The 57,671-nt window shown below is 73.7% G+C and carries 44 protein-coding genes; 24 read left to right on the top strand and 20 right to left on the bottom strand.

Annotated elements, in window-relative coordinates; genetic code table 11:
* Nucleotides 1–66 precede the first annotated feature (66 nt).
* Nucleotides 67–1,365, top strand: coding sequence for an MFS transporter (locus tag OO62_RS25425; protein ID WP_051733583.1), 1,299 nt, complete (start codon nt 67–69; stop codon nt 1,363–1,365).
* Nucleotides 1,366–1,568: 203 nt separating this feature from the next.
* Here the strand turns inward: OO62_RS25425 and OO62_RS25420 are convergent, their stop codons facing one another.
* A complete protein-coding gene (locus OO62_RS25420) occupies nt 1,569–2,273 on the bottom strand; it encodes a TetR/AcrR family transcriptional regulator (RefSeq protein ID WP_033269891.1) in 705 nt (234 codons plus the stop codon).
* Between the two features lie 83 nt (nt 2,274–2,356).
* Between OO62_RS25420 and OO62_RS25415 the strand changes: the two genes are divergently transcribed.
* A complete protein-coding gene (locus OO62_RS25415) occupies nt 2,357–3,247 on the top strand; it encodes an alpha/beta fold hydrolase (RefSeq protein WP_033269890.1) in 891 nt (296 codons plus the stop codon).
* 35 nt (nt 3,248–3,282) lie between these two features.
* On the opposite strand, the gene OO62_RS25410 is transcribed toward OO62_RS25415, so the two are convergent.
* Nucleotides 3,283–4,824, bottom strand: a complete 1,542-nt coding sequence (locus tag OO62_RS25410) for a M81 family metallopeptidase (RefSeq protein ID WP_033269889.1) — start codon at nt 4,822–4,824, stop codon at nt 3,283–3,285.
* Nucleotides 4,825–4,888: 64 nt separating this feature from the next.
* On the bottom strand, nt 4,889–6,046 hold the full coding sequence (locus tag OO62_RS25405) for an ROK family transcriptional regulator (RefSeq protein WP_033269888.1): 1,158 nt from the start codon (nt 6,044–6,046) through the stop codon (nt 4,889–4,891).
* Between the two features lie 190 nt (nt 6,047–6,236).
* Here OO62_RS25405 and OO62_RS25400 point away from each other — a divergent pair, with 190 nt between their 5' ends.
* Genes OO62_RS25400 through OO62_RS25385 form a run of 4 tightly spaced genes read left to right on the top strand, consistent with a single transcriptional unit; the run spans nt 6,237 to nt 12,040 of the window.
* On the top strand, nt 6,237–8,036 hold the full coding sequence (locus tag OO62_RS25400; protein WP_051733582.1) for a peptide ABC transporter substrate-binding protein: 1,800 nt from the start codon (nt 6,237–6,239) through the stop codon (nt 8,034–8,036).
* Nucleotides 8,033–8,983: an ABC transporter permease gene (locus tag OO62_RS25395; protein ID WP_033269887.1), complete on the top strand. Its 951-nt coding sequence runs from the start codon at nt 8,033–8,035 to the stop codon at nt 8,981–8,983. The genes OO62_RS25400 and OO62_RS25395 overlap by 4 nt, the downstream gene beginning before the upstream one ends.
* 2 nt (nt 8,984–8,985) lie before the next feature.
* On the top strand, nt 8,986–9,885 hold the full coding sequence (locus OO62_RS25390; protein WP_033269922.1) for an ABC transporter permease: 900 nt from the start codon (nt 8,986–8,988) through the stop codon (nt 9,883–9,885).
* A 55-nt stretch (nt 9,886–9,940) separates the two neighbouring features.
* Entirely contained in the window at nt 9,941–12,040 is a 2,100-nt protein-coding gene (locus OO62_RS25385; RefSeq protein WP_033269886.1) for an ABC transporter ATP-binding protein, read from the top strand.
* Here the strand turns inward: OO62_RS25385 and OO62_RS25380 are convergent.
* The gene (locus tag OO62_RS25380; RefSeq protein WP_398742066.1) at nt 12,027–12,635 is read right to left on the bottom strand and encodes a L,D-transpeptidase family protein; all 609 of its coding nucleotides are present in this window, start codon (nt 12,633–12,635) and stop codon (nt 12,027–12,029) included. The genes OO62_RS25385 and OO62_RS25380 overlap by 14 nt on opposite strands.
* A gap of 703 nt (nt 12,636–13,338) precedes the next feature.
* Here OO62_RS25380 and OO62_RS25375 point away from each other — a divergent pair.
* A complete protein-coding gene (locus OO62_RS25375) occupies nt 13,339–14,736 on the top strand; it encodes an NADP-dependent succinic semialdehyde dehydrogenase (protein WP_033269920.1) in 1,398 nt (465 codons plus the stop codon).
* Nucleotides 14,737–14,854: 118 nt separating this feature from the next.
* Here OO62_RS25375 and OO62_RS25370 read toward each other — a convergent pair whose 3' ends face one another.
* From OO62_RS25370 to OO62_RS25355, 4 genes are all read right to left on the bottom strand, one after another.
* Nucleotides 14,855–16,075, bottom strand: a complete 1,221-nt coding sequence (locus OO62_RS25370) for a metallophosphoesterase (protein ID WP_078617346.1) — start codon at nt 16,073–16,075, stop codon at nt 14,855–14,857.
* A gap of 189 nt (nt 16,076–16,264) precedes the next feature.
* Complete coding sequence (locus OO62_RS25365) at nt 16,265–16,771, bottom strand: DUF1990 domain-containing protein (RefSeq protein ID WP_033269885.1); 507 nt, start codon at nt 16,769–16,771, stop codon at nt 16,265–16,267.
* Nucleotides 16,772–16,847: 76 nt separating this feature from the next.
* Nucleotides 16,848–17,612, bottom strand: a complete 765-nt coding sequence (locus OO62_RS25360) for a crotonase/enoyl-CoA hydratase family protein (protein WP_033269884.1) — start codon at nt 17,610–17,612, stop codon at nt 16,848–16,850.
* Nucleotides 17,612–19,282, bottom strand: coding sequence for an acyl-CoA dehydrogenase family protein (locus OO62_RS25355; protein ID WP_033269883.1), 1,671 nt, complete (start codon nt 19,280–19,282; stop codon nt 17,612–17,614). The genes OO62_RS25360 and OO62_RS25355 overlap by 1 nt, the downstream gene beginning before the upstream one ends.
* Before the next feature lie 83 nt (nt 19,283–19,365).
* On the opposite strand from OO62_RS25355, the gene OO62_RS25350 reads away from it, so the two are divergent.
* The gene (locus tag OO62_RS25350; RefSeq protein WP_033269882.1) at nt 19,366–20,133 is read left to right on the top strand and encodes a PaaX family transcriptional regulator C-terminal domain-containing protein; all 768 of its coding nucleotides are present in this window, start codon (nt 19,366–19,368) and stop codon (nt 20,131–20,133) included.
* Here the strand turns inward: OO62_RS25350 and OO62_RS25345 are convergent.
* Both OO62_RS25345 and OO62_RS25340 read right to left on the bottom strand, forming a co-directional pair.
* Nucleotides 20,130–21,554, bottom strand: coding sequence for an amino acid permease (locus OO62_RS25345; RefSeq protein ID WP_033269881.1), 1,425 nt, complete (start codon nt 21,552–21,554; stop codon nt 20,130–20,132). The two genes, OO62_RS25350 and OO62_RS25345, sit on opposite strands and share 4 nt — an antisense overlap.
* An 87-nt stretch (nt 21,555–21,641) precedes the next feature.
* A complete protein-coding gene (locus OO62_RS25340) occupies nt 21,642–22,847 on the bottom strand; it encodes a lactonase family protein (RefSeq protein ID WP_033269880.1) in 1,206 nt (401 codons plus the stop codon).
* Between the two features lie 251 nt (nt 22,848–23,098).
* Here OO62_RS25340 and OO62_RS25335 point away from each other — a divergent pair, with 251 nt between their 5' ends.
* Nucleotides 23,099–24,187, top strand: a complete 1,089-nt coding sequence (locus tag OO62_RS25335) for a tetratricopeptide repeat protein (RefSeq protein WP_033269879.1) — start codon at nt 23,099–23,101, stop codon at nt 24,185–24,187.
* Here the strand turns inward: OO62_RS25335 and OO62_RS25330 are convergent.
* On the bottom strand, nt 24,081–25,505 hold the full coding sequence (locus OO62_RS25330) for a lipase maturation factor family protein (RefSeq protein ID WP_033269878.1): 1,425 nt from the start codon (nt 25,503–25,505) through the stop codon (nt 24,081–24,083). The genes OO62_RS25335 and OO62_RS25330 overlap by 107 nt on opposite strands.
* A gap of 373 nt (nt 25,506–25,878) precedes the next feature.
* Here OO62_RS25330 and OO62_RS39705 point away from each other — a divergent pair, with 373 nt between their 5' ends.
* Nucleotides 25,879–26,049 (top strand): hypothetical protein, encoded by a 171-nt coding sequence (locus tag OO62_RS39705; protein ID WP_157850167.1) that lies wholly within the window; start codon nt 25,879–25,881, stop codon nt 26,047–26,049.
* A 171-nt stretch (nt 26,050–26,220) separates the two neighbouring features.
* On the opposite strand, the gene OO62_RS25325 is transcribed toward OO62_RS39705, so the two are convergent.
* Complete coding sequence (locus tag OO62_RS25325) at nt 26,221–28,071, bottom strand: alpha-L-fucosidase (RefSeq protein ID WP_033269877.1); 1,851 nt, start codon at nt 28,069–28,071, stop codon at nt 26,221–26,223.
* A 323-nt stretch (nt 28,072–28,394) separates the two neighbouring features.
* Here OO62_RS25325 and OO62_RS25320 point away from each other — a divergent pair, with 323 nt between their 5' ends.
* Entirely contained in the window at nt 28,395–29,957 is a 1,563-nt protein-coding gene (locus OO62_RS25320; protein ID WP_033269918.1) for an AMP-binding protein, read from the top strand.
* A gap of 33 nt (nt 29,958–29,990) precedes the next feature.
* On the opposite strand, the gene OO62_RS25315 is transcribed toward OO62_RS25320, so the two are convergent.
* Nucleotides 29,991–30,830, bottom strand: coding sequence for a nitroreductase/quinone reductase family protein (locus OO62_RS25315; RefSeq protein WP_033269876.1), 840 nt, complete (start codon nt 30,828–30,830; stop codon nt 29,991–29,993).
* A gap of 565 nt (nt 30,831–31,395) precedes the next feature.
* On the opposite strand from OO62_RS25315, the gene OO62_RS25310 reads away from it, so the two are divergent.
* Complete coding sequence (locus OO62_RS25310; protein WP_033269875.1) at nt 31,396–32,541, top strand: glycoside hydrolase family 88 protein; 1,146 nt, start codon at nt 31,396–31,398, stop codon at nt 32,539–32,541.
* Nucleotides 32,542–32,619: 78 nt separating this feature from the next.
* Here OO62_RS25310 and OO62_RS25305 read toward each other — a convergent pair whose 3' ends face one another.
* Nucleotides 32,620–34,728: an alpha-galactosidase gene (locus OO62_RS25305; protein ID WP_033269874.1), complete on the bottom strand. Its 2,109-nt coding sequence runs from the start codon at nt 34,726–34,728 to the stop codon at nt 32,620–32,622.
* Nucleotides 34,729–34,887: 159 nt separating this feature from the next.
* Between OO62_RS25305 and OO62_RS25300 the strand changes: the two genes are divergently transcribed.
* Entirely contained in the window at nt 34,888–35,226 is a 339-nt protein-coding gene (locus tag OO62_RS25300) for a DUF1330 domain-containing protein (protein ID WP_033269873.1), read from the top strand.
* Between the two features lie 178 nt (nt 35,227–35,404).
* Nucleotides 35,405–37,489 (top strand): restriction endonuclease, encoded by a 2,085-nt coding sequence (locus OO62_RS25295; RefSeq protein WP_164993236.1) that lies wholly within the window; start codon nt 35,405–35,407, stop codon nt 37,487–37,489.
* Nucleotides 37,490–37,665: 176 nt separating this feature from the next.
* On the opposite strand, the gene OO62_RS25290 is transcribed toward OO62_RS25295, so the two are convergent.
* Nucleotides 37,666–38,478: an alpha/beta fold hydrolase gene (locus tag OO62_RS25290; protein ID WP_033269871.1), complete on the bottom strand. Its 813-nt coding sequence runs from the start codon at nt 38,476–38,478 to the stop codon at nt 37,666–37,668.
* Nucleotides 38,479–38,809: 331 nt separating this feature from the next.
* On the opposite strand from OO62_RS25290, the gene OO62_RS25285 reads away from it, so the two are divergent.
* From OO62_RS25285 to OO62_RS25255, 7 genes are all read left to right on the top strand, one after another.
* Entirely contained in the window at nt 38,810–39,988 is a 1,179-nt protein-coding gene (locus OO62_RS25285; protein WP_033269870.1) for a CapA family protein, read from the top strand.
* Between the two features lie 122 nt (nt 39,989–40,110).
* Nucleotides 40,111–40,731: a TetR/AcrR family transcriptional regulator gene (locus OO62_RS25280; protein ID WP_033269869.1), complete on the top strand. Its 621-nt coding sequence runs from the start codon at nt 40,111–40,113 to the stop codon at nt 40,729–40,731.
* 166 nt (nt 40,732–40,897) lie between these two features.
* Nucleotides 40,898–42,157, top strand: a complete 1,260-nt coding sequence (locus OO62_RS25275) for a cytochrome P450 (RefSeq protein ID WP_033269917.1) — start codon at nt 40,898–40,900, stop codon at nt 42,155–42,157.
* 98 nt (nt 42,158–42,255) lie between these two features.
* Nucleotides 42,256–42,450 (top strand): ferredoxin, encoded by a 195-nt coding sequence (locus OO62_RS25270; protein WP_033269868.1) that lies wholly within the window; start codon nt 42,256–42,258, stop codon nt 42,448–42,450.
* Nucleotides 42,447–43,787, top strand: coding sequence for an NAD(P)/FAD-dependent oxidoreductase (locus OO62_RS25265; RefSeq protein WP_033269867.1), 1,341 nt, complete (start codon nt 42,447–42,449; stop codon nt 43,785–43,787). The genes OO62_RS25270 and OO62_RS25265 overlap by 4 nt, the downstream gene beginning before the upstream one ends.
* 40 nt (nt 43,788–43,827) lie before the next feature.
* A complete protein-coding gene (uvrA, locus tag OO62_RS25260) occupies nt 43,828–46,281 on the top strand; it encodes an excinuclease ABC subunit UvrA (RefSeq protein WP_033269866.1) in 2,454 nt (817 codons plus the stop codon).
* An 82-nt stretch (nt 46,282–46,363) separates the two neighbouring features.
* Complete coding sequence (locus tag OO62_RS25255; RefSeq protein ID WP_033269865.1) at nt 46,364–46,576, top strand: EF-hand domain-containing protein; 213 nt, start codon at nt 46,364–46,366, stop codon at nt 46,574–46,576.
* Nucleotides 46,577–46,673: 97 nt separating this feature from the next.
* Here OO62_RS25255 and OO62_RS25250 read toward each other — a convergent pair whose 3' ends face one another.
* Nucleotides 46,674–49,061: a GH92 family glycosyl hydrolase gene (locus OO62_RS25250; protein ID WP_051733580.1), complete on the bottom strand. Its 2,388-nt coding sequence runs from the start codon at nt 49,059–49,061 to the stop codon at nt 46,674–46,676.
* Nucleotides 49,062–49,192: 131 nt separating this feature from the next.
* Between OO62_RS25250 and OO62_RS37105 the strand changes: the two genes are divergently transcribed.
* Nucleotides 49,193–50,152 (top strand): hypothetical protein, encoded by a 960-nt coding sequence (locus tag OO62_RS37105; protein ID WP_051733579.1) that lies wholly within the window; start codon nt 49,193–49,195, stop codon nt 50,150–50,152.
* A 295-nt stretch (nt 50,153–50,447) separates the two neighbouring features.
* On the top strand, nt 50,448–50,924 hold the full coding sequence (locus OO62_RS25240) for a hypothetical protein (RefSeq protein WP_033269864.1): 477 nt from the start codon (nt 50,448–50,450) through the stop codon (nt 50,922–50,924).
* A 136-nt stretch (nt 50,925–51,060) separates the two neighbouring features.
* Here OO62_RS25240 and OO62_RS25235 read toward each other — a convergent pair whose 3' ends face one another.
* The 4 genes from OO62_RS25235 to OO62_RS25220 all read right to left on the bottom strand — a co-directional run bounded on the left by OO62_RS25235 (nt 51,061) and on the right by OO62_RS25220 (nt 54,226).
* Nucleotides 51,061–52,506: an amino acid permease gene (locus tag OO62_RS25235; protein WP_033269863.1), complete on the bottom strand. Its 1,446-nt coding sequence runs from the start codon at nt 52,504–52,506 to the stop codon at nt 51,061–51,063.
* A gap of 142 nt (nt 52,507–52,648) precedes the next feature.
* On the bottom strand, nt 52,649–52,864 hold the full coding sequence (locus OO62_RS25230; protein ID WP_033269862.1) for a dodecin: 216 nt from the start codon (nt 52,862–52,864) through the stop codon (nt 52,649–52,651).
* Between the two features lie 96 nt (nt 52,865–52,960).
* Complete coding sequence (locus tag OO62_RS25225) at nt 52,961–53,422, bottom strand: universal stress protein (protein ID WP_033269861.1); 462 nt, start codon at nt 53,420–53,422, stop codon at nt 52,961–52,963.
* Between the two features lie 93 nt (nt 53,423–53,515).
* Complete coding sequence (locus OO62_RS25220; protein ID WP_033269860.1) at nt 53,516–54,226, bottom strand: PAS domain-containing protein; 711 nt, start codon at nt 54,224–54,226, stop codon at nt 53,516–53,518.
* A gap of 105 nt (nt 54,227–54,331) precedes the next feature.
* Here OO62_RS25220 and OO62_RS25215 point away from each other — a divergent pair, with 105 nt between their 5' ends.
* A complete protein-coding gene (locus tag OO62_RS25215; protein WP_051733578.1) occupies nt 54,332–57,517 on the top strand; it encodes a cytochrome P450 in 3,186 nt (1,061 codons plus the stop codon).
* Nucleotides 57,518–57,671: the final 154 nt, after the last annotated feature.

The raw sequence follows: 57,671 nt of genomic DNA, 5'->3' as shown, positions 1-57,671 counted from the left end.
CCGGCGCGGGCACCTCTTCCCGCCCTGCCGTCCGGTGCGGGCCGGCCCCGTGCTTTACTGCGCCGCGTGGCCCCTACAACGACCTCCGGCGACACCTCGCAGGCACGACCGGAAAAGCGCGAAAAGCCCCTGCGTTCCCGGATATTCGCCGATCTGACCCCGCTGCGCACCTCGCCGGACTACCGCCGCCTGTGGTGCGGCAACACCATCTCCTGGATGGGCCAGCAGATGACCGCGCTCGCGGTCTCCCTGCAGGTGTACGCCATCACCCGGTCCACCTTCGCGGTCGGTTTGGTGGGCCTGTGCTCGCTGGTCCCGCTGGTCGTCTTCGGGCTCTACGGCGGCGCCATCGCCGACACCGTCGACCGCCGCAAGCTGGGCCTGGCCAGCGCCGCGGGCGCGACCGCGATGTCCGTCACGCTGGCCGGCGCGGCGCTGGCCGGCTACCACCGGGTCTGGCTGCTCTACACCGTCGTCGCCCTCCAGGCCGTGTGCTTCGCGATGAACTCCCCGGCCCGCTCGTCGATGATCCCCCGGCTGCTGCCGACCGAGCAGCTGCCGGCCGCCAACGCCCTCAACTCCCTGACCAGCAACCTCGGTCTGATGGGCGGCCCGATGCTGGGCGGGGTCATCGTCGGGCTGTGGGGCTACCAGGCCGCCTACCTGATCGACGTGGTGGCCTTCAGCGGCTCCCTCTACGCGATGTGGCGCCTGCCGTCGATGCGCCCCGAGCAGGCGGACGGGCCGCGGCGCCGCGCCTCCGTGCTCGACGGGCTGCGGTTCCTCGCCACCCGCCCCAACCTGCGGATGACGTTCTTCTCCGACCTGGCGGCGATGGTGCTGGCCCAGCCGCGTGCCCTGTTCCCCGCCATCGCGGTGCTCTGGTTCGCCGGGGACGCCAAGACCGTCGGGCTGCTCGTCGCCGCGCCCGCCGTCGGCGCGGTCCTCGGCGGGCTGTTCTCCGGCTGGCTCGGCGGGATCCGCCGGCACGGCCTGGCGATCCTCATCGCGGTGGCCTCCTGGGGCGCCGCCATCGCCTGCTTCGGGCTCTCCCGGCACCTGTGGCTCGGGCTGGTCTTCCTGGCCGTGGCCGGCTGCGCGGACACCGTCTCGATGGTGTTCCGCAGCACCATGCTCCAGGCCGCCACGCCGGACGCCATGCGCGGGCGGCTCCAGGGCGTCTTCATCGTCGTGGTGGCGGGCGGACCCCGCCTGGGCGACTTCCTCGCCGGCTCGGCCGCCGACCTGACCTCCCCGGCCACCGCAGTGGTCGGCGGCGGCCTGGCCTGCGTCCTGGTGGTCACCGCCCTGGGCCTCGGCCGCCGCGCCTTCGCCCGTTACGACGCCCGCGACCCGCAGCCCTGAGGGAGGGGGAGGGCGGGGCGTTCGCCGGGCCTCGTCGTCTCTGTGGAGGTGGGTGGGGGCGTGGCCTGGTCTGTGTCGTGGTGGTCACCGCCCCGGCCTCGGTCGTCGTCGCCAACGTCCGCTGCGACGCCCGCGATCCGCAGCGCTGACGGACCAGGAGGCGCGCGTCGTGCCCGCCGGCCGGGCCGCGACGGGCCCCCGGGCTACGGCGTCTCGGGGCCACGGGCCAGCAGTCCGGTGAGTGCCCGGTGGACGACTCGTTCGAAGACGGCGGGGGCGTCGCCCGGTGGGGTGGCTTCTCGGCCGGCCAATGCCTGGGCCAGCAGCGGATGTTCACTGCCGCGGGCCGCGGTGCTCAGATAGGCGGCCTGGGCCGCCTGGCGTGCGGTCGGTGACCGGTGGCTCTGCAGTTCGGCGCGGCAGAGCATCGTGACCAGGGCACTCAGCGCGGCGATCGCCTCCAGCTTGCTCCGGCCCGGCAGCTGGAGGGGGGCGAGGGCGCCGAGGGCGTATTCGAGGTGGTCCAGCCCGCGCGGGCCCAGCCGCAGCGCCTCCGGCGGGACCTCCATCAGCCAGGGGTGCCGGAGGTGCACCTCCCGGCTGCGCAGGGCCAGGGCCACCAGGTCCGCGACCGGGTCGCCGGTCGGCGCCACCGTGAGGTCGATCTCGCCGGTCACCGCGTCCGTCATCAGATCCAGCAGGTCGTCGCGGCCGGCGATGTAGCGGTAGAGCGACGCGGGGCCGGTGCCCAGTTCCCCGGCCACCTGCCGTACGGACACCGCCGCCAGCCCGCCCGCGTCGGCCAGCCGGATCGCGGCCCGGGTGAGCTGGGCGCGGCTCCGTTCGGGCGCGGGCCCGCGCGCTCCCCGATCGGGACGGTCCCACACCAGCACCGGTTCCTCGGCCACCTGACCCCTCTCCTGTTCGTCGTCGCGCTCTGCCGCCTAGAGTAATAACTGCGAACGCTGATCGCAGTATTGAGGAGGGGCACATGACAACCTGGACTCCGGTCCGCCGGGCCCACAACGGACGGATCGCGCTGGCCTACGACCGGCTGACCGGGCACCCGGGCCAGGAACCGCTGCTGCTGGTGACGGGCCTGGGGGTCTCCCGGCTCTGGTGGCCGGACGGCCTCGCCGGGGCACTGGCCGCGCAGGGCTTCGCGGTGGCGCGCTACGACCAGCGCGACGCGGGGGAGTCGACGCACCTGCCGCCCACCGCGACCCGCAGCCCCCTCACCGCGCCGGTGCGCGGCCGCGGGTCGGCCTACACCGCCGAGGACATGGCCGACGACGCCGTCGCCGTGCTGGACGCCCTCGGCTGGGAATCGGCCCACCTGTTCGGTCAGTCGCTCGGCGGCGCGGTCGCCCAGCGCATCGCGCTGCGCCACCCCCGGAGGGTGCGGACACTGACCTCGGTGTCGGCCGTCCCGGCCGATGCGGCGGGCGTGCGCACCCTGCGCCACCTCCGCCTGCGGACGCTCGTGAAGCTCGCCCGCATGCGTCACCCCGCCACCCCGGAAGGCGACATCGAGGCCGGGATCGCCCTGGCCCGGCTCCTGCACTCACCCGCCCACCCGCTCGACGAGCAGGCCACCAGGGAACGCATCACCGCCATCGCCGACACGGGGGTCCGGGACGGGCGCAGTCAGAGCCGTCAGATCGGTGCCCGGTGGCACGGTCCCGGTATCCACGAGATCGCGGTCCCGACCCTGGTCCTGCACGGCGCGGACGACCCCCTCGTCAAACCCTCCGCCGGCCGCGCCGTCGCGGCCCGGGTCCGCGGCGCCCGGTTCGTCGAGCTGCCCGGCGTCGGCCACGACCTCCCGGAAGCCGTCTGGCAGGACGTCGCCCGCCGGGTGCGCCGGCTCGCCGACGGGTGAGGAGGCCAGGGCCCGTGCTGCCCGGGGAGGCGGTGCTACAGCAGCACCGGCGTCAGGTCCGGGTCCTCGAAGCCCTCGTCGTCGAAGGGGTAGAGCGGACGCCGCACCTTGCGGTGGCCGAGGCGCAGCAGGTCCTGGTCCACCCCGCCCGGGGTGAGGGCGAGCAGCCAGTCGGCGGCCATCGCGTGCAGTTCGGGTTCCAGATAGCCGATCTTCACCACCAGCAGGTCGTAGGCCAGCGGGTCCAGCGCGCCGAAGTCCGCGCGGGTGTGGAACGGGGTGCGGCGCTCGGTCAGTACGACGGTGACCCCGCCGCGGGTGACCGCCGCGCTCCGGCCGCGCCCGTCGTACGCCGGATTGCCCCGCGGTCCACCAGGGGCGGGGGAGGCGGCCGGGCCGTCGAGGGCGGTGACCGTACCGGTCAGTTCGTACGGCTCCGCGTGCGGGCCGGTGCCCGCGCTGAACCGGCCGCCCACGCGGAGCGTGACCTCGGCACCCACCCCGGCGTCGCAGCAGACGGCGACCGCCTCCGGGTCGGTCAGGCCCGGGTGCAGCGCGGTGACCCGGCCGCCGGCCAGCTCCTCGTGGGCCAGCAGCCGGCCCAGCATGTACGGCAGGTCGCCCGCGCCGCCCGCGGTGGGATTGTCGCCGGAGTCGCTGATCACGAACGGGCGGGCGGTGGAGGCCACGGCGCGGGCGATGCACGCGTCGGCGTCGCCGGTCGGGCCGACGAACACGAAGTCGCGGCGGGCGTCCCAGTACGCCCGGGCCAGCAACCCGGCCTGGGCGACGGCAAGTCGGGGGTCGTCCGCGGTGACCACCACCGCGGCCCGGCAGCGCTCCTCGTCCGCCCAGGCGTAACCGACCCAGAGCGCGGCGTCCACCACCCCGTCGAGTGCCTCGACGGCGGCCAGCCGGCCGTAGAGCGACTTCGCCGGTTCGAGGCGGGTGCTGGTCTTCTCGCCGGGGAGGAGGACGGGCACCTGCACCCAGGCGCGGTGTGGGCGGCCCCGCCCGGTGGCCAGTCGCTCGACCAGCTTGCGGGCGGCGCGCTCGCGGGTCTCCCAGGCGTCCTCGTGCGGCGCCAGCCGGTGCGCGGTCAGCAGGTCGAGAGGCGCGGCGAAGCGGCGCGAGACATTGCCGTGCAGGTCCATGGCCGCGGAAATGAGGGTGGCGGGGCCGGTGGCGGCCCGTACGGCCTCGGTGAGGTCGGCCTCCGCGTCCTCCAGGCCGACCACGCTCATCGCGCCGTGGATGTCGTACACCAGGCCGTCCAGCGGCCCCGACTCCCTTGTCCGGGCGGTCAGTTCGGCCTTGACGCGGTCGTACGTGGCGCGCTCCACCGGCCCGCCGGGGACCGCCACCGCATGCACCAGCGGCACCCACTCGACGAGCCCGGCCGGCCAGGCGTCCGGCCGGGTCCAGGCGTAGCGGTCGAGCAGCTCGCGCCCCCGGGTGACGCGGAAGTCGTCGTAGGCCGAGCGGTGCGGGCAGAACTGGCTGGACTCGATGGCCATGCCGCCGATGCCGATGCGCAGGGGCCGGGTGCGGGGGCGGGGGCCGGTCGGTACGGGCATGAGGGTTCACTCTCCCTGGGGTGGCGGGCGGGACGGGTGGTGAGACGGGGCGGCCGGGCCGGGCTCAGCGGGGCGCGTTGGGCCCGGCCGCCAGGCACAGCACGGCATGGCCCGCCCCCAGCAGACCCGCGTCCGGGCCGTGGACCGCCGCGTCGATGGCGAGTTCGCTGGTGGCCATCGGCAGGCAGCGCTCGTAGAGCGTGCCGCGCACCGCCGCGACCAGCGGCTGGGCGGCGGCGAGGGCGCCCCCGACGACGACCGCCTCGGGGTTGAAGAAGTTCACGACGACGGCCAGCACCGTGCCGATGTCCCGGCCGGCCTGCCGTACGAGGGTGGTGGCGTGCGCGTCGCCGTCCTCGACCAGCCGCAGGATGTCGGCGGCGGAGTCGGCGCGGAGCCCCCGGGCGCGCAGCGCGGCGGCGATCGCGGCACCGCTGGCCACCGTCTCCAGACAGCCGATGTTGCCGCAGGAGCAGGGCAGTTGGGCCGCCCGGTCCACCCTGACGTGGCTGATGTCGCCGGCCGAGCCGCGGGCGCCCCGGTGCAGCCGGCCGTCGCTGATGACGCCCGAACCGATGCCGCGGCCCGCCTTGACCACGACGAGGTGGCGGCGGGTGGGGCGGGCCGCGCGGTGTTCCCCCAGCGCCATCATGTTGGCGTCGTTGTCCAGCAGGACCGGCAGGCCCAGGCGGTCCGCGAGCCGGTCGCGCAGCGGGAACAGGTGCCAGCCGGGCATCCGGGAGGGCGCGATGATCCGCGCGCCGTCCGCGTCGACCGGGCCGGGGAACCCCAGCCCCACGCCGCGCACCGCACGCCCGGCCGCACGCTGCCGCTCGGCCAGCGCCGCCAACTGCCCGGCGAGCGCGTCCAGGGCGCTGTCCGGGCCGGCGGTCAGATCGAAGGCCAGGTCCTCGGCGTCGAGGACGCCGCCGGTCAGCCCGACCGCCCCGGTACGGATGTGGTGGCTGCCCAGGTCCGCGGCCAGGGCGACCGCGCCCCGGTCGGCGACGCGCAGCAGCCGGGGGCGCCGGCCGCCGCGGGAGGCGCCCTCACCGGACTCGGTCAGCAGACCGGCCTCGACGAGTTCCTGGACGCGGGCGGAGACGGTGGACGCGGCGAGCCCCAGCTCGCGCACGAGGTCGGCGCGCGAGGTGGCGGAGCCGTTCGCGACGAGTTCGAGGACGTGCGCGGCGGAGCCGCGCTGCTCGCCGGAGGCGGTCATGAGGGCGCCTTTCGCGGGGCCGGTGCGGGGCGGTGAAGCGGCGACTTGATGCGGTGTCCGAAAGAAGTCGCCGCGTCAACTCGCCGACAGTACAACCCGATCGGGCCGCTTTCGCCAAGGTCTTGACTTCTTTTCTCGGCCGTCCGTACTTTGCTCGCACTCCTCGACCGGCCGACCCCCGGAGGCAGCAATGGGCCTGCGCACCACCCGAATACGCGGGCTGCTGGGGCGCTGGGCGGCCACCGCCCTGCTCGGCCTCCCGGCGCTGGTCGGCTGCGGCCCGGCTGGCAACGTTGTCACCGAGCTGGGCGCCACCGGCGGCACCCCGGTCGAGGGCGGCACCGCCACCATGGCCCTGCCACCCGCCTCCACCCCCAACTGGATCTTCCCGATCGGGGCTCCCGGCTATCTGGCCTCGTACAACAGCGCCATCCAGGACCTGCTGTTCCTGCGGCTGTTCACGCCCGGGCAGAAGGGCGACGCGCTGACCATGGATTCGCCCCGCAACCTCGCAGAAATGCCCCGCTACAGCGACCACAACACCACCGTCAGCATCACCCTGAAAAAGGGCTACGCATGGTCCGACGGGACGCCGGTCACCACCCGCGACGTGAAGTTCTGGTTCGATCTGATCAAGGACAACAAGCGGGAATGGGCCGGCTATTCACCGAAACTGATGCCCGACGACGTCAAGGAATTCGAGACCGTCGACAACCGCACGTTCCGGCTCCGGCTGGACCGCGCCTACAACCCCACCTGGTTCACGGCCAATGAACTCCAGGACTTCGTCGCCCTGCCCGTCCACGCCTGGAACCCCCGCGGCGAGAGCCCCCGACGGGCCTTCGCCCGGCTGATGCGGCACGCCAAGCAGTTCTCCCGCTTCGCCACCGATCCGCTGTGGAAGACGGTCGACGGGCCCTGGCGGATCGAGAAGTGGACCACCTCGGGCCAGGTCTCCCTCGTTCCCAACCGGGCCTACCGCGGACCCGACAAACCCCGTCTCGACCGGGTGGTCCTCAAGCCCTTCACCACCGCGGACTCCGAATTCAACGTCCTGCGGGCCGGCGGCGTCGACTACGGCTACCTCCCGCCGGCGGTCATGGCGCAGTCGCGGCAGTTCAAGGAGCGGGGATACCGCATCGACCCCTGGGAGGGCTGGGCGGTCACCTACCTCGTGCTCAATTTCCACCACCCCACCGTGGGAGCGCTGCTGCGCCAGGACTATCTGCGCCAGGCGCTCCAGCACCTCATCGACCAGAAGGGCATCTCACGGGTGATCTGGCACGGCAGCGCCGCGCCCACCCTCGGCCCGGTCCCCGCCGGACTCCTCGACGACGAGCCCTACCCCTACGACCCGGGCCGGGCGAGAGCGCTGCTGGCCGGGCACGGGTGGGCGGAGCGGGACGGCACGCTGCGCTGCGTACGGCCGGGGACCGGTGCGGACCGGTGCGGCGCGGGCGTCAGGGGCGGCCAGGAACTGCGGCTGTCGCTGCTGTCCCAGTCCGGCTCGACCGAGACCTCCAACACCATGCAGGCCGTCAAGTCCGACTTCGCCAAGGCGGGCATCGTCCTCGACGTCCGGCAGCAGCCGCTGAACACCGTCCTCGGCACCACCGTCCCCTGCGAGCGGACCGAGCCGCGGTGTGCGCAGTGGCAGCTGGGCTTCTTCGGCACCCAGGGCAGCTGGTACTTCCCGCCCGACCCCAGCGGAGAAAAGATCTTCGCCACCCACGCCCCCTCGAACATGGGCAGTTGGTCCGACCCGGAGACCGACCGGCTGATCCGCGCCACCGAGTACTCGGCCGAGCCGGCCGCGCTGCGCGACTACGGCCGCACGGTGGCCCGCCGGCTCCCCGTCCTGTGGACGCCCAACCCGGCCTACCAGGTCTCCGCCATCCGCAACGACCTGCGTGGCGTCGACCAGAACCCGACGCTGTCCCTCGCCCCGCAGAACTGGTACTACGTCAAGAAGGGCGGTGCCGGACGGTGATCCGCTTCCTGGCCAAGCGCCTCACGCAGGCGCTGGTCGTGCTGCTGCTGGTCTCGGTCCTCGTCTTCGTCCTGCTGCACCTGCTCCCCGGCGGCCCGGCCCGCGCCATCCTCGGCGTCCAGGCCACCCCGGACGCCGTCGCGCACTTCAACCACCAGCAGGGCTACGACCGTTCGCTGCCCGAGCAGTACGTCAGCTACCTCGGCCGGCTGCTCACCGGCGACCTCGGCGAGTCGTACAAGCTCAACCAGAGCGTCGCCTCGCTGCTGGCCGAGCGGCTGCCGAAGACCGCCCTGCTGGCCGGGCTGGCCCTCGCCCTCGCCGCGGTGGTCGCCGTACCGCTCGGCGTTCTCCAGGCCGTACGGCGGGGCAGGGCCGCCGACTACCTGCTGACCGGGGTGGCGTTCCTCGCCTACGCCACCCCGGTCTTCTTCCTCGGCCTGGTCCTCATCCTGGTCTTCGGCCAGCAACTCCAGCTGCTGCCGGCCGAAGCGCCGCAGGCCGACACCGTCGGCGGCATCCTCGCCCAGGCCCCCGCGCTCGTCCTGCCCGTCGTGACCGCCGCGCTCGGCATCGTCGCCGCCTTCAGCCGCTACCTGCGCTCCGCCGTCCTCGACAACCTCGCCGAGGACTACGTCCGCACCGCGCGCGCCAAGGGCCAGTCGAACGCCCGGATCATGGCCCGGCACGTGCTGCGCAACGCCCTCATCCCGCTGGCCACGCTGCTCGGCCTCTACCTCCCCACCCTCTTCAGCGGCACCCTCGTCGTCGAGTCGATGTTCAACTACCCGGGAATGGGGCTGCTGTTCTGGAACGCGGCCCAGAGCTCGGACTTCCCCGTGCTGCTCGGCGTCACCCTCGTCGTCGGTGTCGCCACCGTCCTCGGCTCCCTGCTCGCCGACCTCGCCTATGCCCTCCTCGACCCGCGCATCAGGAGCGTGACGTGACGATCCCAGCCCTCGACGCCGTGGGCGCCGGCCCGCCGGACGCCGCCCCGGCCGTCCCCGGTCCGGCCCGCCGCGCCCTCGCCGCCCTCACCCGCAACAAGCTCGCCCTCGCCGGCGCGCTGGTGCTGCTCGCCCTGTTCGCCTTCTGCTTCCTCGGCCCGCTGCTCCACCCCACCGACCAGATCCACACCGACCTCGCCCAGGCCGGCCGCGCCCCCGGCGTCGGCCACCCGCTGGGCACCACCGACCTCGGCTACGACCAGCTCGGACGGCTGATGTACGGCGGCCGCACCTCCCTCGAAGTCGGCCTGGCCGCCGGGCTGCTGGCCACCCTCCTCGGCACGGTGTACGGAGCGGTCGCGGGCTACTGCGGCGGCTGGGTGGACGCCGTGCTGATGCGGATCACCGACGCGGCGCTCGCCATCCCCGCGCTCTTCCTGCTCGTCGTGGTCGCCACCCTCATCACCCCAAGCAAACCCGTCCTCATCCTGATCATCGCCTCCGTCGCCTGGCTCTCGCCGGCCCGCCTGATCCGCGGGGAGGCGCTGGCGCTGCGCAGCCGCGACTACCTCCACGCGATGCGGCTGATGGGCGGCGGCGGGGGCCGCGCCGTCTTCCGGCACATCGTCCCCAACGCCGTCGGCACCGTCCTGGTCAACGCCACGTTCCAGGTGGCTGACGCCATCCTCTACGTCGCCTACCTCTCCTTCCTGGGCCTGTCCGTCCCGCCGCCCGCCGCCGACTGGGGCTCGCTGCTCTCCGCCGGCATCACCTACACCCAGGTCGGCCACTGGTGGCTGATCTTCCCGCCGGGCCTGGCGATCGTGCTGGTCGTGGCCGCCTTCAACTGCCTCGGGGACGGCCTGCGGGACGCCTTCGACGTACGGCCGGCGAAGGGCTGACGCGGATGCCGACGACCCGGTGCACCCCCGGAAGAGCCGAAGCGAGGACCACACCATGACCGACCCGCTGCTGCGCGTCGAGGACCTGCACGTCGAGATCGCCGGCCGCGGCGGCACCGTCCGCGCCCTCGACGGCGTCGACCTCACCCTGGCCCCCGGCGAGGCGCTGGGCATCGTCGGCGAATCCGGCTGCGGCAAGACCATGACCGCGCTGTCCGTCCTCGGCCTGCTGCCGCCCGGCGGCCGGGTCACCGGCGGCCGGATCCTGTTCGACGGCACCGACCTCGCCGCCGCCCCCGAGCGCGTGCTGCGGGGCATCCGCGGCAACACCGTCGGCATGGTCTTCCAGGATCCGCTGACCTCGCTCAACCCCACCGTCACCCTCGGCGCCCAGGTCGCCGAACCCCTGCTGCTGCACCGGAAGGTGAGCCGTGCCGAGGCATGGGCCAAGGCCGAGGAGACCCTGCGGCTGGTCGGCCTGCCCCGCCCCGCCGAGCGGCTCAGGCACTATCCGCACCAGCTCAGCGGCGGGATGCGGCAGCGCGTCGCGATCGCCATGGCGCTGATCTGCGAACCCCGGCTGCTGATCGCCGACGAGCCGACCACCGCCCTCGACGTCACCACCCAGCACCAGATCCTGGAACTCCTCGACGAGCTGCGCACCCGGCTCGGCATGGCGCTGATCCTGGTCACCCACGACCTCGGCGTGATCGCCCGCCGGGTCGACCGGGTCGCGGTGATGTACGGCGGCCGGATCGCCGAACGCGCCCCCGTACGGCCGCTGTTCGCCGCCCCGCGGCACCGCTACACCCAGGCCCTGTTCGCCGCGCTCCCCGACGCCGCCACCGACGCCGGCCGGCCGCTCGCCACCGTCCCCGGCCTGCCGCCGTCCCTGACGAGCCGCCCCACCGGCTGCCGCTTCGCGCCCCGCTGCGGCTTCGCCACCGACCTCTGCCGCGCCGCCGAGCCGGAGCTGACCGACGGCCTCGACGGCGCCGCGCCGGCCGACACCGCGCACGCCGTGGCCTGCTTCCACCCCGCGGATCCCGCCGCCGGCGACCCGGCCGCCGCACTGCTCCCGCCACATCCGGCCGGGGAGGCGAGGGAGCCCGGGACGGCCGGGACCCTGGGCAATACCGGCGAACCCCTGCTGCGGCTGGCCGGGCTCAGCAAGACCTATCCACTGCACGCGAGCCCCTTCGCCCGCCGCGGGCCGGGCGCGCGGGGCCGTGAGATCAGCGCGGTGGCCGGGGTCTCGCTCACCGTCCGGCGTGGCGAGACCTTCGGCATCGTGGGGGAGTCCGGCTGCGGCAAGTCCACCCTCGGCCGGATGGTCGTCGGCCTGGAGCCGCCCACCGCCGGCAGCGTCCACTTCGCCGGCCGCGACCTCGCCACGCTGACCAAGCGGGAACTGCGGGCGCACCGGCGCCGGGTCCAGCTGATGTTCCAGGACTCCTCCGCGGCCATGGACCCCCGGATGCGGGTGGGCGCGGTGCTGCGCGAACCCCTGGTCATCCAGGGCATCGGCGACCGGGCGGAGCAGCGGCGGCGGGTCGCCGGGCTGCTGGACGACGTCGGGCTGCCGCGCGGCGCGGTGGACCGCTATCCGCACGAGTTCTCCGGCGGCCAGCGGCAGCGGCTCGGCCTGGCCCGCGCGCTGGCCCTGTCGCCCGCGCTCGTCGTCGCCGACGAACCGGTCTCCGCGCTCGACGTCTCCGTCCAGGCGCAGATCCTCAACCTGATGCGCGCGCTGCAGCGCGAGAAGGGGATCGGCTACCTCTTCATCTCGCACGACCTGGCGGTGGTACGGCACCTCGCCGACTCGGTCGGGGTGATGTACCTCGGCAAGCTCGTCGAGACCGGCCCCGCCCGGCAGGTCTTCGCCCGCCCGCTGCACCCGTACACCCGCGGGCTGCTGGACAGCGCCAACACGCCCGACCCCGACGCCCCGCCGCCCGTCTCCCCGCTCGGCGGCGAGACGCCGTCGGCCGCCGCCCCGCCCTCCGGCTGCCGCTTCCGCACCCGCTGCCCGCGCGCGGCCGGACTCTGTGCGACCACGGAGCCGCCGCCGACCGAGCCGGAGACCCCCGGCCACCGGGTGGCCTGCCACTTCCCGCTCACGTCGGCGGGCAGCCGGGGCCTCAGTAGCGGGTGAGCGCGGTCGGCCCGTACGCCGTGCCGAGGGCAAGGTGCGGGTGCGCGGACGGGCGCAGCCAGGACAGGATCCACGCCATCGCCCCGGCCGGCACGGACACGCAGCCGGCCGTGGCGCCCTTGCCGTTGACGTGGAGGAAGATCCCGGCGCCCCGGCCGTGCACCGGGCGGTCGTAGTTGAAGCCGGTGACCAGCGCCCGGCCGTACTGCACCGGGTAGTCCGCGAGCCGCTCGGACTCGGCGGCCGCGCAGTCCGCGGGCCGCGGGTCCACCCAGCGGTTGTACGACGCGGAGGCGTTGTCCTCGCACCACCACGAGTCCGGGCCGACCCGGCGGTACGGCATGGCGGTGCCGGGCGGTGCGGCCTCGGTGCCGAAGGCGAACGGCAGGTCGTACAGGCCGGTGGGCGTGGTCGAGGTGCCCTGCACCCGGGTGGTGCCCTCGGTGAGCCCGCCCGAGCCGAAGCGGGCCGGTGCCGAACCGGCCTGCCGCCAGCGCCCGTTGTGCCGCTGCCACCACACCACCGTCCCCCTGGTGGCGTCCGCCGTGGGCGCCTCGGCGGTGATCAGCTGGGCCCCGCCGCCGGTGTCGGCCATGCGGTGCGGGAGGGGGACGGCGGCACCGGCCGCGGCGGGCGGGGCCAGGGCGGCCACCGTGAGCAGCGCCGCGCAGACGACGGGAGCCGCCGCGCGCCGAGCGCTCCGGCCCCGCGGCGCGCGCCGCGGCCCTGCCGGCGTCCGGGGCGGGGGCGTCCTGCGCCGTCCCGGGGTCCGCCGCGGGGACGTCGTGCGGGTGCGCGTCATGGGCATGACCGCACGCTAGCGGGCCGGCCGCCCGCCCGGCGCCGTCCGATCAGGTCATATACGCCCGCTTCCGCCGGTCCGCAACCGCGTCCGCGGCGATCCGTCGTGCGCCGGAGCCATGGACGGGCGAAACTCGGGTACGGGGGCTCATGTGCCACCAGCTGTTCATTGGAGGCCCGCAGTGCAGCGGCAACCGCATACGCGAAGTGAGCGCCCGTACGACCGCGACCCGCAGCCCACGCCCCCGGACCCCGGCGGCCCGCCGCCGAACCCCGTCCCGGACCCGCTCCCCGGACCGCCGGTCCCGCCCCCGCCACCCGAACCGATACCGCCGGAGCCGTCGCCGATACCCCGTCCGCCCGGGCCCGACCCGGTGCCGGACCCGTCCCCGGCTCCCTCACCGCTTTCCTAGGAGCCGCCCGGACCCGAAGCCCCAGGACCGCGGATTCCCCGTCAGCGCGGGCACTGCCACCCGCACACGAAGGAGGTGCTGATCATGGCCATCGCCACGGTCAACCCGGCCACCGGCGAGACCCTCAAGACCTTCGACGCGCTCAACGCGGGCGAGATCGAAGACCACCTGGTCAGGGCGGAGCAGGCATTCCAGGAACACCGGGTGACGTCCTTCGCCCGGCGCAAGGAGCTGATGCTCAAGGCCGCCGACCTGCTGGAGGCCGACCAGGACGGCATCGCCCGCCTGATGACCACCGAGATGGGCAAACCGGTGACCCAGGCCCGCGCGGAGGCCGCCAAGTGCGTCAAGACCATGCGCTGGTACGCGGAGCGGGCCGAGGCGCTGCTCGCCGACGAGTACCCCGACCCGGCCGACGTCCGTGACTCGGGTGCCGTGCGCGCCGTGGTCCGCTACCGCCCCATGGGCACCGTCCTCGCGGTGATGCCGTGGAACTTCCCGCTCTGGCAGGTCGTACGGTTCGCCGCGCCGGCGCTGATGGCGGGCAACACCGGACTGCTCAAGCACGCCTCGAACGTCCCGCAGACCGCGCTCTACCTGGAGGAGCTGTTCCGCCGGGCCGGCTTCCCCGAGGGCTGTTTCCAGACCCTGCTGATCGGCTCCGGCGCCGTCGAGGACATCCTGCGCGACCCGCGGGTGGTCGCCGCGACCCTCACCGGCAGCGAGCCCGCCGGCCGCGCGGTGGCCTCGGTCGCCGGTGACGAGATCAAGAAGACCGTCCTCGAACTGGGCGGCAGCGACCCGTTCCTCGTGCTGCCCTCCGCCGACCTCGACAAGGCGGCCCGGGTGGCCGTCACCGCGCGCGCCCAGAACAACGGCCAGTCCTGCATCGCGGCCAAGCGGTTCATCGTGCACAGCGCCGTCTACGACGCCTTCACCGAGCGGTTCACCGCGCGCATGGCCGCACTGAAGGTCGGCGACCCGATGGAGGAGACCACCGATGTGGGGCCGCTCTCCAGCGAGCAGGGCCGCTCCGATCTGGAGGAGCTGGTCGACGACGCGGTCCACCAGGGCGCGACCGCGCTGTGCGGTGGGCGGCGGCCGCCCCAGCACCGCGCCGGCTGGTTCTACGAGCCGACGGTCCTCGCCGGCATCACCCCCGGCATGCGCATCCACCACGAGGAGGCGTTCGGCCCGGTCGCCACGCTCTACCGCGTCGATGACGTCGACGAGGCGGTGCGGGTCGCCAACGACACCCCGTTCGGCCTCAGTTCCAACGCCTGGACCCGCGACCCGGACGAAAAGGTGCGGCTGGCACGGGACCTGGAGGCCGGCGGCGTCTTCTTCAACGGCATGACCGCCTCCCACCCCGGGCTCCCCTTCGGCGGGGCCAAACGCTCCGGCTACGGGCGGGAGTTGTCGGGGCACGGCATCCGCGAGTTCTGCAACATGACGACCCTGTGGTACGGCCCGGAGGACTGAAACCGAACGGTTTCCGCCGGGCGCGCCAGGGTGTACGGTCCCGGGCAGGCCGGGCCGTCCAACGGCCAGGTTGGTCGGCCCGGCCGCCGGCCGGGAGGGCTCCCGGCCCCAGGTCGCCCTAGGCGTGGGCCCCCGCGGGCGCCGCCACCGGACGGGTCTGCCGTGCCCGGTGCCGCAGCGTGGCCTTGCGGGTCGCCACGTCGACGGTGTACGCGTCGATGGTCAGCCGCGCGCCGGAGACCTTCAGCACCATGAACCCGTGGTCGGAGAAGTTCTGCCAGGCCGCGGGGTGGGTGAAGTGCGCCTTGCCGTCCTCCGTCTTGGCGGACGCCCCGCACACCACCTGCCGGGTGCCGCCGGTGCGCGCCGTCGGCTCCAGTATCTGCAGCGTGTGGTCGTGCCCGGACAGGATCAGATCGGCCCGGCCGCACACCACCTTCTCGTACATGTCCTTCAGGTGGACCCCGCTGGTGTAGTTCCCGATCTCGAAGCCGTCGTAGGAACCGGCGCTGCCGTGCTTGCCGTTGTTGAGGTACGGGTGGTGGCTCAGCACCACCTTCCAGCGGGCCCGCGAGGCGGGCAGCGCACCGTCCAGCCAGCTCCGCTGCTCGCGCATGTACGGCCCGTCCCAGCGGTAGTACGGGTCGAGCTGGGCGACGTACGACGACCACGGGATCGTGTCGATCGCGAAGAACTCCACCAGCGGCTCGGCGGCCGGCAGCGGCACGCTGTAGTAACGGCCCGGCATGTACCAGCGCTTGGAGGTCTTGGCGTAGGAGACCTCGCGGTCCCCGCGGGACGGGTCGCCGCCGCTGCCGGGTATCAGCCCCGAGCAGTCGTGGTTGCCCAGCACCATCAGCCAGGGCACGTCGATGCCGTTGTTGGGCTTCTCGAACTTGTCCTGGAACTCCGAGTCGTGGTCGGACTCCGGCCCGTTCTCGTAGATGTTGTCCCCCAGGCCCACCGCGAGCCCGATGCCCTCGGCCCGGCAGACGTCCCGGGCGGCGGCGGCCACCGCGTACTGCGCCTCGTCGCCGGTGCCCGCGTCCCCCGTGACCAGGATCGCGAACTCACCCTTGCCGTCGGGGTGTTCGGGGAACGGGAAGGCTCCGGGCACCCCCGGCCTGGTCGCGGCCGCGGCGGGCGACTGGGCCTGGGACGGCAGCACCGCCAGTGCCGCGCCGGCCATCGCGCCGCCCAGCAGCGTCCGCCGGTTCACCCACTGCACCGCTCGCCCCGTCGTGGGCACCGGCGGAGTCCCGGCCGCCGCCGAGCCGGCCCGCAGCCACTCCTGCTCGGTCATGTCCGCCTGCGGCGGGATCAGTTCGTCCTCACACATGCCTGGTTTTTCTCATGGCCGGCGGGGCCGATGGTGACGAAAAGATGAAGCGCAGGTGGACGTATGGCGATCAACGGCCGGGGGGTTACGCGTCGGTAACCACGTGTCCCCGCACGGCGGCGGGGCGTGAGAAAAGTGGGGCACCGGACCCCGCTTGCACCCCCCCGCGCCGGTGGGGAGGGCGGGTGCCTAACCGTTCGCCAGCCGGCGCAGGGTGCGGCCCAGACGGCGCACGTACAGCCGCTGGAAGACGGGGACCAGCGGGCCGGCGAGACGGGTGAGCGGTACGGCCGGGCGGCTGAAGGCGGTCACGGTGAACCACACCGAACCGTCCGCGCGCAGCTCGGCCAGGAACGCCTCCTCCCCGCACTCGGGGTGCCCCGCGCGCGTGCCGTACGCGAAGCCGACGCGGTCCTCCCCGGCGACCGCCCACACCACCCGGCAGGGCGCCCGCAGCCGCAACGGGCCGACGCCCAGCGACACGTCGACGGCGACCCCGGGCTCGGCCCGCGGGGCGTCGGCCCGGATGACGGTGCCGGCCGCGCGGTGCATCCGGAAGGTGGTGATCGCCTCACCCGCCGCCCGCAGCACCTGACGGCCGTGGCCGAGCGGCACCTCCTCGACGAGGTGGTGATAGCCGCCGGGCAGCGGCCTGCGCCGGGTGCCGCCCTCCTCGGGGTAGGTCAGATCGCTCACGCTGTGCTCCTGGAGACCCGGCCGCGGGGGCCGACGGGTGACGGAGGGCGACAGTACGCCGCCCCCGGCCGCCGCGCTACGCGGGGTCCGGCGCGCCGTGCCGCCCGGCGCCCGCGGCGAAGCGGGCCGCGCCCTCCCTCGCCTCGGCCAGCACCGCCCGGCCGTGCCGGAGCTCGCCGGCCAGCGCGGTCGCCTCGTCCAGGCCCTCCTGCTCCAGCAGGGAGGCCCGGTCGCTGCGCAGACACGCCTGCGGGAAGCGGGCGATCTCCGCGGCCAGCAGCTCCGCCTCCGCGCGCGCCGTCCCGGTCGGCACCACGCGGTTGGCCAGCCCGATGTCCAGGGCCTCCGCCGCCGGCACCGGCCGTCCCGTCAGCACCAGGTCACTCGCCCGGCTCGCACCGATCAGCCGCGGCAGCCGGACCGTACCGCCGTCGATCAGCGGCACGCCCCACCGCCGGCAGAACACCCCGAAGACCGCGTCCTCCTCGGCGATCCGCAGGTCGCACCAGAGGGCCAGTTCCAGGCCGCCTGCCACGGCGTGTCCCGCCACCGCGGCGATCACCGGCTTGGACAGCCGCATGCGGGTGGGCCCCATCGGGCCGTCGCCGTCCTCCGCGACACGGTTGCCGCGTCCGGTGCCGATCGCCTTGAGATCGGCACCCGCGCAGAACGTCCCGCCCTCACCCCACAGCACCGCTACCCGCGCCGTGTCGTCCGCCTCGAACTCCCGGAAGGCGTCGGCGAGGTGGCGCGCGGTCGGGCCGTCCACCGCGTTGCGGGCCGCCGGCCGGGACAGCACCACCGTCGTCACCGGCCCGGCCCGCTCGATCCGCACGGCCATCAGGCCGCGCCCCCGGCCGGCTCCGCGCCCGTCGTCCGGGGCCGGGCGCGCTCCAGGACCGCCGTCAGATCGACACCGGGCGGCAGGGTGCCGAAGGCGTTGCCCCACTCCCCGTCGAGCCGGGAGGCGCAGAAGGCATCGGCGACGGCCGGGTGGCTGTGCCGTACCAGCAGCGAAGCCTGGAGAACCAGCGCCATCCGCTCGGCCAGCGACCGTGCCATCAGCTGCGCCCGCTCGGGGTTGGCCAGGGAGCCGAGCGCCTTGCGCAGCCCGGCCACCGCCGCGTCCAGCCGCCGGTCGGCGCCCGCCGCGCCCTCCACCTCGGCGAAGTACGCGTCCAGCGCGGCCGGTTCGCGCTCCAGCGCCCGCAGCACGTCGAGCGCCGCGACATTGCCCGAGCCCTCCCAGATGGACAGCAGCGGCGCCTCCCGGTACAGCCGCGGCATGCCCGAGTCCTCGACGTAGCCGTTGCCGCCCAGGCACTCCAGCGCCTCCGCCGCATGGCTGCTGCCCCGCTTGCACACCCAGTACTTGCCGGCCGCCAGCGCCAGCCGGCGCAGCGCCGCCTCCTGGGCGTCGCCGGCCTGCGACCGGTCCACCGCGGTCGCCAGCCGCAGGCCCAGCAGGGTCGCCGCCTCCGACTCGATCGCCAGGTCCGCGAGCACCGACCGCATCAGCGGCTGCCGGTCCAGCTCCCGGCCGAACGCCCGGCGGTGCGCGGTGTGGTGCAGCGCCTGCCGCAGCCCCGCCCGCATGCCGGCGGCCGACCCCAGCACACAGTCCAGCCGGGTCATGTTCACCATCTCCACGATGGTCCGCACCCCGCGGCCGGGCTCGCCGACCGGCCAGGCCACCGCCTGCTCGTACTCGATCTCGGAGGAGGCGTTGGAGCGGTTGCCCAGCTTGTCCTTGAGCCGCATCAGGCGCATCCCGTTGCGGGTGCCGTCCGGCAGCACCCGCGGCAGCAGGAAGCAGCTCAGCCCCTCGTCGGTCTGCGCCAGCGCCAGGAACACATCGCTCATCGGCGCGGAGGTGAACCACTTGTGGCCGGTGAGGCGGTACGTGCCGTCGCCGGCCGGCACCGCGCGCGTGGTGTTGGCCCGTACGTCGGAGCCGCCCTGCTTCTCCGTCATCGACATGCCCGCGATCAGACCCGCCTTGGTGAGCGGGGCGCGCAGCCCGAAGTCGTACGTCCGGGCGGTCAGCAGCGGCTCGTACCGCGCGGCGAGCTCGGGTGCGGCACGCAGCGCGGGGACGGCGGCGTACGTCATCGACACCGGACAGCCGTGCCCCGGCTCGGCCTGCGACCAGACGTAGAACTTGGCGGCGCGCACCAGGTGCGCGCCGGGCCGGCTGTCGGCCCACGGCGCGGCGTGCAGCCCGTGCTCCACCGCGACGGTCATCAGCTGGTGCCAGGCGGGGTGGAACTCCACCTCGTCGATGCGGTGCCCGGTCCGGTCGTGGGTGTGCAGCCGGGGTGGCTGCTCCTCCGCCCAGCGGGCCTGATCCTGCACCGCCGCCGAGCCGGCCAGCGCGCCGAGCTCGGTCACCTCCCGCACGCCCCACTCGGCGCCGTCCCGGCGCAGCGCCTCCAGCAGGGCCGGCTCGTCCGCCGTGCTGAACCCGGTCAGCGGCGGGGCCTGATTCACGACTTCATGGGTGACGGTCATACCGTTGACGTTACAGAATGCAGACAGCTGCCGGAAGACTGTAATGACGGATGCCGGCCGGCTGGCTAGAATTTCCAGCACATATGAACGACGCCGGTACCGAAGACCCCACCAGCACCGCAGCCCTCGCGCCGCGCCCGCTCACCGCGCGCTCCATCGTGCTGAGCACCCTGCTCGGCCACCACCCGCCGAAGCTGCCCGCCCGCGCCCTGGTGCGGGTCGGTGAGCTCTTCGGCATCGCCGAGGGCACCGTGCGGGTCGCGCTCTCCCGCATGGTGGCGGCCGGCGACCTGCGCCAGAGCGACGGCTCGTACGCGCTCACCGACCGGCTGCTGGCGCGGCAGGCCCGGCAGGACGAGAGCCGCTCGCCGCGGACCCGGGCCTGGTGCGGGGACTGGGAGATCGCCGTCGTCACCACACCGGAAGGCCGGCCGGCCGCCGAGCGCACCGCACTGCGGCAGGCCATGGCGGCGCTGCGGCTGGCCGAACTCCGCGAGGGCAGCTGGCTGCGTCCGGCCAACCTCGACCGGCCCCGCCCGCCCGTCGTCACGGACCAGTGCACCTGGCTCACCGGCACCCCGGACGGCGACCCGGCCGCGCTCGCGGCCCGGCTCTGGGACCTGGACGGCTGGGCGGCCCGGGCCGGCGCGCTGCGCTCCGCCCTGGACCGCGCCGCCCCGCCCGCCGACCGCTTCACCGTCGCGGCCGCCGCGCAGCGCCATCTCCTCACCGACCCGCTGCTGCCGGAGGAGCTGCTGCCCCCGCACTGGCCGGGCGTCCCGCTCCGCGCCGCGTACGCCGAATTCGCCTCCGAACTACGGGAGTTGCTGCGCCAGTACCTGGCCGGCTAGGAGGTGCTCCCCGACGGCCCGCCGCCCGGCCCCCGCCTGCGGCGCAGCTCGTACCCCGCCAGCACCACCGCGACCGTCAGCAGGCTCAGCCAGAACTGGGAGCGGCTGTCCGGCAGGAAGGCCATCGCGCCGATCACCAGCGCCATGAGAGCGATGGTCAGCCGGCTCAGCCAGGGGAAGAACCACATCTTCAGCGTCAGCCGGCCGGGTGCCTCGCGCTCCAGCTTCCGGCGCATCCGCAGCTGCGCGACCGCGATCGCCAGATAGACGAACAGGGCGACGGCACCGTAGGAGTTGATCAGGAACGTGAAGACGACATCGGGCGAGATCCATGCGGCGAGCACCGACAGGTAGCCGGCCGAGGTCCCGGCGAGCAGCGCCCTGCGCGGCACCCCGCTCGCGCTGACCTCGGTGAAGGCGCGCGGCGCGTCCCCGTTGCGGGTGAGCGCGAACAGCATCCGGGAAGATGTGTAGAGCGCCGAGTTCAGGCAGGACAGCACGGCGATCAGCACCAGGGCGTTCATGACCGTGCCGGCCGCGGGCACCGCGAGCCGGTCCAGCACCGCCGCGTACGGACTCACCGCGATCGCCTTCGAGGTCCAGGGCACCACCGCGACCACCACGAAGACCGACAGCACGTAGAAGGCCACCACCCGCAGCACGATCGAACGGATCGCGTCGGCCACCGCCCGCTCCGGCTCGGCCGACTCGGCGGCCGCGATGGTCACGATCTCCGCACCGGTGAAGAACCCGATGCAGGGCACGACGGCGGTGAGCACCGCGCCGAGCCCCTCGGGCGCGAAGCCGCCGTGCGCCGTCAGCGCGGCGAGCCCGCCGGGGGCGTCCGGCCACAGCCCCAGCACGTACAGCGCGCCCAGGAAGAGGAACACCACGATCGCCAGCACCTTGACCGACGAGAACCAGTACTCGAACTCGCCGTACGAGCGGGCCGAGATCATGTTGGTGGCGGTGAGCGCCGCCATGAGGACCAGGCTGATCGCCCACAACGGCGCCCCGGGGAGCCAGAGTTGGACGATCCGGCCGCCCGCCACCGCCTCGACGGCGACCACGATCACGAAGAAGTACCAGTACAGCCAGCCGACCGTGAACCCCGCCCGGAGCCCCAGCGTCTCGCGGACATGGGCGTAGAAGGAGCCCAGGGCGGGCCGGGCGACGGTCATCTCGGCCAGCATCCGCATGATCAGTACGGTCAGCGCGCCGGCCACCAGGAAGGAGAGCACGGCGGCCGGCCCGGCGGACCGGATGACCACCCCGCTCCCCACGAACAGCCCGGCGCCGATGACCCCGCCCAGCGCGATCAGCTGCATGTGGCGGCGCTTGAGTCCCTGCTGCAGACCGCCTCCGGCGGCCGCGCCGTCCGGTGCCGTGCGGTCGTCGTCGCGTACCGTTCCCGTGCTCATGGGGGCCGACGCTAACCGGCGAACCCTGCGGCGCTGTTGCCGCAGTGTTTCAGCGGCCCCCGGGCCGTGCGCGCACCGCCGCAGGACTCACAACGGCAGCACGCAGACCGGCATCGGCGCGGCGAACGGGGCCCCCGCGCTCGTGAGCGTCCCGCGTCGCGCGTCCACCGCGAACACCGTCACCGAGCCCGACTTCTGGTTGGCCGCGAACAGCCACCGCTCGTCGGGGGAGAACGCGATGTGCCGCGGGAAGTCCCCGCCCACCGGCACGGTGTCCAGCAGTCGCAGCCGCGCCCCGCCCGCCTCCACGGCGTAGCGGGTGAGGCTGTTGTGGCCGCGGTTGGCGAGGAACGCGAAGCGGCCGTTGCGGGTGACCAGGATCTGCGCCGGATAGCTCGTCCCCGGCCCGGTCCCGGTCGGCTGCGGAGCGCCCGGCGTCAGCCGCCCGCTGCGGAGGTCGTAGCGGCAGACCACCACCGTGTTGTCGACCTCGTTGGCCAGATACGCGAACGAGCCCGAGGGATGGAAGGTCAGATGGCGGGGGCCGGCGCCGGGCCGCAGCGTCGCGTACGAGGACGGGCGGAGCTTCCCGGCCCCGGTGTCGAGCCGGTAGGTGTAGACGGTGTCGTTGCCGAGGTCGACGGCGAGCACGTGCCGGCCGTCCGGGGCGGTGACGATCTGATGGGCGTGCGGCCCGTCCTGGCCGGGGCCGGGCGGCGGGTCGGTGTGGGTGACCAGGTCCGTCCGCTCGCCGAGGGCGCCGGTGGCCCGGTCGACGGGATGGACGGCGACGCTGCCGGAGAGGTAGTTGGCGCTGAGCAGCCAGCGGCCGGTCGGGTGCACCGACAGGTGGCAGGGGCCGGCACCGCCGGTGGAGCGGGTGCCGAGCACGGTGGGCGGGCCGCCGGGCGCGAGGGCGAGCGCGGTCACCGCGCCCTGCTGCTGCTCGTCGACCGCGTAGAGGGTGCGGCCGGACGGGCCGAGCGCCAGATAGGAGGGGTCGGCGACGCCGGGGACGACGCCGGTGGCGGTGAGCTGCCCGGTCGCCGTGTCGTACCCGGCCCGTCCGATGCCGGTGCCGCCGCCCTCCTTCGAGGTGTACGTGCCCAGGAAGAGCGGCCGGGTGCCGTGCGGGTGGCAGACGGCGCGGTGCCCGGCCCGCGCGGGCGCGGCGTCCGCCGCCGTCAGCAGCCCCACGCCGGTGGTCGCGGCGACCGACGCCGCCACCGTGCGGAGGAAGCGCCGGCGGTCGGGCCCCGGGCCGGTCTGGGTTCCGCTGCGTCCTGCTGTCATGGCAGCCAGGGTGGCCCGCCGGGGCTCACCCGGCAAGAGCGGCACCCTGAGGTGCGGTCCGGGCAACGGCGCAGGTACCGGCCCCGGAGGCCCGACCCTGACGAACCCCTACATCCCCGAGATGACCACCACCCCCACGCGTAGCACTCGAGTCGTACGGCACAACACATACTCGGACGGATTCGCCGCACCCCCGGCCGCTCGTAGGTTCGAAGATCACGGCACGAAGATGATCGAGAGGCCACGGATCTATGTACGGCAAGGCATTCGCCCCGGAGTACCAGGGCGAGTTGGGCTCGGCGCTGGGCGTGAACTCCTCCTACGAGGAGGTGCTGACGACGGCGCGCCGCGCGCACGCCGAGGCGGGCACCCCACTGGAACGGGCGCGGGCCGGGCTGGCCGTCGCCGAGGCCCACCGCCGGCTCGGCCGGGTCGCGGAGGCCGGTGCCGCATGGCGGGAGAGCTACCGCAGCGCCCGCACCGCCGGGGACGCCGGCGCCATGGCCTGGGCGCTGTGGAGCGGCGGCACCCTGGCCCGCCAGTGCGGCACGCTGCCGCTGGCCCGCCGGCTGCTCACCCACGCCGTCGCGCTGGCCGACGCCGGCGGCGACCGCCTCGCGCACGGCTACTCCCTCGCCGGCCTCGCCGAGACCGGCCGCATCCAGGGCGACTACGCCGCGGTCGCCGCACTCCACGAGCAGCTGCTCGCCCAGGCCCGGGAGCACGGGGAGGTCCGGCACACGGTCTGGGCGATGTCCGGCATCGCCCAGATGCACCGCAACACCGGCGACCACGACAAGGCCCTGGAGCTGTTCGAGGAGTCCGCCCGGATAGCCGAGGCGGGCGAGGACGCCCGCGGGCGCGCCTGGTCCCTGCGCGGGGTGGCCGATGTGCGCTCCGTACGCGGCGAGACGGACCGGGCGCTGGACCTGCTGTCCGAGGCGGAGGCCATCTGCCGCCGGATGGACCTGGCGTCGGCGCTCGCCTACAACCACAAGATGCGCGCCAACGTCCTCTACCGGGCCGGCCGTTACGCGTCGGCGCGCGACACCTACGCGCGTGCGCTCGGGGAGTTCCGTGCCATGCAGGAGCCGCGGGGCGAGGCGCTCTCCCGGCTCGGGCTGGCCAAGTCCCGCGCCCGCCTCGGCCGGGACCTGGACGAGACGCTCGCCGAACTGGCCGTCCTGGAACAGGACTTCGCCCGCATCGGGCTGCGTCACGCCCGGGAGATGGTCATCGCGTTCCGCGCAGAGCTGACCGCGCGACCGGCGGCAGAAACTCCCGCTCCTCGGTCCGGTGCCACCACGCTCCGGTCTCCCGCAGTTCCCGCCAGGTCGTGAAGCGGTAACGGAAGACCCGGGCCCGGATGCGAGCCGGCGGCACCTCGGGGAACGGATTCGTGCGCAGCAGCCGCAGGGTGTCCCGGTCGTTCTCCAGCAGCCGCGCCACGAACGGCACGAACCACGACCGCGCATAGGCCGGGGACAGCGCCGCGAACCACATCAGCCAGTCCAGCCGCAGATGGTAGGGCGCGTACTGGCGGGGCAGCCGCCGCACGTCGCCCGGCTTGCCGCGGAACTCGTAGGGCAGCCAGGTCGTCTCCGGCCCGGTCACCGCGTCCGCCGTGCCCTCCACGACGATCTCCCGGCGCACCCGTGTGATCGTGCCGAACGCCCCGTACGAGTTGACCAGGTGCAGCGATTCGTAGGACGTGTTCATCATCTGCTGCCGGGCCAGCAGATTGCGCGCGGGCCGGTAGCTGAGCAGCGCGACCCCGGCCGTGGCCACCAGGGCGAGCACCTCGAACCACACCGGGGGCGCCGGGAGCGGTGCGGACGGCCCGGCCCACAGCGGGGCGGCGGCCGACGCGGCGAGCGTGATGGTCAGCCAGTTCAGCCAGGCGAAGTTGCCGGAGAGCACCAGCCACAGCTGGGTGACGATCATCGCGGCCGCCGCCCACCCGGCGACCGGTTGCGGGGTGAACAGCACTACCGGGATGCCGAGTTGGGTGAGGTGGTTGGCGGCCACCTCGGCCTTGTGCAGCGGCCGCGGCAGACGGTGGAAGAACCAGCTCAGGGCGTTGGGCATCGGCTGGGTCTCGTGGTGGTAGTAGAGGCAGGTCAGGTCCCGCCAGCAGCGGTCGCCCCGCATCTTGATCAGTCCGGCGCCGAATTCCACCCGGAACAGCACCCAGCGCAGCAGCCACATGATCAGCACCGGGGGAGCGGTGTCGGCGTTGCCGAGGAACACCGCGAGCGAGCCGGTCTCCAGCAGCAGCGATTCCCAGCCGAAGCTGTACCAGGTCTGCCCGACGTTCACGATGGACAGGTACAGCACCCACAGCACGGCCCACATCACCATCGACGCCCACAGCGGCACGGCATCCGCCGCCCCCGCCGCGACGGCCGCCGCCAGCAGCACCCCGGTCCACGACCAGAGGGCGAAGAAGCGGTCCGAGTAGCGCCAGTGGAAGACCGAGGGCGACGTGCGGAAGGGCACCCGCGCCACGAACTCGGGCACCGGCAGTATGCCGCGCGCCCCGATGAGCGCCCGGAACTGCCGCACCGCCGCCAGGAACGCGATCACGTAGAGGACGGCCAGCATCCGCTGGAAGACGAGCCGCCCGAGCCAGTAACCGGAATCCGAGAACCAAGCCACCCGCCCATGGGTAGCACTGCCTTCGCGCAAGTGGGAAAACTCGCTCCGCACGGTCACCCGCCGGCGTACGGATCGCGGCAGATGCAGCAACCGGAGAGCCATTCGAGTGAGTGATGTGCCTCACATTCCGGACCCGATTTCCCCGTCAGATCCGGGGCGGCGATTCCCGCCTCGCGACGAGTCGCCCATTGCGCCGGAAAACGTCGAGCGCGGCGTGAGCGGCGTCGTTAACCTGAAGGGCGACGGACGACCTTTCTGGGAGACGCCAACACCATTGGCCCGTCGCGGGAACGCCACAAACCTTGGCCGACCTCCCGGTTTGTGAAACGAGGCGCCACCGCGTCGGACCAATACCTCGATGAAGGAGTGCGTGGTGGCTTTGCACAATGCTCAACACAAGCAGCCCCGTCTGAAGCAGGGCGAGCGACCCGGTCGTATCAAGGAAGTCCGCAACCTCGAAGTCTGGGACCGCTGCGCGCCCGTGCGGCTCGCCGGCTGCGACGACGATCCCGCCGAGCCGTACATCATCCGCGGCATCGACTGACCGGCCGCAGTGCTCGGGCACCGGCCCTGACCCCGGAGGTTCGCCCCAGGGGTCAGGGCCGACGCCCGAGCAGACGCGGGCCGCCGCCCCGGCGCTGACCCGAACGGCCCAGCCGGGAGGCGGGAGTTTCCCGCCCGCTCCCGCCCACCGGCCGGTACCCTCCGCGCGGGCTCAGTCGGCGTGCAGCCGGCGCTGCGGAACGATCTCCTGAGCCTGGCTCGGGCTGGACCACAGCAGCTTCAGGTACGCCTCGCCGGTCCGCTCCGTGTAGTCGATCCGGATGCGGTGCCGGTGGCCGGCCTTGAGGACGACGGTGCCCTTGTCCACCTTCGGGCCGTGCGGCGTGGTGCTGTCGATCACGAGCCTGCCGTCGATCCAGAGCCGTACGGTGTCGTCGGAGACGGTGGTGAAGGTGTAGGGCTCGTCGAAGCGCGGCTGGACGGAGCCGGTCCAGCGGGTGCTGAAGTGATCGGCCGGGATCCTCGCGTCCGGTGAGCCGTCGAAGCGGTACGACTTGTTCACCGTCGGGTCGACGACGACCGCCGCCGGCGGGCCGCTGAAGGAGTCGTTCGCCCAGCTGCGCGCGGTCAGCCCGGTGCCGTCGCCGGCCGGGGCCGTGGCAGGCGGCTCGATCGTCAGGCGGAGGACGCTCGCGAGCGGACCGGTGGCCGCACCGGACGGGGTGAGGTCGAAGCCGTCGCCGGACCGGGCCACCCGTACCTGCTGGGAGCTGCCCGCCACCCGGGCCGAGGTGATGTCGAAGGGCGCCCTGGCGGTGAGGTGGAGGGGCGTGCCGGTGGCCGGCCAGGAGGTGACGGCGGCGTACAGCACGTTGCCGCGCCGGGAGACCGTGCCCCAGGAGGGAGCGGCGACCAGCCCGGTGTACCCGGCCCCGTAGACCGCGTCCCCCTGGCCGTGCGCGGCCAGCCAGCGGCCGGTCTCGCGCAGCCGGTCGACGGACGGCTGCGGGATGCGGCCGTACTTGTCCGGGCCTACGTTGAGCAGGTAATTGCCCCCGCGGCTCGCCACGTCCAGCAGGTTGCGCAGCACCGTCGCGGGCGACTTCCAGTGGGTGTCGTACCGGGCGAAGCCCCAGTGGTCGTTGAGCGTCATGCAGCTCTCCCACAGCTGGCCGTCGACCGGCTCCGCGGGGATCTCCTGCTCCGGCGTGCCGAAGTCGCCGTCGACCACCTCGCGCTTGCCGACGCGGTTGTTGACGATCAGGCGGGGGTTCAGGCCGTGCAGATACGCCTGGAGGTCGGCGCCGTCCTGGCGGGACCAGCGGTTGGTCGGACGGTCCGCGTCCCACTCGCCGTCGAACCACAGCAGCGCCGGGTCGTAGTGGTCGATCAGCTCCTTGAGCTGCCCGTACATCCGCTGCTTGTAGCGCGGGAAGGTCGCCGGGTCGGCGAAGTCCGGGTCGTGCCAGTCCCAGATCGAGTAGTAGAAGCCGAGCTTGATGCCGGCCGCGTCGGCCGCCTTCTTCAGCTCGGCGAGGAGGTCGCGGTGCGGGTCGAGGGCGGAGTGGTCGCGCAGGTTCCAGGTGTTCTGCTTCGTCGGCCACATCGCATAGCCGTCATGGTGCTTGGCCGTGATGACGAGGTAGCGCTGGCCGGCGTCCTTGGCGGCCTTGACGATCGCCTCGGCGTCGAAGGCGGCCGGGTTGAAGGTCGCCGCCTGCTTCTCGTACTCCTCCTCGGTGATCCCGCATTCGCGCTCGATCCACTCCGCGTTGCGGCAGACGGTGCCGTCCGGCCGGGTGTACTCGCCCTCCAGATTCGAGTACGCGCCGAAGTGGATGAACATCCCGAAGCGGTCCTGCCGCCACCACGAGGTGCGCGCGGCGGTGAACGGGTCGTCGGTCGCGTGATTGGTACCGGGTCCCGCGGCGGTGCGCGCGGGGGGCTGTGCGGCGGGCGCCGGGGGCCTCGCGGCGGCCACCGGGCTGCCGGCGGCCAGCAGCAGGGCGACCGCTGCGGCCAGAAACACCGGCATGCGGAACGGTCTCGTGCGGCTGTGCATCGCTCGCTCCTCGGGTCGTACGGTCACCTCGGTCGATCCGGTGCGTGCCTCGTGTGCCTCCCGCATGGTGCAGGCCCGCCACCCGGACGGGAAGACCCCGGGAGCAATAAACATCGGAGCAACTCCCTGAAATGAGCCGGAATTTGGTGGAGCTGAGCGTGATGAGGCCAGATACCTCGGACCTCATCGCGGCGAGGGTGGCGGATGGCTGAATGCGTACGGTGGGCTCCCGGGGCGCGCCGCCCGGCGGTGGGCGCGCCCTGGCGAACGGCCGGGGCAGCCGGTTCAATGAGCGGCGTCGGTCGCAGTCCTGGGAGGCACCCGTGGAAGCCGTAGTACCGTCCGACGCCGGAGCCCCGGCCATCCGCTGCGCGGGCCAGGAGCGCACCTATCCGGCCTTCCTCGAACGGGCCGCACGGATCGCCACCGGCCTGCGGGCGGCGGGAGTCGGACCGGGCGACCGGATCGCCGTGGTCCTGCGCAACGAGCCCGCCCACCTGGAGATCACCGCCGGCGCGGCCCTGCTCGGCGCCTGCGCCGTCCCCGTCAACTGGCACTTCAAGCACGAAGAGTTGCGGCATGTGCTCACCGACAGCGGCAGCAAGGTGGTCTTCGCGCACACCGACCTGATCGACGCGGTCGGTGCCGTGCTCCCCGAGGGCGTAGGGATCGTCGAGGCCCCCGTACCGGCCGGCCTCGCGGCCGCCTGCGGCATCGCCGCGCCACCGCCCACCGGGGCCCATCCGCTGCTCGACGACTGGCTGGCGGGCCGGGAACCGTTGGCACAGCCCGCCGCGGAGCGACCGCCGACCGTCATCTACAGCTCCGGAACCACCGGGCGTCCCAAGGGAGTCCTGCGCGAGCCGGTCCCCGCGGACCGGCTGGCGGCGGCCGTGGAACGGTTCCTGGAGTACTTCGCGGTGGCTCCCGGCGGCCGTACGCTGATCCCCGCGCCGCTCTACCACGCCTCGCCCAGCCAGCACGCGGTCCTCGCGCTCGCGGCGGGGCTGGACATCACCCTGATGCCGCGCTTCGACGCCGAGGAGTTCCTGCGGCTGATCGAGCGCCACCGCATCGAGCAGGTGCAGGTGGTGCCCACGATGTTCGTACGGATGCTGCGGCTTCCCAAGGACGTGCGCGAGCGCTACGACCTGTCGTCGCTCACCTCCGTCGTGCACGCCGCGGCGCCCTGCCCGCCGCACATCAAACACGCCATGATCGACTGGCTGGGACCGGTCCTGCGGGAGTACTACGGCGGCAGCGAGACCGGCGCCGTGACGTGGTGCGACAGCGCGGAGTGGCTGGCCCACCCCGGCACCGTCGGGCGGGCCTCCGGCACCGGCGCCGTCGCGGTGCTCGGCCCCGACGGGCGGCCGCTGCCCGCCGGGACCACCGGCGACATCTACCTCAAACCGGCCGACGAATGGCCGCAGTTCACCTACCTCGGCGACCCGGACAAGCGCGCCGCCATGGAGGCGCCGGGCCTGCCCGGGTACGTCACCATCGGCGACATCGGCCACCTAGACGAGGACGGTTTCCTCTACCTCAGCGACCGCCGCCACGACATGGTGATCTCCGGCGGCGTCAACATCTATCCCGCGGAGATCGAGGGTGCGCTGCTGGCCCTCGACGGGGTGCGGGACGCCGCGGTGTTCGGGATCCCCGACGAGGAGTTCGGCGAGGTGCTCGCCGCGCACCTGGAGACCGAGGACGGCGTGCGCCTCGGCGCCGCGGCGGTACGGGCCCATGTCGCCGAGCGGCTCGCCGGCTACAAGGTCCCCCGGGCCGTGGTGTTCGAGCAGCAGCTCCCGCGCGACGAGTCGGGAAAGCTGTTCAAGCGGCGGCTGCGGGACCCGTACTGGGCGGGACGCGACGGCGCGATCTGAGCCGTCCGCGGCCCGCCCGTCGCGGGCCCGAACTCAGCAGGGCGCTTCCAGTACCGGGATCAACACCTCCTCCTCGTACGTCAGATGGTCCTCCACCGCGGTGGTGAGGCGGTCGACCTCGGCGCTCAGTGCCGCGGGGTCGGTGCCTTCCGAGGCGAGGACCTGCTGCAGTTCGGCGAGCAGCGCCGCGAGCCTTTCGTGCTCCTCGCGCATCCGCTCCAGCGCCGGGGCGAGGGCGGGGTGATTCCGCCCGAGCATCGGGAACATGCCGCGGTCCTCGCCGGTGTGGTGGTTGTGCAGGCCCTGGCACAGGGTCAGGCAGTTCACCCGGAGCTGCGCGCCGAGCCCGGCGCCCGAGGTGGCGATCTCCGCGCGGATCAGGGCGAGTTCGCGGCGGAAACCGTCGTGCACCGCCTTGAGCGCCGCGCCCGGGGAGGCGGCGGAGATCTGCGGCGGCCCGCCGGGGATCTCCTCCAGGGCGACGACGGGCAGCACCCGGCCCGCCTTGGACTGGTAGGCGGACCAGCCGGGGTCGGTCTCGGCCGCCCGGGCGAAGGCCCGGTCGCGTTCGGCGCCTTCCAGGACGACGGCCCGGGCCTCGTAGGTGAAGACCCCGGCCTCGACGGTGACCTGGGGGTGGGCGACCAGGTTGTGGTACCAGGCCGGGTGGCGCGGGGAACCCCCGGCGGAGGCGATGATCAGCACGCGTCCGCCGCCGTCGGGAAGGTAGCCGAGCGGGGTGGTGTGCCGTACGCCGGACCGGGCGCCGGTGGTGGTGAGCAGAAGCAGCCGGCCGCCCTCGAAGGGGCCGCCCACGCGCCCGCCGTTGGCGCGGAATTCCTCGATGACCTGCTGGTTGAAGTCCATCGGCATGGGGTGTTGTTACTCCAGAGAGAGAAGTGTCGATGCGCCCGCGAACGGTGCGCGGGCAGGACGAATCGGCCCGGCGGACGTCCTGGCGGAGCGTTGGCCGGGCAGGGCGCAGCGACCACGGACCGAGGCACGATCGACGTGGTGCGGACTGCCTGAGATGTGTGGGGAAGGAGCGCACGGGGACGGAAGGGCCCGTGCGTGCGACAGCGCGGAAGGCGCGTGTCGAGGAAGCGCGCACAGCAGAAAGCGCGCAGTGAAGAAGCTGGAGAGCGGAGGGGCGGGGCTCTGGTGGCCCGCCACGCGGTCACGTGGTGACCGGGAACCTCACTCGCTCATGGCCCATGGCCGACCCGGTAGTCACCCGATGAAGGTAATGCCACAAAGGTGCGGTTGGCAACGCGCCGTCGTGGCGGACTGCCCGGCCGGGGCCTCAAAGGCCCTTCCGCAAAGGGGAATTGGCTGGCACGATATCCCCGCCATCGTCACATGCAGGAACGGGGTTCATGTATGCGTACGGACTGTCTGTGACGGCACGTCCTCCCGTCCTTCCCGGAGAGGTGGGTTCATGGAACGCCGGAAATTCCTCACCGCCGGCGCCGCGCTGACGGCCGGTACCGCACTGTCCGTCCGCCCGGCCGCCGCCGCACCCGGCCCCCGGCCGCAGGACCGGCTGCCGGCCCGCGCCGAGATCGTCGCCGTGCTGCGCAAGGTCGCCGACCACTGGATCGGCGCGCACACCGACCCCGGTGACAACCAGTGGGCCCGCGCCACCTTCTTCAGCGGGCTGATGGCGCTGCACCGCCTCACCCGTGAACCCCGCTATCTGGCCTACGCGCGCGACTGGGCCGAGCGGCACGCCTACGGGCTGCACAACGGCGTCACCACCCGGCACGCCGACGACCACTGCGCGGGGCAGACCTACCTCGACCTCTACGCACTGGACGCCGCACCCGACCCGGCCAAGATCGCCGTCATCGAGGACTCCGTGCGCCGCATGGTCGCCACCTCGGCGGAGAAGCACGACGACTGGTGGTGGGACGACGCGCTGCACATGGCGATGCCACCGTTCGCCCGGCTCGGCGCGCTGCGCGACGACCCCGCCTACTGGGACGCGATGCACGCGCTCTACACCCACACCAAGAGCGCGGAGGGCGGCCCCGGCCTCTACGACCCCGGCAGCGGCCTGTGGTACCGCGACAAGCGGTTCCTGCCGGGCGGCATGTCCTCCCCGAACGGCAAACCCGTCCTGTGGTCGCGCGGCAACGGCTGGGTCGCCGCCGCCCACGCCAAGGTGCTCGCCGTACTCCCCGACGGCTTCGCCCCGGTCCGCGCCTACCGTGCCACGCTCGTACGGGAGTTGGCGGCACTGCGCGCGGTCCAGCGTTCCGACGGTTTCTGGAACGTGAACCTCGCCGACCCCGCGCACCTCCCGGGACCGGAAACCAGCGGCACCGCCTTCTTCGCCTTCGGGACGGCGTACGCACTGCGCGCCGGCCTCGTCCCGCGCGGCACCTACCGGCCGGTGGCCGCCCGCGCCTGGAACGCCATGGTCACCACCGCCGTGCAGCCCGACGGCTTCCTCGGGTACGTCCAGAATGTCGGCGACCGGCCGGAGTCCAGCCAGCCGGTCACCCGGGACTCCACCGCCGACTTCGGGGTCGGGGCCTTCCTGCTGGCCGGCACGGAACTGGTGGCGCTCGGCGAGAACTGACGGTGCATCAGCCCGCCCGTGGTGGTCCGGACGAGCCCGGGGCGCACCGCCGGCACACCGCTTCCCGGTCCGCCCCGCTCACCTCCGTACCGCCTCCAGCAGCACCAGCCGCTCCGGGAACAGCACCGGCGCCTGCACGCCCACCTCCGCCAGCACCCGGCCCGGCAGCGTCACGCCCTCCTCCCACCACGGCAGCGCGGAGGTGAACGGCCCCTCGGGACGGTCCCCCGGCGGCAGCGGCGCCAGGTGGTACGCCGCGTCCGGAGCCAGCCCCGGCAGCCGCACCCGGCCCGCCGGGGACTGCACGCTCGTCGCCATCTGCACCAGCGCGAACACCGCCCGCCCGGCGTCCGGGGCCACCACGCCGTGCACCCACAGCGCCGGGTCGGGGTGCGCACCGCGGACCACCGTCCCGCCGTGCAGCAGCGGCCGCAGCGCCTTGTACAGCGCCACCCACTCCGCCAGCCGGGCCCGCTCCGCCGCGCTCGCCGCGGTCAGGTCCCACTCGATCCCGAAGTGGCCGAACAGCGCCGTCCCGGCCCGGAAGTCCAGGGTGTGGGCGCGTCCGGTGGTGTGCGCCACCGGCGCCCCCACGTGCGCCCCGAGCAGCTCCGGCGGCAGCAGCAGCCCGGTCCAGCGCTGGATCCGCTGCCGCTCCAGCGCGTCGAGGCAGTCGCTCGTCCACACCCGGTCGGCGCGCTCCAGCACGCCCAGGTCCACCCGCGCGCCGCCCGACGAGCAGGACTCGATCTCCAGCCGCGGGTGCCGGGCCCGCAGCTCGTCCATCAGCCGGTAGACGGCCGCCGTCTGCGCGTGCGCCGCCGCGTCCACCAGATCACGGTTGTGGTCCCACTTGAGGTAGTCGATGCGGTACTCGCGCAGCAGGGCGTCCAGCCTGCCGAGCACGTACGCGTACGCCTCCGGGCGGGCCAGCGCGAGGACCTGCTGATGGCGGGAGGCGGGCGGCATCCGGGACGGGGACGCGGCGAGGATCCAGTCGGGGTGCGCGCGGGCCAGATCCGAGTCCGGGTTGACCATCTCCGGTTCCACCCACAGCCCGAACCGCAGCCCGAGCCCCCGCACGGCGTCGACCAGCGGATGCAGCCCCTCGGGCCAGACCTCCGGGTCCACGTACCAGTCGCCGAGGCCGGCACGGTCGTCCCGCCGTCCCTTGAACCATCCGTCGTCCAGCACGAACCGCTCCGCGCCCACCTCGGCCGCCGCCCGAGCCAGCCGCTTCAGCGTGGCCAGGTCCTGGTCGAAGTAGACCGCCTCCCAGGTGTTGAGGGTGACCGGGCGCGGGGAGGTGGGGTGGGTGGCGCGGGCACGCAGCTGGCGGTGGAAGCGGCCGGCCAGCTCGTCCAGGCCGTGGCGCCCGTAGGAGCCGTAGATCCAGGGCGAGCGGTAGCTCTCGCCGGGCGCCAGCAGGACCTCGCCCGGCAGCAGCAGTTCGCCGCCGGCCAGTACGGCCTGCCCGGCCGGGGTGCGCTCGGCCAGCGAGCGGTGGTTGCCGCTCCAGGCGACGTGCAGCCCCCACACCTCACCGGAGCGGAAGCCGAAGCCCGCCGTCCCGGCGATCTGCAGCAGCGTCGCGTCGCTGCCGGTGCGCCCGCGCCGGTTCTCCCGCAGATGGGTGCCGAGCGTGAAGGCGTGCCGCTGCGGGGCGCGTTCGCGCAGGTGCCGGCCGGTCAGGTCGAGGATCTCGGTGGCGTGCGACGGCACGGGCAGGGCGGGAGCCAGCTCGGTGAGGTGGTACCCGTCGACGCCGGTGTTGGTGACCTCGGCGCGCAGCCGCACCAGCCCGGCCCCGGTCAGCTCGGTCTCCAGCGTGAGTGCCAGCCCGCCGTCGGCGTCCACCGCCGTCACCGTCAGCCGGCGCTGCCCCGCGTCCACGGTCCGGGCACGCGTCGTGAACGCGGGCGCCGCCGCCGAGCCGGCCCGGTGCCCGGCCACGCCCGGCGTACCGGGCCAGCCGGCCGACTGCTGCGGCAGCACGCTCAACGGGACCGGCTCGTCCAGCGCGTTGGACACGGTCTGCGCGACATCCGCGGTGCGCAGCCCGGCGAGCCCGCCCGGCCCGCACTCCCCGAGGTCGGCGCCCCAGTGCACGACGCGCGGCAGACCGTTCCCGGACACATCCAGCACCAGGCCGGCCCCGGCGGCCCGGAAGTGCAGCAGGTCTTCCATGACGAGTTCCCTTCGCGACGTACCGGATACGGGGGAGACGGCGATGACGCCGGAGGTAATCGACCCGCCGGCCCACGGCTGGGAATGTGGACCGCGAAGCAACCGCCGAAACGTGGACGGCACCGCGACCGCCGTCTGCCGAAGAGAGAGGCAGCACCCATGAGCGCCTTCGCCATCGCGCACCTCCGTTCCGCCTCGCCGCACGCGGACATCGCCGAGTACATGGAGCGGATCCAGGCGACCATGGAGCCGTTCGGCGGGTGGTTCCGGGTGCACAACGCCCAGGTGGAGGTCCTGGAGGGCAGCTGGCCCGGCTTCGTCGTCGTCATCGAGTTCCCCGGCATGGACGAGGCGCGGGCCTGGTACGACTCTCCCGCCTACCGGGAGATCCTTCCGCTGCGCACCCGGCACATCGAGGGGGACACCGTCCTGGTCCCCGGAGTCGCCGCGGACTACGACGCCTCGGCGACGGCCGCCGCCGGAAAGGCCGCCGCCTGAGCGCCGCCCCGGTGGCCCCGGCCTGCGCGAACAGGCGCGACGGCGTGCGGTGCCGGATCTCGTCGTCCCGCACGGTCCGGGCCCGGCGCCCCCCGCTAAAGTCACCTGCAACAGCGCAGGTGAAACCGCTTCCACAGGGTTCCGGGGGCAGGCGCCCCGGGGGGAGGACGAAGACGACATGAGCCGCCGTTCCCATGGATTAATGGCCGTCTGGGCCGAGGCGCAGCGTCAGCAGCAACGGCGCGAGGAAGCCCAGCGCCGCGCGTACGCCCAGCAGCAGCGCGACCAGGAGCGGCAGGCCCGGGATGCCGAGCGCGCGATGGCGCGGATGCACCGCGAGCGGCAGGCGGAATACCGCCGGCAGCGGGAGGCCGACGCCCGCCGCCGAACCGAGGAGCTGGACGCCCGGGTCGCCGCGCTGACCGGCCTGCTCGCCGACGGCTGCCACGCCCCGGCCTTCACCGCCGACGCGCTGCTGCACCCCGAGCACATCGAGGAGTTCGCACCCGGCGCGCTGGCCACGCCCGTGCCGATGCCCGACCCGGCCCGCTACCAGACGCCGACCGGCGGCTGGCACATGGGAGCCCGCCGCGACCGCGCCCAGGAGGAGGCCCGGGCCCGCTACGAACAGGACTGGTACGCCGCACAGGCCGCCGAGAGCCGCCGGCAGGCCCAACTCGCCGCCTACCGGCAGCAGTACGACCAGTGGGCGGCCGGCGCCCTGGCCGAGATCCGGCAGCACAACGCCGGCATACAGGAGCTGCTCACCGCCCTGCGCGGCGGCGACGCCGAGGCCGCCGTCGAGTACTTCTCCGCCGCGCTGTACTCCTCCACCGCCTGGCCGGAGGGCTTCCCCCGGCAGGTCGCCGCCGCCTACGACCCGACGACCCGTCAGCTCGTACTGGACTGGGAGCTGCCCGGCTACGACATCGTTCCGGAGATCAAATCCGTCCGGTACCTGTCCACCGCCGACCAGGAGAAGGAGACCGCCCGCCCGGCCGCGCAGCGCCGGGCGCTCTACCGCGACGTGCTCGCCCAGAGCGTGCTGCTGGTGCTGCGCGACCTCTTCGCCGCCGACACCTACGGCACCCTGGACTCGGTCGCGCTCAACGGCTTCGTCGACGACGTGGACCCGGCCACCGGCCGCCCCGCGCAGCTCTACCTCGCCACCGTCATGGCGGCCCGCGGCGCCTTCGACGCGCTGCACCTCGCGCAGGTCAGCGCCGTGGAGTGCCTGACCGAGGGGCTGCGCGGCCAGCTCTCGGCGCGCCCCGACCAGCGGACCGCGGTGCGCCCCGCGCGGCTGCCGGGCGAGGTCGGCGGCACCGCCGCCGTCGTCACCCACGGCACGGACAGCGCGCCGGACCTGTACGAGATGGACCCGATCGCCTTCGAGAACCTGATCGCCGAGCTGTTCCGCGCCATGGGCATGCAGGCCGTGACCACCCAGCGCTCCGGCGACGGCGGCGTCGACGTGGACGCCCTGGACCCCGACCCGATCCGCGGCGGCAAGATCGTCGTGCAGGTCAAGCGGTACCGCAACACCGTCCCGCCGACCGCCGTACGCGACCTCTACGGCACCGTCCAGTCCGAGGGCGCCAACAAGGGGGTCCTGGTGACCACCTCCCGCTTCGGCCCCGGCGCGCACACCTTCGCCAACGGCAAGCCACTGAGCCTCATCGCCGGCCCCGAACTCGTCGATCTCCTCGGCCGGTACGGGCTGCGCGGGCGGCTCGGTCCCGCCTCCCCGGCCGGCACCGCCGCCGCCGACGAGGCCCCGGACCACAACGTCCTCGGCATGAACTGGGCCGGCGGGGTCGCCCTGGACGTCTGCGCCCTGGTCTGCAAGGGCACCACCGTGCTCAGCGACGACCACTTCGTCTTCTACAACAACCCCCGCACCCCGGACGGCTCGGTGCGGATGCTGCCCGGCTTCGCCCCCGACCGCGCCGCGATGCAGGTGCGGTTCGAGGCGCTGCCGGCGGACGCCGACCGGCTGGTGCTGGTCGCCGCCATCGACCCCCAGACCGATCCGGACGCCGACCTCTCCGGCTTCACCGACGCCCGCATCCGGCTGCTCGACGCCGCGGGCGGGGAACTGGGGCAGCTGGAGGTGTCCGACGGCCGGCCCGGTGAGACCGCGCTGGTGCTCGGCTCGTTCCGGCAACGGGCCGGCGGCGACTGGGACTTCGTGATCGGCGGCAAGGGCTACTCCGGCGGCCTGGAGGCGCTGGTGCAGGAGTACGGCATCGAGGTCGCCTGAGGAGACCGCACCGACGTCACCGGCGTCCCGGCGCGGACCTTCGCCCGGTGGGCACAGGACCGCGCCCGGGGATTTCTGCCCGACTGACGGTTCCACGACGCTGACCCGACGTTGCGAAGGAGGTGTGCCGGTCAGTCGTCGAGCGGACGCCGGACCGGCGCCGTCCCCGGCCCGCGTCAGCTCTGCCACAGTCGGGTGAGGACCGCGTTCACCTGCTCCGGTCGGTCCTGGTGCGGCGTGTGGCAGGCGCCGCTCACCCGGACGTGACGGGCGCCGATCGCCTCGGCCAGGTAGTCCCCGCAGGCCGCCAGCGCCCGGCCGGTGAACTCCCGGTACTCGGGCGGCGCGCTCTCCCAGGTGCCGTTGACGACGACCTTGGGCATGGTCGCCCTGGCCAGTGGACCGAGCGGCAACTGCGCGTCCCACACCGGGCGTTCCCGCATCGCCGAGCGCACCGCGCGCAGCATCCGCGGCGTCGGCTCGGGCACCGGCAGGCCGTACGGCTCGGTGGCCCGCCGCAGGTACTCCTCCGGGCTCATCTCCCGGCCGGCCTCCTCCGCCGCGCCGAACGCCGCCCGGATCCGCTCCAGCGCCGCCGCCACCACGGGGTGCGCGGCCGCGGTGCGCAGCGGGGACGGCTCGATGAGGGTGAGTGACTGCACCGCCTCCGGGCGGGCCGACGCGGCCAGCATCACGGCCGCCGCGCCGTAGGAGTGGCCGACCAGGTGCGCTCCCCGGCCGAGAAGATGCCCGATGTCCTCGGCGTCGGCCGCGTAGTCGCTGCGGGAGGTGTCCGGGCTGTCACCGAAGCCGCGCCGGTCGACCAGCTCCAGCCGGAACATCTCGGCCAGCGGCCGCTGCCCCGCGAAGCACGCCGTGCCCCAGCTCATGGTGCCGTGCACCAGCACCGCCCGCGGGGCGCCGGGCGTCGCCTCGTCCCACACCGTGACGTGCAACGGCTCCCGTTTCCCGGGTAGTTCCTCGTTCATACGCCCTCACCCTAGGACCGGGCTACGCGGTCGACGCCCCTCTCGAAGGTCACGATCCGGCCAGCTCTGGATTGCGCCTGAGTGGCCGTCACGTCAGCGGTTCGGCCGGCGAGAGCCGCCCCCGGGACCGTGGCGCGGGCCCGGACGCGGCCCGCCCGTTCGGCGGAGCCCGGGCGGCCCGCCGGCTGAGCGGTCGTCGTCCGGGGGATGCGCCGACCGGGCGGCCGCCCCGCGCCCGTGCCCCGGGCCGTCGAGGTCCGTATGGGGGAGAGCGGCAGACACCGCGGCCTACCGGCATATGCCAGGAGGAAACGGCTGATATCAGTCGAGCATGAGCGCGTACACCCGGTGTGGAGCGGCCGCCCTGCTCGCCGTCCTGGCCGTGGGCTGCGCCGGCGCGCAGCCCGCCCCGCGGAAGGCCCCGGAGTCCCGGGCGACGGCCCCGGCGTCCCGGCCGCGCGCCCACACGGGGGCCTCCGTCGCCGAGGCCGCGGGCCGGCGCCCCTTCACCCTGGTCGCCGCCGGGGACATCATCCCGACCCACCCCGAGGTGCTCGACACGGCCCGGGAGGACGCGCCCTACGACGGCTACGACTTCCGGCCGATGCTCAAGGGCGTGCGGCCGGTCATCTCCTCCGCCGGCCTGGCGCTGTGCCATCTGGAGGCCCCGCTCGGGCCGCTGGCCGGGCCGTTCACCGGCTATCCCGTCCTCCAGGCGCCGCCGCAGATCGCCACCGCCCTGAAGGGGACCGGTTACGACTCCTGCGCCACCGCCTCCAACCACGTCCTCGACCACGGCGTCCCGGGCATCCGCCGCACGCTGGAGGCCCTCGACACGGTCGGGCTGCGGCACACCGGCTCGGCCCGGGACGCCGCGGAGGCCGACCGTCCGGCCGTGCTGCGGGCCCCGGGCGGCGCACGGGTGGCGCAGCTGTCGTACACCTACGGAACCGAGGACGACCTGGACCCGGAGACGCCGCCGTGGTCGGTGAACCTGCTCGACGAGGAGAAGATCATCGAGGACGCCCGGGCGGCGCGCCGGGCGGGCGCCGATGTGGTGGTCGTCAGCCCGTACTGGGGGACCGAGTACCGGACCGCCCCCGACGAGCAGCAGCTCGAACTGGCCAGGTCGCTCACCGCCTCCGAGACCGACGGCCGGCCCGACGTCGACCTGATCGTCGGCACCCACGCCCACACCCCGCAGCCGTACGAGAAGGTCAACGGCACCTGGGTCGTCTACGGCCTCGGCGACCAGCTCTCGGGGGCGATGAAGCAGCCGCGCGGCAACTGGGGCACCCTCGCCCGCTTCCGCTTCGCGCCGCCCCGCAGGACCGGCGGGCGCTGGCGGGTCACCGGGGCCGAGTACGTCCCGCAGCTCGCCGAGCAGGGCAAGCGGGTACGGATGCGCAACCTCGCCAGGACGCGCGCCCACGCGCAGATCCGGGACGAGATCAGCCGGGCGGTGCTCAGCCGGGGAGCGGCGGCCGACGGGCTGACCATGGGGCGCTGACGGCACGGCCGCGCCGGCCGCCGGGTCGTCCGCGCGCACGGCCGCGGGGCCCGCGGGGTACCCCGGTGTGAAACCCTGGGGCGAGACCGTCGGTGCGGCCCAGGGAAGGAAGCCGGAGGGCAGTGAACGAGAGTGCGGCCGTCCGGGCCCGTAATCCGCGGGGCCAGGGCGAGCGTCTGCGGGAGGAACTGCTGCGCGCCACCGAGCGGCTCCTGGAGGAGGTCGGCAGCGAGGACGCGCTGTCGCTCAGGGCGGTGGCCCGTGCGGCCGGCGTCGCCGCACCGAGCATCTACCGGCACTTCTCGGACAAGACCGAGCTGGTCTGGGCGACCCTCGAGGTCAGCTACGAGCGGCTGGCGGGCGCGATGGCCGAGGCCGCCGCCCAGGCGGACGCCGAGGACCCGGTGGCGCGGCTGCGCGCCCAGTTGCGCGCCTACTGCCGCTACGCCGTCGCCCACCCCGCCACCTACCGCCTGCTCTACGAGACCCGGCAGACCCCGGTCGGCCCCGAGCGGCTCGCCGGCCACCCGGCCGGGCTGCTGGTGCGCAGCTGGCAGCGGGCGCTGACGGCGTGCGAGGACGCCGGCTGGCGGGTGCGGGGCTCGCGGTCCGAGGCGCCGTACGTGCTGTGGTCGGCGGTGCACGGGCGGGTCATGCTCTGGCAGGTCATGCCGAGCCGTAAGGACACCAAGCGGCTGGACCGCTTCGTGGACGAGATCCTGCAGCTCCTGCTGGAGCGTTGAGCCGCGCGACGCGCGGCCGAATCCTCACCCTCACCCACCCCCCGACACGTATACCTGTGTATTACACATGTAAGTTTACGGGTGTTAGGCGAACGTCGGCCCATGGCGCACGTCCCTGCCGGCGTGCGCCATGAGCCCGACGACCCCGATGAGCGAGATGAGCGAGATGACGATGTTCACCGCCCCCGCGCCGCTGCCCGTGGAGCCCCCGAGCGGCTGCCCCTTCGACCCCCCGGCCGCCTTCGCCGCCCTGCGCACCACGCAGCCGATCTCCAAGATCTCCCTGCCGGACGGCAGTTGGGCCTGGCTGGTCACCCGCTACGCCGACATCCGGACGATCCTCGGCGACACCCGCTTCAGCTCCGACACCACCGTCCACGGCTATCCGCTCAGCGGGATGACCGGCGGCCCCAGCACCCGGAACCGCGGCTTCATCCGCATGGACCCGCCCGAGCACACCCGGCTGCGCCGCATGGTCACCCGGGAGTTCATGGTCAAGCGGGTCGAGGCGCTGCGCCCGGAGATCCAGCGGATCACCGAGGAACTCTGCGACGCCATGGAGCGCGCCGAGGGGCGCACGCAGGGCGGGGTGGACCTGGTCCAGGCGCTGGCGCTGCCCGTGCCGTCCCTCGTCATCAGCCTGCTGCTGGGCGTCCCGTACGAGGACCACGACCTCTTCCAGGGACTCACCGGAACGCTGCTCTCCCGCACCGTCCCCGACGACGAGCGCGAGGCGGCCCGGGCCGAACTGCGCGACTACCTCGACCGGTTGGTCACCGCCAAGGAGGCGGACCCGGGGGACGACATCCTCGGCCGGCTGATCGTCGAACAGCAGCGGACCGGTGAACTCACCCTCCCCCAAGCTCTCAACTCCGTTCGAGCAGAGGGGACCCCCATCGACGTGGCCGCCTTCGCCGCCCTGCTGCTGATCGCCGGGCACGAGACCACCGCCAACATGATCAGCCTGAGCGCGCTCACCCTGATGCGCGACCCCGCGACCGCCGAGAAGCTGCGCCAGGAGCCCGCCCTGATCCGCGGCGCCGTCGAGGAACTGCTGCGCTTCCACAGCATCATCCGCAACGGCCCGCGCCGGGCCGCCACCGCGGACGTCGAGGTCGACGGGCACCTCATCCGGGCCGGCGAGGGCGTCGTGGTGGCCGTACCGTCCGGCAACCGCGACGAGAGCGTCTTCGCCGACGCCGACCGGCTCGACGTCTGCCGCCCCAACGCCCAGCACCACGTCGCCTTCGGTTACGGCATCCACCAGTGCCTCGGTCAGGCCCTGGCCCGCGTCGAACTCCAGGTCGTCCTCGGGACGTTGCTGCGCCGCTTCCCCGCGATGCGGCCCGCGGTACCGGTGGAGGAAATCCCCTTCCGTACCGATATGTCGATCTACGGATGCCACGCCCTGCCCGTCACCTGGTGACAACGCACCCGCCGCCGGGTGATCGTGACCCCGGGCCCGGCCGTCGGACCGCGGCCCGCCCGCAACCCCTCACCACACAGATTGTGGAGCCAACTGCCATGAAGATCACCCTCGATGCCGACAAGTGCTGCGCCGCCGGCCAGTGCGTGCTGATCGCCCCCGAGGTCTTCGACCAGCGCGACGAGGACGGCGTGGTCGTCCTGCTCGACGCGGCACCGCCCGCCGCACAGCACGACGCGGTCCGCGAGGCGGCCGCCATCTGCCCGGCCACCGTGATCGAGGTACACGCGTGACCGCCCGCCCGATCGCCGTGGTCGGCGCCTCGGCCGCCGGCCTCGCCGCGGCCGAGACGCTGCGCCGCTCCGGCTGGCGCGGCCCGCTCACCCTCATCGGCGAGGAGTCCCATCTGCCGTACGACCGGCCGCCGTTGTCCAAGCAGCTGCTGCACGGCGCCTGGGAACCGGAGAAGCTGCGCCTGCGCACCGAGGAGCAGCTCGCCCCGCTCGACCTGGACCTGCGGCTGGGCACCCGCGCCACCGGTCTCGACGTGGCCACCCGCACCCTCACCCTTGACGGGACGGAGCGCCTCGCCTGCGCCGGAATCGTCATCGCGACCGGCGTCGCGGCCCGGACACTGCCCGGCGCCGACCGCCTCACCGGCGTTCACACCCTGCGCACCCTCGACGACGCGCTGGCGCTGCGCGACCGGCTCATCAATGGGGGTACCCCCGCCAGTGAGGGCGTAGCCGGCGGGGGAGGCCCCCGGCAGCTGGTGATCGTCGGCAACGGCGTCCTCGGCTGCGAAGCGGCCGCGGTGGCACGGGAGTTGGGGCACGAGGTCACCGTCGTCGGCATCGAGGAGACCCCGATGGCCGCCGCCGTCGGCACCGACGTCGGCACCCTGCTGGCCGAGGAGCACCGGGCCCGGGGCGTGCGCCTGCTCACCGGCGCCGTCGACGGCTTCGACAGCACGCCGGCCGACCCGGCCGACGGCTCCGGCCCACAGGTCACCGCCGTACGGCTGGCCGATGGGGGTACCCCCGGCAGCCGGCTGCCCGCCGACACCGTGCTGGTGGCCATCGGCTCCCGCCCCGCCGTCGACTGGCTCACCGACCCCGCGCTGGACACCACCGACGGGCTGCGCTGCGACGCGTACTGCGCCGCCGCCCCCGGCATCTACGCCGCCGGCGACGTGGCCCGCTGGAACCACCCCGCCCACGGCCGCCCGCTGCGCTTCGAGCACCGGATGAACGCCACCGAGCAGGGCATGGCCGCCGCCCGCAACCTGCTCGCCGAACTCGCCGCGGACGGCCCCACCGGCACCGAGGACGGCACCCCGGCCCAGGAGCGCCGCCCCTTCGCCCCCGTGCCGTACTTCTGGTCCGACCAGTACGACCTCAAGATCCAGGCGTACGGGCTGACCGCGGGCGCCGACCGGGTCGAGACACCCGTCCGCGACCGGGCCGGGCGGCGGATCCTCGCGCTCTACGGCCGCGAGGGGCGCGCCGTCGGCGTCCTGGCGGCCGGCCTCCCGCCGCGCCAGATCCGCGCCCTGCGGGCCGTCGTCGCCGACCCGCTGCCCTGGGAGGAGGCCCGCGAACGGATCGCCGCCGCCACGGCGGCCGGCTGACGGTACCGGGCCACACCGGACCGTGCCCGATCATGGAGGGATGGCCGACTCGTACGTACGGGTGCGCGGCGCCCGTGAGCACAACCTCCGCAACTGTGATGTGGACATCCCGAGGGACGCGCTGGTGGCGTTCACCGGGGTGTCCGGATCGGGCAAGTCCTCCCTCGCCTTCGGCACCCTCTACGCCGAGGCGCAGCGCCGCTACTTCGAGTCGGTGGCCCCGTACGCCCGGCGGCTGATCCACCAGGTCGGCGCGCCCAAGGTCGAGGACATCACCGGGCTGCCGCCGGCCGTCGCCCTGGAACAGCGGCGCTCCGCACCGACCTCGCGCTCCTCCGTCGGCACCGTCACCACCCTCTCCAACACCCTGCGGATGCTGTTCTCCCGGGCCGGCACCTACCCGGAAGGCACGACGGAACGGCTCGACTCCGACGCCTTCTCGCCCAACACCGCGGCCGGTGCCTGCCCGGAGTGCCACGGCCTGGGCACCGTCCACCGGGTCACGGAGGACTCCCTCGTCCCCGACCCCGACCTCTCCGTCCGCGAGGGCGCCGTCGCCGCCTGGCCCGGCGCCTGGCAGGGCAAGAACCTCCGCGACATCCTCGCCGCCCTCGGCCACGACATCGACCGGCCGTGGCGCGACCTGCCGCAGGCCGACCGCGACTGGATCCTGTTCACCGACGAGGAGCCGGTCGTCACCGTCCATCCGGTCCGAGAGGCCGGCCGCATCCAGCGCCCCTACAAGGGCCGCTACATGAGCGCCAAGCGCTACGTCCTGCACACCTTCGCCGACTCCAAGAGCGAGGCGCTGCGCAAACGCGTCCAGGGCTTCATGACCGCCGAGCCCTGCCCGGTCTGCGGCGGACGGCGGCTGCGCCCCGAAGCACTCGCCGTCACCTTCGAGGGCCGGGACATCGCCACCCTCGCGGGCATGCCGCTCGGCGCCCTCGCCGAGCTGCTCCGCCCCACCGCCACGCGGGCGGACGACGAGGTGGCGCCGACGCTCGCCCGCGACCTGGTGGCCCGGATCGAGGTGCTCACCGAACTTGGCCTGGGCTACCTCAGCATGGACCGGCCCTCGCCCACCCTCTCCGCGGGCGAGCTGCAACGGCTGCGACTGGCCACCCAGCTGCGCTCCGGCCTCTTCGGCGTCGTCTACGTCCTGGACGAGCCGTCCGCCGGCCTGCACCCCGCCGACACGGAGTCCCTGCTCACCGTGCTCGGCCGGCTCAAGGAAGCGGGCAACTCGCTCTTCGTCGTCGAACACGACATGGACGTGGTCCGGCGCGCCGACTGGATCGTGGACGTCGGGCCGCGCGCCGGGGAACACGGCGGCCAGGTGCTGCACAGCGGCCCGGTCGCCGCCCTCGCCGGCGCCGAGGGCTCCGCCACCCGCCGCTACCTCTTCGCCACCGAGCCACCCGCCGCGCGCACCCCGCGCAGCCCCTCCGGAGCGGTCACCCTCTACGGCGCCACCCTGCACAATCTCCGCGGACTGGACGCCACCTTCCCGCTCGGCGTCTTCACCGCCGTCACCGGCGTCTCCGGATCGGGCAAATCGACGCTGGTCACCCGCGTCCTCGCCGAAGCCGTGCGGGACCACCTGGGCGCCGGCCGGAGCGAGACGGACGAGGACGCCGCTGACACCGGGCCGACCGCCCGCCCGCAGATCGACGGCGCCGAGGGCCTGGCGGCCGTGGACCGGCTGGTCCGCGTCGACCAGAAGCCGATCGGCCGCACCCCGCGCTCCAACCTCGCCACCTACACCGGCCTGTTCGACGCGGTGCGCAAGGTCTTCGCCGCCACCGACGAGGCCCGGGCCCGCGGCTACACCGCCGGCCGGTTCTCCTTCAACGTCGCCGGCGGCCGCTGCGAGACCTGCCAGGGGGAGGGCTTCGTCGCCGTGGAACTCCTCTTCCTCCCCGGCACCTACGCGCCCTGCACGGACTGCCACGGCGCCCGCTACAACCCCGAGACCCTCCAGATCACCTACCGCGGCCGCACCGTCGCCGACGTCCTCGCCATGACCGTGGATGACGCCGCCACGTTCCTCGCCGACCTCCCCGCCGCCGCCCGCAGCCTCCGCACCCTCCAGGACGTCGGCCTCGGCTACCTCCGGCTCGGCCAGCCCGCGACCGAACTGTCCGGCGGCGAGGCCCAGCGGATCAAGCTCGCCGCCGAACTCCAGCGCACCCGCCGCGGCCACACCCTCTACCTCCTCGACGAGCCCACCACCGGCCTGCACCCCGCCGACACCGAGGTGCTGATGCGCCAGCTGCACGGCCTGGTGGACGCCGGCCACACCGTGGTCGTCGTCGAGCACGACATGGGCGTGGCCGCCGGCGCCGACCACGTCATCGACCTCGGGCCGGGTGGCGGCGCGGACGGCGGCCGGATCGTGGCGGCCGGCACCCCCGCCGAGGTCGCCGCCGCCCCGGGCAGCCGTACCGCCCGCTATCTCGCCCGCCGGAGGGGGCAGCCGGACGCGGTATGAGGGTCCGCTAATGTACGCAGGTCAGATCCACGGGCAACAGCACCGCGCAGCACTGCGCAGCACCACGAAGGGGGCACCTCCCATGGCAGACATCAACGAGGCCAGGGCGACGTTCAACCGGTACGACGCGGACGGCGACGGCCAGGTCACGCCGGACGAGTTCAAGCGCGCGATGGCCGAGATGGGCGACCCGTTCGTCACCGGCCCGGTCGCCGAGGCGGTCATCAAGTCCAAGGACGCCAACCACGACGGCACCATGTCCTTCGACGAGTTCTGGCAGGCCCTGCAGGGCTGACGACCGCCCCGCCCCCCGCGCAGACCCCCTTCGCCCCGTCCGCCCGCGGGCCGGCCGCGCCCAGCGCCACCGGCCCGCGGGCGACGAGCAGCCCCGCTCAGCGCCGCGGGCTCCCGGCCCCGGCCGTCGTGCCCACCGGTGGCGGCGCGGCACCCTCGCCGGTGCCCCAGCCCGACGGTTCGGCGCCCACGGTGAAGGACAGTTCGCGCCCCGCGCGCAGCTCACCGGTGGTCAGATACGTCCGGTCACGGTCGGCGCCGTCCAGCCGGACCGACTGGACGTACCGGTGGGTCGTGGACGTACCGGGCGCCGTGACGGTGAAGTGCCCGCCCGGGTAGTACCGCCGGTCCAGCGTCAGATCCACCCGGTCGAAGACCGGGGTGCTCAGCCCCCAGCTGTCGGTACCCGGCTGCACCGGGAACACCCCGATCGACGAGAGCACCATCCACGCCGACATCGTCCCCAGATCGTCGTTGCCGGTCATACCCGTCGGGGTGTCGGTGAACAGCGTCAGCGCCGCGTGCACCACATCCGTCGTCTTCCAGGGCCGGCCGGTGGAGAGATAGGTGTACGGGGCGATCAGGTCGGGCTCGTTCTGCGGGTTGTACTTGTCCGCGTTGTAGTAGTCGTACGGCCCGTTGACCCACACCTCGCGGGCGGTCTTCGCCGGGTCCTTCAGCAACTGCGGGTAGGCGAAGAACGAGTCGAGGCGCTCGTCGGCCTTGTCCTTGCCGCCGATCAGCTTCAGCATCCCCGGCAGGTCCTGCGGCACCAGCCACTGGTACTGCCAGGACGTGCCCTCGTGGAAGCCCTCGCTCCTGGCCGGGTCGGCCGGCCCGATGAAGGCGCCGTGCTCGTCGCGGGCCCGGAAGAAGCCGGTCGAACCGTCGAAGATCCGGCGGTAGTTCTGTGCCCGGGCCGCGTACCGGTCGGCGTCCGCGTCATGTCCCAGATCCCGCGCCATCTGCGCCAGCATCGCGTCCGACAGGGCGTATTCGAGGGTCGCCGAGGCGCCGTGCTCGAAGTCCGAGTCACCGGGCTTCTGATGCGGCCGGCCCTTGATGTACGGGGCGAACCCGTCCTTCAGGTACGGCGCGTTGGCCTCCCGCCCCACGGCCGGTGAACCGGCCGGCGGCACCCCGTCGGCGTTCTTCTTCAGCGCCGCGTACGCCTCCTCCTCGTGGCCCGCCAGCAGCCCCTGCTGATAGGCGTTGGTGAGGAACGGGGTGACCGGATCGCCGGTCATGATGTTGGTCTCGACCGTCCCGTAGCCCCACTTGGGCAGCCAGCCGCTCTCCTTGTCGATCCGCAGCACCGACAGCGCCATGTCACGTGACTCCCGCGGCGCCAGCAGGGCCAGCAGCTGCGCCTGGGTGCGGTAGGTGTCCCACAGTGACCAGTTCTGGTAGTAGGCGGAGCCCCCGAAGTCGGCGGTCCGGTGCACCTTCTGGTCCCATCCGGTGTGGCGCCCGTCCACGTCGCTGCCGACGTTCGGCGCGAGGAAGGAACGGTAGAGCGAGGAGTAGAAGGTCCGGCGCAGCGTACGGTCGCCGCCGCGGGCCCGCACCAGCTCCAGCCGCCGCTCCCACGCCGCGTCGGCCGCGGCCCTCGTCCGGTCGAAGGAACGGCCGCCCTCGGCCCGCAGGTTGCGGGCCGCGCCCGCCGCGTCGACGTAGCTGAGCGCGGTGGTCGCCTCGACCGTACGGTCCTTGCGGGTGTCGAAGCGGGCGTAGGCCCCGTGCCGGCCGGTGGCGGTGGAGCCCTTGGAACCGGCCGTCACCGTGTCGCCGTCCCAGGTCCCGTACGACGTGAACGGCCGGTCGAAGCGGGTGATCGTGTAGACGGTGTACGGCTCGGTGTCCTGGCAGAAGCCGCGGCCGGTGAGGGCGGTGCGGATGGTGCGGGAGTCCAGCACCTCGACCCGGGTGGAGACCGTCCTGTGCAGCGACTGGCCGGCGTTGAGCAGCACATTGGCCTTGTCGGTGGCCGGGAAGGTGTAGCGCTGCTTGCCGGTGCGGGCGGTCGCGGTCAGCTCGGCGGTGATCCCGCCGTACGAGGTCAGGCCGACGCGGTAGTAGCCCGGCCGGGCCGACTCGTCGTCATGGCGGTAGCCGGCCGCGTACTTCGCATAGTCGGTCTCGGTGATGTCGCCCGTGGTGGGCAGCACCGGCAGATCGCCGCCGAGCCCGCACCCGACGCCGGAGATGTGCACCGAGCTGAAGCCCCGGATGTGGTCGTCGTCGTAGCCGTAGCCGGTGGTGTGTCCGGTGTCCGGGGAGAGCTGCACCATGCCGAACGGCACCGCGGCGCCCGGATAGGTGTTGCCGTCGTTCCGGCTGCCGATGAACGGGTTGACCAGGTCGGTGAGCGGGCCGCCGGCGGGCGGCGCGGCCGCTGCGGCCGGGGCCGTGAGCGCGCCCCCGACGAGCGCGGCCGCCAGCACCGCGCCCGCGGTACGCAGCCGGGAACGACTGAGCCAAGGCATGGATCCGGACCTCCGGAAGGTAGGCCGACAACGTTGTCAGAGCGCGCTCATTCTTGAGGTTGGTCAGGTTCGCGTCAAGAGGTGGTGCGGGCGACTCCGGTGCGCCGCCGGCCCCTCGGTAGGCTCCCCGGATGCCCACGCCCGACGAGACCGCCGCCCCGCCGCAGGCCCTCGGCGAGGCCGAGGGTGCGCCGTCGCCCGGGGGGAGCGCCGCCGCCCTTCCGCCGCCCGATGCGGACCTCGTCGCGCCCTCGCCCCGCCCCGCGCCCCTTCCCGCCGAGTTCGTCCGGTACGCGGTGGCCCTGGAGGCGCCCGAACTGGCCTGGGGCTATCTCAACGGCCGGCTCACCGCCGCCGACACCGGCACCCTCGCCTTCCTGCGACGCTGCGACCTCGGCCCCGGACCCGGCGAGGCGTTCGCCCGGATCCATGCGCGGGGCACGGACCCGTCCCCGCTCGCGGCCCTCTGCCGCGAGACCGTCGACGGCCGGACGGGACGCGGCGGCGACGCCGAGGACCCGCGGCGGGTCTGGGACTATCTGGAGCTGAGCCACCGTCTCTCCCGGGGCGACGCCGATGGGGGAGAGGCGAGCGGGCCGCAACTGGCCGCAGGTCGACGGGAGTTCCTTCTCTCCCGGGCGGCGTCCGGACGGGGCATGAACTGGCAGGACAGCTCCGCACTGCTCGGCACCGACCGGCCCGAAGAGGTCGACGCGGCCTTCGAACGGGGCGAGGAACTGGTCGGCGTCGCCGTCATCGGGCTCGCCCTCACCCACCCCGACCCGACGGCGATCCTCCCCAGGGTCGCGCGTGCCCTGGACCGCGCGCTGGCGTCGTCGGACCCGCGCCTGCGCCACCAGGGCATCGTCGCGCTCGCGCACACCGCCCGGCTGCACCGCACCGTCGACCGGCGCTGCCTGGACCTGCTGCGCCGCTGTCCGCGCGGCAGCGAGGCCGACGACGACCTCTGGGCGTACGTGCCGCGGCGCCGGCTGCCGTGGTGGCTGTGGCGGCACCGGCTCGGCGAACCGCCGCGCCGGTGGCTGCGCCGGGTCGGGAAGGCGCTGTCCGGGGCCCGGGGCGGCGGCTGAGCCGAGGGGGCGGCGCCCGCGGCCGGTTCTCGTCGGCCTGACGCAGGCATGCCAAAAATCATGGGCCCTTCGCCTTGCTCTCTCCGGGGGCGCGTGCCTCAATGGTCAGCGATTTCAGGTCGCTGATTGACCGTCAGGTCCGGTGGTTCCGGAGCGGATCCCTCGGGTCCCGCCGGATCCGGCGGTGTTCGGCACGGGCCCCGGACCGGGCCCCGCGTGGCGCCTGTCGTTCCCTCACGTACCGCTCGACGGCCGGTGCCACGGGCCTGCCACCCCCCTCACGAAGGCGGTCCCCATGAGACATGTCAGATCGCGCACGTACGGCATAGGTACGGCGCTCGGCGTCGCGTTCGCCGCCGCGGGCACGCTCGCCCTGGCGCCGGCCGCGACCGCGGTGACCCCCGGCACCGCCACCCTCTCGTTCGACTGCGGTTCCTACGGCTCGGGTACGGCGACGCTCACCGCCACCCAGAACGGCACGGCCGCCACGATCAGTGTGTCCACGTCGGCGATCACCTCGCCGATCAACATCGGCGCACATTCGGTCAAGTCCACGCTGACGCTCACCAAGAACGGCTCGGGAACGACCACATTCAGCGGCAGCGCCAACCCGGCGATCCCGGCCGGCAGCGCGGTCTCCACCGGTCCGCTCAACGGTACGGTCGCCGCCGGCGACAGCCTGGAGGCCGCCTCCCTCAAGGTCGTGGTCTTCGGCATCACGGCCACCTGCAAGGCCACCTCGGCACAGACCCCGGGCCCGTTCGTCTTCTGACCCGCGCCGTCCCGTTCGCCCGTTCACCCGACGGCACGAGGCGCGGAGACTGACGACCTGACGGCGTGACGGGTGGACGGACCGGACGACAAGGGGGCCGGCGGGACAGCTGCCCGCCGGCCCCGATGACCGTCCGTCAAACGACCGTCCCGGTCGACGCGGAATTCTCGCCCGGTTCCCGCGCCAGGTTCGAGTGCCGGTAGGAGTACGTGAAGTAGATGACCATGCCGACGATGAACCAGACGACGAAGCGCACCCAGGTCTGCCACGCCAGGAACGTGATCAGCCAGATCGAGAAGCACACGCCGATCGCCGGCACCACCGGCATGCCCGGCGTGCGGAAGGTGCGCGGGAGCTCGGGGCGCTTGTAGCGGAGGACGATCACCGCGACGCAGACCACCACGAACGCCAGCAGAATGCCGATGTTCGTCAGCTCCGCGGCCTCACCGATCGGCAGGAAGCCCGCGATGAGCGCGGAGGCCACGCCGACGATCCAGGTCACCCGGGTCGGCACGTGGTGGGTGGCGCTGGTCTTAGCGAACCACTTCGGCAGCAGACCGTCCCGGCTCATCGAGAACCAGACCCGGGTCACACCGAGCATGAAGGTGAACATGACGGTCAGAATGCCGATGATCGCGCCGACCGCGATGACGTCCGCGAGACCGTTCAGGCCCACCGATTTGAACGCCGACGAGAATCCGCTCTCCGGGTCGATGTGCTTGTAGTTCTGCATACCCGTCAGCACCAGGCACGCCAGCACGTACAGCACCATCGAGATCGCCAGCGAATACATGATGGCCTTCGGCATGTGGCGCTGGGCGTCCTTGGACTCCTCGGCCGCGGTGCTCATCGCGTCATACCCGAAGACCGCGAAGAAGACGGTGGCCGCACCGGTGAACGCACCGGTCACCCCGAACGGGAAGAAGGGGTGGTAATTCGCCGTGTTGATGTGGAAGAAGCCGACCGCGATGACCACCACGACCACCAGGACCTTCAGGCCCACCACGATGGTCTCGAAGCGCGCGGCGTTCTTGATGCCCAAGGTCAGCAGATAGGCGATCAGCAGGCAGAGCACCGCGGCGAAGAGGTCGACGCGGTGCCCCGGCCCGGTCCCCGGCGCCCCCAGCATCCACGCGGGCAGATCCACCCCGATCTCACCGAGGAGAAAGCCGAAGTAGCCGGAAATGCCGATGGCGACCACCGCGACGATCGCGGTGTATTCGAGCAGCAGGTCCCAGCCGATGAACCAGCCCGCCACTTCCCCGAGCACCGCGTAGCCGTAGGTGTAGGCCGAGCCGGCCTTCGGGATCAGCCCGGCGAATTCCGCGTACGAGAAGGCGGCGGCGGCACTCGCGACGCCCGCGACGAGAAAGGAGATCAGGACCGCGGGCCCGGCTTTCTCGTTCGCGACGGTACCCGCCAAGGTGAAGATGCCGGCGCCGATGATGCCGCCGACACCGATGGCGGTCAGCTGCCACAGACCGAGCGCCCGGGTGAGCTGCTGGCTCGCGGAGCCTTCCGCCTCTTCGATGTGTTCGATCGGTTTGCGGCGCAGTACGCCGTGTCCCGCGCGCAGCCCCATGCGTCATCCCTCCGTAGGGTCACTCCGTCGTGGTCCGACGGCGGATCATCATGGACCCTGGCGGGCCTCGGAGGAAGGCGACTCCCTAGTAGGAGCAGGACTCGCCGGGAGAGATACACGGGAGGGGTGGCAATCGGCCCGGTCAGTCGGCGTCTTCCAGCCGAAAGCCGACCTTCAGACCGACCTGGTAGTGATCGATTTCGCCGTCGATGAGATGCCCGCGCACTTGGGTGATCTCGAACCAGTCGAGGTTGCGCAGGGTCTGCGAGGCGCGCTTGATGCCATTGGTGATCGCGGCGTCCACGCTCTGCTGGGACGTCCCCACAATCTCGGTCACGCGGTACGTGCGGTCGGTCACGGTGGTCTCCCTCGGCCGGGGCGGCGCTCCGCCCGTCCATCTCCCACCGTGCCTCAGGGCGGCCCGCCCCACCAGCGGAGCACCCGGGCCACCGCCCTACGGGACGACGGTCACCGGCCAGCGCCCGGCCTTGACCAGCCGGACCGCGACCGAGCCCATGATGCGGTGTCCGGCCGACTCCGAGGCGCCGACCACCACCGCGTCGGCCTTGAGGTCGTCGGCCATCTGCACCATGCCGTTGTACGGATCGCCGCGCAGCGTGTGGAACTCCCAGCGGACCTCGTATATCCCCTGGAGCCGCTCGGTCGCCTTGCGGATCTCCGCCATCAGTTCCTCGGCCACCTCGTTCGTGGCATCGGCCACCGGCGCGCCCATCGCGGCCCCGGCCGGCAGCACCGGCTGGACATAGACCAGGACCAGCTTCGACGCCTGGCGCCGGGCCAGCCCCGCCGCGTACGCCGCGGCGCGCCAGGACGAGTCGGAGCCGTCGATGCCGACGACGATCACCTTCGGGCCGTCCGTTCCGCGCTCGAACTGCGCGGCTGCGTTCTCCTCCACACCACGGAGGTTATCCGCACACGCGTGCTGACGTTCCCCCGGGCCGGGCGGCCGCGCGCCGCGGCCCCACCTCCGGCGGACCGCCGCCGCCCGTCACGCCGGGGCCGGCGGCCAGCTCTCCGGCGCGAGCACCCCCAGGACGTACGCCTTCGCCACCAGCGCCGCGCGGCCCTGCACCCGCCAGCGCCGCGCCAGCCGGGTGAGGTGGTAGTTCACCCCGTCAACCGTCAGGCCCAGCGCCGTACCGATCGACGCCGTGGTGGCGCCGCCGGCGGCCAGCGCCAGGATCCGCGCCTCCACGGGACTCGCCGTGCCCCGCGGCGGCGCCGGCGGCGGCACCGGCTCCCGGGCCCGCAGCAGCGCCAGCAGCACGGGCGGCTGCACCGAGGGATCGCCGACCGGATCCACCGTCAGCTCCCCCTCCCGCTCGGACCCGTCGGACGCGGACCGCCAGTGCACCTCCACCGGATAGCGCGACCGGCGGCCCAGGCGCACCGCCTCCGCGATCCGGATCAGCTGCGCCTCGTCCCGCGGCCGGAACAGGTCCAGCAGATTGCGCCCCCGCAGCTGCCCGGGCGCCACGCCCCACTGCCCGGCCATCGCCGGATTGGCGATCAGCACCTCGCCGTCCGCCCGGCACACCGCGATCGGCGTCGGGATCCGGTCCAGCAGAATCAGGAAGTAGTTGCGCCAGGGGCCGTCCGCGTACGGCCCGGCCGGGTCGGCTTCCCCGCTCCGGTGGAACGGTGTGCCGAGAGCCGGTGCCCCCGCGTCCGGCCCACCGCAGACAGTCCCGTCGTCCATTGCCTCATCCCCGGTCCGCGCGCAAGAGCGAGCAGCGAAAAACCACTGCACAATCATGCAGTTGCCCGGTCACGAGACGCACGCCGGGCCCCTCACGCTGGAGACATGACCGACACCATCGCGCTCCCCAGTGACGAACGCGCCGCCGACGGCATACCCGTCGCCGACATCACGGCGGCCGGCGTCACCACGACGCCCATCCAGCAGGCCATGGACCTCGCCCGGATCCACGGCCCGGTCTTCAAGCGCAAGCTCGGCGACCGCGAGACGCTGTTCGTGACCTCCCTCGACCTGGTCACCGAGGTGGCCGACGAGACGCGCTTCGCCAAGGGCGTCTCGGTGATCCTGGAGAACGTCAGAGAGTTCGCCGGTGACGGTCTGTTCACCGCCTACAACGACGAGCCGAACTGGGCCAAGGCCCACGAGGTCCTGATGCCGGCCTTCGCGCTCGGCTCGATGCGCACGTACCACCCGGCGATGCTCAAGGTGGCCCGCCGCGTCATGGCCAACTGGGACCGCCGGGTCGCCGACGGCACACCCGCCCAGGTCGCCGAGGACATGACCCGGATGACGCTGGACACCATCGGGCTGGCCGGCTTCGGCTTCGACTTCGAGTCCTTCTCCCGCGGCGACAGCGCGCACCCCTTCGTCGAGGCGATGGTGCGCTGCCTGCAGTGGAGCGGGAAGAAGTTCGCCCGGGACCCGCACGCCGACCACTCCGCGGAGGACGCGGCCTTCCGGGCCGACGCGGACTACCTCGCCTCCGTCGTCGACGAGGTCATCGCCGCCCGCACGGCGAGCGGTGAGACGGGCGAGGACGACCTGCTGGGCCTGATGCTCGGCGCCCGCGCGCAGGGCGACGGCACGGAGGCGAGCGGTCCCACCCTGGATCTCGCCAACATCCGGAACCAGGTCATCACCTTCCTGATCGCCGGCCACGAAACCACGTCGGGCGCCCTCTCCTTCGCCCTCCACCACCTGCTCAAGGACCCGCTCGCGCTGCGCATGGTCCAGCGCGAGGCGGACGTACTGTGGGGCGACCAGGCCGACCCCGACCCCTCCTTCGAGGACATCGGCCGGCTCCCGTTCACCCGCCAGGTCCTCAACGAGGCACTCCGGCTGTGGCCGACCGCCGCCGCCTTCAGCCGCCAGGCCCGGGAGGACACCCTGCTCGGCGGCCGCTACCCGCTCAAGGCCGGAGACCTCGTCACCGTGCTCACCCCGATGCTGCACCGCGACCCGGTGTGGGGTGACAACCCCGAGCTGTTCGACCCCTCCCGCTTCAGCCCCGAGGCCGAGGCGGCCCGCTCGCCGCACGCGTACAAGCCGTTCGGCACCGGTGAACGCGCCTGCATCGGGCGGCAGTTCGCGCTGCACGAGGCGACCATGCTGCTCGCCCTGCTCGCCCACCGCTACCGGCTGATCGACCACGGCGACTACCGGCTCCGGATCAAGGAGACGCTGACCCTCAAGCCCGAAGGGTTCACCCTCACCCTCGCCGCCCGTACGCCCGCCGACCGGGCCGCCGTCCGCACCGCGCTGGCCGTGCTCCCCGACACCGCCGCCGGCTCCGGGGACGCCCCGGCGGCCGACGACGGGCTGCCGACCCGCGTCCCCCAGGGCACCGGCCTGCTGCTCCTGCACGGCAGCAACTACGGCACCTGCCGGGAGTTCGCCGAGCGGCTCGCCGACGAGGCCACCGGCCTGGGCTTCGCCGCCGACGTCGCGCCGCTCGACGCGTACGCCGGGCAGCTGCCCGGCGACCGGCCCCTCGTCATCGTCGCCGCCTCCTACAACGGCCAGCCCACCGACGACGCGGCCGCCTTCGTCCAGTGGCTGAAGACCGCACCGGACGACGCCGCCGCGGGCCTCCCGTTCGCCGTCCTCGGTGTCGGCGACCGCAACTGGGCGGCCACCTACCAGCACGTACCGACCCTCATCGACGACCGGCTGGACGCCCTCGGCGGGCACCGGCTGCTGCCCCGCGCCGAGGCCGACGCCTCGGGCGACCTGGGCGGCACCGTCAAGCAGTTCGCCGCGCTGCTGCGCACCCAGCTGCTGGCCCGCTACGGCGACCCGGCCAGCGTCGGCGCGAGCGCACCGGGCGACGAGGACACCGGCTACACCGTCACCGAGGTCACCGGCGGCCCGCTCGACACGCTCGCCGCCCGGCACGGCCTCATCCCGATGACCGTCACCGAGGCCCACGACCTGACCGCCCAGGACTGGCCGCGGCCCAAGCGCTTCCTGCGGCTCGCGCTGCCGGCCGGCGTCACCTATCGCACCGCCGACCACCTCGCCGTGCTGCCGGCCAACACCCCGGACGCCGTCGAGCGGGCCGCCCGGGCCCTCGGCGTCGACCTTGACACCGTCCTCGCCCTGCACCCCGGCCGCCGGCCCGGACGCGACACCCTGCCCGTCGACCGGCCGCTGACCGTACGCGAACTCCTCACCCACCACCTGGAGCTGGGTGACCGCCCGACCGTGGATCAGGTCGCGGTGCTCGCGGCGCACAACCCCTGCCCGCCCGAGCAGCACGCCCTGGAATCCCTCGCCGCGGATGATCCGCGCACCCTCATCGAGCTGATCGAGGCGCACCCGGCGCTGCGCGGGGCCCTCACCTGGCCGACGATCCTGGAACTGCTGCCGCCGCTGCGCACCCGGCACTACTCGGTGTCCTCCTCGCCCGCCACCGACGCCCGGCACGCCGACCTGATGGTCTCGCTGCTGCCCGGCGGCACCGGCTCGACGTATCTGCACACCCTGCGGCCCGGTGACACCGTGCTGGCCCGCGTCCAGCCCTGCCGGGAGGCGTTCCGCATCGACCCGGCCGACGGCACCCCCGTCATCCTGGTCGCCGCGGGCACCGGCCTCGCCCCCTTCCGCGGCGCCGTCGCCGACCGCGTCGCCGCAGGCCGGCGCGCCCCCGCCCGGCTCTACTTCGGCTGCGACGACCCGGCCGGTGACTTCCTGCACGCCGAGGAGTTCGCCGCCGCCGAATCCGCCGGCGCCGTCTCCGTCCGGCCCGTCTTCAGCGCCCGCCCGGAAAACGGGCACCGCTTCGTCCAGCACCGGATCGCCGCCGAGGCCGCCGAGGTGTGGGAACTGCTGCAGGCCGGGGCACGGGTGTACGTGTGCGGCGACGGCAGCCGGATGGCCCCCGGCGTCCGGGCCGCCTTCCGCGACCTGCACGCCGCGCACACCGGCGCCTCCCCCCAGGAGTCCGAAGCCTGGCTCCGCGAACTGACCGCCTCCGGGCGCTACATCGAGGACGTCTACGCGGCGGGCTGAGGGGGCCGCCCACCCGGCGGGGCGGCGGCCGGCCGGTTCGTTGGAACCTCGCTTCTGCGTGCGTGGGAACCGCTGCTTCCGCGCCGCGGAAGGCTTCCCCCCGCCTCCTCCCCCTCCTCCCCCTTCGGGGGAGGGGGCGGGGGGTGGGTTCGGG

The organism is Streptomyces lydicus (assembly GCF_000717345.1).
GTDB classification, from domain to species: Bacteria; Actinomycetota; Actinomycetes; order Streptomycetales; family Streptomycetaceae; genus Streptomyces; species Streptomyces lydicus.
Note: the sequence above shows the minus strand (reverse complement) of the source record. Positions and strands in the feature narration are given on the sequence as shown.

Coding starts and splice junctions, on each gene's coding strand:
- OO62_RS25415 (WP_033269890.1), top strand. CDS start 2,357: ATGACAACCTGGACTCCGGTCCGCCGGGCCCACAACGGACGGATCGCG.
- OO62_RS25410 (WP_033269889.1), bottom strand. CDS start 4,824: ATGCCCGTACCGACCGGCCCCCGCCCCCGCACCCGGCCCCTGCGCATC.
- OO62_RS25405 (WP_033269888.1), bottom strand. CDS start 6,046: ATGACCGCCTCCGGCGAGCAGCGCGGCTCCGCCGCGCACGTCCTCGAA.
- OO62_RS25400 (WP_051733582.1), top strand. CDS start 6,237: ATGGGCCTGCGCACCACCCGAATACGCGGGCTGCTGGGGCGCTGGGCG.
- OO62_RS25385 (WP_033269886.1), top strand. CDS start 9,941: ATGACCGACCCGCTGCTGCGCGTCGAGGACCTGCACGTCGAGATCGCC.
- OO62_RS25380 (WP_398742066.1), bottom strand. CDS start 12,635: ATGGCCGACACCGGCGGCGGGGCCCAGCTGATCACCGCCGAGGCGCCC.
- OO62_RS25375 (WP_033269920.1), top strand. CDS start 13,339: ATGGCCATCGCCACGGTCAACCCGGCCACCGGCGAGACCCTCAAGACC.
- OO62_RS25370 (WP_078617346.1), bottom strand. CDS start 16,075: ATGTGTGAGGACGAACTGATCCCGCCGCAGGCGGACATGACCGAGCAG.
- OO62_RS25360 (WP_033269884.1), bottom strand. CDS start 17,612: ATGGCCGTGCGGATCGAGCGGGCCGGGCCGGTGACGACGGTGGTGCTG.
- OO62_RS25355 (WP_033269883.1), bottom strand. CDS start 19,282: ATGACCGTCACCCATGAAGTCGTGAATCAGGCCCCGCCGCTGACCGGG.
- OO62_RS25350 (WP_033269882.1), top strand. CDS start 19,366: ATGAACGACGCCGGTACCGAAGACCCCACCAGCACCGCAGCCCTCGCG.
- OO62_RS25345 (WP_033269881.1), bottom strand. CDS start 21,554: ATGAGCACGGGAACGGTACGCGACGACGACCGCACGGCACCGGACGGC.
- OO62_RS25340 (WP_033269880.1), bottom strand. CDS start 22,847: ATGACAGCAGGACGCAGCGGAACCCAGACCGGCCCGGGGCCCGACCGC.
- OO62_RS25335 (WP_033269879.1), top strand. CDS start 23,099: ATGTACGGCAAGGCATTCGCCCCGGAGTACCAGGGCGAGTTGGGCTCG.
- OO62_RS25325 (WP_033269877.1), bottom strand. CDS start 28,071: ATGCACAGCCGCACGAGACCGTTCCGCATGCCGGTGTTTCTGGCCGCA.
- OO62_RS25315 (WP_033269876.1), bottom strand. CDS start 30,830: ATGCCGATGGACTTCAACCAGCAGGTCATCGAGGAATTCCGCGCCAAC.
- OO62_RS25310 (WP_033269875.1), top strand. CDS start 31,396: ATGGAACGCCGGAAATTCCTCACCGCCGGCGCCGCGCTGACGGCCGGT.
- OO62_RS25305 (WP_033269874.1), bottom strand. CDS start 34,728: ATGGAAGACCTGCTGCACTTCCGGGCCGCCGGGGCCGGCCTGGTGCTG.
- OO62_RS25300 (WP_033269873.1), top strand. CDS start 34,888: ATGAGCGCCTTCGCCATCGCGCACCTCCGTTCCGCCTCGCCGCACGCG.
- OO62_RS25295 (WP_164993236.1), top strand. CDS start 35,405: ATGAGCCGCCGTTCCCATGGATTAATGGCCGTCTGGGCCGAGGCGCAG.
- OO62_RS25290 (WP_033269871.1), bottom strand. CDS start 38,478: ATGAACGAGGAACTACCCGGGAAACGGGAGCCGTTGCACGTCACGGTG.
- OO62_RS25285 (WP_033269870.1), top strand. CDS start 38,810: ATGAGCGCGTACACCCGGTGTGGAGCGGCCGCCCTGCTCGCCGTCCTG.
- OO62_RS25275 (WP_033269917.1), top strand. CDS start 40,898: ATGACGATGTTCACCGCCCCCGCGCCGCTGCCCGTGGAGCCCCCGAGC.
- OO62_RS25270 (WP_033269868.1), top strand. CDS start 42,256: ATGAAGATCACCCTCGATGCCGACAAGTGCTGCGCCGCCGGCCAGTGC.
- uvrA (WP_033269866.1), top strand. CDS start 43,828: ATGGCCGACTCGTACGTACGGGTGCGCGGCGCCCGTGAGCACAACCTC.
- OO62_RS25255 (WP_033269865.1), top strand. CDS start 46,364: ATGGCAGACATCAACGAGGCCAGGGCGACGTTCAACCGGTACGACGCG.
- OO62_RS25250 (WP_051733580.1), bottom strand. CDS start 49,061: ATGCCTTGGCTCAGTCGTTCCCGGCTGCGTACCGCGGGCGCGGTGCTG.
- OO62_RS37105 (WP_051733579.1), top strand. CDS start 49,193: ATGCCCACGCCCGACGAGACCGCCGCCCCGCCGCAGGCCCTCGGCGAG.
- OO62_RS25240 (WP_033269864.1), top strand. CDS start 50,448: ATGAGACATGTCAGATCGCGCACGTACGGCATAGGTACGGCGCTCGGC.
- OO62_RS25235 (WP_033269863.1), bottom strand. CDS start 52,506: ATGGGGCTGCGCGCGGGACACGGCGTACTGCGCCGCAAACCGATCGAA.
- OO62_RS25220 (WP_033269860.1), bottom strand. CDS start 54,226: ATGGACGACGGGACTGTCTGCGGTGGGCCGGACGCGGGGGCACCGGCT.
- OO62_RS25215 (WP_051733578.1), top strand. CDS start 54,332: ATGACCGACACCATCGCGCTCCCCAGTGACGAACGCGCCGCCGACGGC.